The organism is Ensifer adhaerens (assembly GCF_001270265.1).
Lineage (GTDB): Bacteria > Pseudomonadota > Alphaproteobacteria > Rhizobiales > Rhizobiaceae > Ensifer > Ensifer adhaerens_B.
On sequence record NZ_LGAP01000005.1, the window covers coordinates 173,015 to 230,685 of the forward strand.

General features: G+C 61.4%; 49 protein-coding genes (2 of these 49 running past the window's edge). 14 read left to right on the top strand and 35 right to left on the bottom strand.

Annotated features, from left to right (window positions below):
* On the top strand, window positions 1-56 hold the 3' end of the coding sequence (locus AC244_RS12140; RefSeq protein ID WP_053249144.1) for a DUF411 domain-containing protein. 409 nt of this gene lie to the left of the window's left edge; only the last 56 of its 465 coding nucleotides appear in the window; the start codon falls outside the window, past its left edge; the stop codon is at window positions 54-56.
* A gap of 27 nt (window positions 57-83) precedes the next feature.
* Here the strand turns inward: AC244_RS12140 and AC244_RS12145 are convergent, their stop codons facing one another.
* On the bottom strand, window positions 84-764 hold the full coding sequence (locus AC244_RS12145; RefSeq protein ID WP_053249076.1) for a phosphoribosyltransferase: 681 nt from the start codon (window positions 762-764) through the stop codon (window positions 84-86).
* 192 nt (window positions 765-956) lie between these two features.
* Between AC244_RS12145 and AC244_RS12150 the strand changes: the two genes are divergently transcribed.
* Both AC244_RS12150 and AC244_RS12155 read left to right on the top strand, forming a co-directional pair.
* Window positions 957-2,138, top strand: coding sequence for a M20 aminoacylase family protein (locus AC244_RS12150; protein ID WP_053249077.1), 1,182 nt, complete (start codon window positions 957-959; stop codon window positions 2,136-2,138).
* 113 nt (window positions 2,139-2,251) lie between these two features.
* On the top strand, window positions 2,252-3,304 hold the full coding sequence (locus AC244_RS12155; protein ID WP_053249145.1) for an alpha/beta hydrolase family protein: 1,053 nt from the start codon (window positions 2,252-2,254) through the stop codon (window positions 3,302-3,304).
* Between the two features lie 56 nt (window positions 3,305-3,360).
* On the opposite strand, the gene AC244_RS12160 is transcribed toward AC244_RS12155, so the two are convergent.
* The 7 genes from AC244_RS12160 to AC244_RS12190 all read right to left on the bottom strand — a co-directional run bounded on the left by AC244_RS12160 (window position 3,361) and on the right by AC244_RS12190 (window position 10,906).
* On the bottom strand, window positions 3,361-5,121 hold the full coding sequence (locus tag AC244_RS12160) for an adenine deaminase (protein WP_053249146.1): 1,761 nt from the start codon (window positions 5,119-5,121) through the stop codon (window positions 3,361-3,363).
* Window positions 5,122-5,138: 17 nt separating this feature from the next.
* Window positions 5,139-6,062, bottom strand: a complete 924-nt coding sequence (locus tag AC244_RS12165; protein WP_053249078.1) for a nucleoside hydrolase — start codon at window positions 6,060-6,062, stop codon at window positions 5,139-5,141.
* A 6-nt stretch (window positions 6,063-6,068) separates the two neighbouring features.
* The gene (locus AC244_RS12170; RefSeq protein WP_053249079.1) at window positions 6,069-7,097 is read right to left on the bottom strand and encodes an ABC transporter ATP-binding protein; all 1,029 of its coding nucleotides are present in this window, start codon (window positions 7,095-7,097) and stop codon (window positions 6,069-6,071) included.
* Window positions 7,090-7,869 carry an ABC transporter permease gene (locus tag AC244_RS12175; RefSeq protein WP_053249080.1) on the bottom strand — a complete coding sequence of 260 codons (780 nt, stop codon included), beginning with the start codon at window positions 7,867-7,869 and terminating at the stop codon, window positions 7,090-7,092. The genes AC244_RS12170 and AC244_RS12175 overlap by 8 nt, the downstream gene beginning before the upstream one ends.
* On the bottom strand, window positions 7,866-8,693 hold the full coding sequence (locus AC244_RS12180) for an ABC transporter permease (protein WP_053249081.1): 828 nt from the start codon (window positions 8,691-8,693) through the stop codon (window positions 7,866-7,868). Before AC244_RS12180 ends, AC244_RS12175 begins: the two co-directional genes overlap by 4 nt.
* Window positions 8,694-8,801: 108 nt before the next feature.
* Entirely contained in the window at window positions 8,802-9,824 is a 1,023-nt protein-coding gene (locus AC244_RS12185; protein ID WP_053249082.1) for an ABC transporter substrate-binding protein, read from the bottom strand.
* Window positions 9,821-10,906 carry a LacI family DNA-binding transcriptional regulator gene (locus AC244_RS12190; protein WP_053249083.1) on the bottom strand — a complete coding sequence of 362 codons (1,086 nt, stop codon included), beginning with the start codon at window positions 10,904-10,906 and terminating at the stop codon, window positions 9,821-9,823. The genes AC244_RS12185 and AC244_RS12190 overlap by 4 nt, the downstream gene beginning before the upstream one ends.
* 247 nt (window positions 10,907-11,153) lie before the next feature.
* Here AC244_RS12190 and AC244_RS12195 point away from each other — a divergent pair, with 247 nt between their 5' ends.
* The 7 genes from AC244_RS12195 (at window position 11,154) to AC244_RS12225 (ending at window position 18,173) form a co-directional block, all read left to right on the top strand.
* Entirely contained in the window at window positions 11,154-11,834 is a 681-nt protein-coding gene (locus AC244_RS12195; RefSeq protein WP_053249084.1) for a YoaK family protein, read from the top strand.
* Window positions 11,835-12,041: 207 nt separating this feature from the next.
* Complete coding sequence (locus AC244_RS12200; protein WP_053249085.1) at window positions 12,042-13,586, top strand: ABC transporter substrate-binding protein; 1,545 nt, start codon at window positions 12,042-12,044, stop codon at window positions 13,584-13,586.
* A 342-nt stretch (window positions 13,587-13,928) separates the two neighbouring features.
* Window positions 13,929-14,882, top strand: coding sequence for an ABC transporter permease (locus tag AC244_RS12205; RefSeq protein ID WP_053249147.1), 954 nt, complete (start codon window positions 13,929-13,931; stop codon window positions 14,880-14,882).
* Entirely contained in the window at window positions 14,879-15,730 is an 852-nt protein-coding gene (locus tag AC244_RS12210) for an ABC transporter permease (RefSeq protein ID WP_053249086.1), read from the top strand. Before AC244_RS12205 ends, AC244_RS12210 begins: the two co-directional genes overlap by 4 nt.
* Window positions 15,727-16,536, top strand: a complete 810-nt coding sequence (locus tag AC244_RS12215) for an ATP-binding cassette domain-containing protein (protein WP_053249087.1) — start codon at window positions 15,727-15,729, stop codon at window positions 16,534-16,536. Before AC244_RS12210 ends, AC244_RS12215 begins: the two co-directional genes overlap by 4 nt.
* A 2-nt stretch (window positions 16,537-16,538) precedes the next feature.
* Window positions 16,539-17,279 carry an ABC transporter ATP-binding protein gene (locus AC244_RS12220; RefSeq protein ID WP_414735919.1) on the top strand — a complete coding sequence of 247 codons (741 nt, stop codon included), beginning with the start codon at window positions 16,539-16,541 and terminating at the stop codon, window positions 17,277-17,279.
* Window positions 17,280-17,468: 189 nt separating this feature from the next.
* Window positions 17,469-18,173, top strand: a complete 705-nt coding sequence (locus AC244_RS12225) for an OmpW/AlkL family protein (protein WP_053249089.1) — start codon at window positions 17,469-17,471, stop codon at window positions 18,171-18,173.
* A gap of 85 nt (window positions 18,174-18,258) precedes the next feature.
* On the opposite strand, the gene AC244_RS12230 is transcribed toward AC244_RS12225, so the two are convergent.
* The 11 genes from AC244_RS12230 to AC244_RS12280 all read right to left on the bottom strand — a co-directional run bounded on the left by AC244_RS12230 (window position 18,259) and on the right by AC244_RS12280 (window position 31,481).
* The gene (locus AC244_RS12230; RefSeq protein ID WP_053249090.1) at window positions 18,259-18,678 is read right to left on the bottom strand and encodes a CBS domain-containing protein; all 420 of its coding nucleotides are present in this window, start codon (window positions 18,676-18,678) and stop codon (window positions 18,259-18,261) included.
* 89 nt (window positions 18,679-18,767) lie between these two features.
* A complete protein-coding gene (locus tag AC244_RS12235) occupies window positions 18,768-20,933 on the bottom strand; it encodes a glycoside hydrolase (protein WP_053249091.1) in 2,166 nt (721 codons plus the stop codon).
* Window positions 20,933-21,931, bottom strand: coding sequence for a glycosyltransferase (locus tag AC244_RS12240; protein ID WP_053249092.1), 999 nt, complete (start codon window positions 21,929-21,931; stop codon window positions 20,933-20,935). The genes AC244_RS12235 and AC244_RS12240 overlap by 1 nt, the downstream gene beginning before the upstream one ends.
* Before the next feature lie 54 nt (window positions 21,932-21,985).
* Window positions 21,986-22,420 carry a VanZ family protein gene (locus AC244_RS12245; protein WP_234716920.1) on the bottom strand — a complete coding sequence of 145 codons (435 nt, stop codon included), beginning with the start codon at window positions 22,418-22,420 and terminating at the stop codon, window positions 21,986-21,988.
* A gap of 37 nt (window positions 22,421-22,457) precedes the next feature.
* Entirely contained in the window at window positions 22,458-23,558 is a 1,101-nt protein-coding gene (locus AC244_RS12250; protein ID WP_234716921.1) for a glycosyltransferase family 4 protein, read from the bottom strand.
* 373 nt (window positions 23,559-23,931) lie between these two features.
* Entirely contained in the window at window positions 23,932-25,176 is a 1,245-nt protein-coding gene (locus tag AC244_RS12255) for a glycosyltransferase family 4 protein (protein ID WP_053249094.1), read from the bottom strand.
* A gap of 10 nt (window positions 25,177-25,186) precedes the next feature.
* Window positions 25,187-25,948: a polysaccharide deacetylase family protein gene (locus tag AC244_RS12260; RefSeq protein ID WP_053249095.1), complete on the bottom strand. Its 762-nt coding sequence runs from the start codon at window positions 25,946-25,948 to the stop codon at window positions 25,187-25,189.
* The gene (locus AC244_RS12265) at window positions 25,941-27,272 is read right to left on the bottom strand and encodes an O-antigen ligase family protein (protein ID WP_053249096.1); all 1,332 of its coding nucleotides are present in this window, start codon (window positions 27,270-27,272) and stop codon (window positions 25,941-25,943) included. Before AC244_RS12265 ends, AC244_RS12260 begins: the two co-directional genes overlap by 8 nt.
* Window positions 27,273-27,283: 11 nt before the next feature.
* Window positions 27,284-28,897, bottom strand: coding sequence for a GumC family protein (locus AC244_RS12270; RefSeq protein ID WP_053249097.1), 1,614 nt, complete (start codon window positions 28,895-28,897; stop codon window positions 27,284-27,286).
* Between the two features lie 126 nt (window positions 28,898-29,023).
* Window positions 29,024-30,169, bottom strand: a complete 1,146-nt coding sequence (locus tag AC244_RS12275; RefSeq protein WP_053249098.1) for a hypothetical protein — start codon at window positions 30,167-30,169, stop codon at window positions 29,024-29,026.
* Window positions 30,159-31,481, bottom strand: coding sequence for a lipopolysaccharide biosynthesis protein (locus tag AC244_RS12280; RefSeq protein ID WP_053249099.1), 1,323 nt, complete (start codon window positions 31,479-31,481; stop codon window positions 30,159-30,161). The genes AC244_RS12275 and AC244_RS12280 overlap by 11 nt, the downstream gene beginning before the upstream one ends.
* Window positions 31,482-31,759: 278 nt before the next feature.
* On the opposite strand from AC244_RS12280, the gene AC244_RS12285 reads away from it, so the two are divergent.
* Both AC244_RS12285 and AC244_RS38015 read left to right on the top strand, forming a co-directional pair.
* Window positions 31,760-32,431 carry a N5-glutamine methyltransferase family protein gene (locus AC244_RS12285; RefSeq protein ID WP_152975930.1) on the top strand — a complete coding sequence of 224 codons (672 nt, stop codon included), beginning with the start codon at window positions 31,760-31,762 and terminating at the stop codon, window positions 32,429-32,431.
* Window positions 32,428-33,543, top strand: coding sequence for a hypothetical protein (locus AC244_RS38015; protein WP_053249101.1), 1,116 nt, complete (start codon window positions 32,428-32,430; stop codon window positions 33,541-33,543). The genes AC244_RS12285 and AC244_RS38015 overlap by 4 nt, the downstream gene beginning before the upstream one ends.
* A 37-nt stretch (window positions 33,544-33,580) precedes the next feature.
* Here AC244_RS38015 and nadE read toward each other — a convergent pair whose 3' ends face one another.
* From nadE to AC244_RS12330, 7 genes are all read right to left on the bottom strand, one after another.
* Entirely contained in the window at window positions 33,581-34,588 is a 1,008-nt protein-coding gene (gene nadE, locus AC244_RS12295; RefSeq protein WP_053249102.1) for an NAD(+) synthase, read from the bottom strand.
* Window positions 34,585-36,132 (bottom strand): class I adenylate-forming enzyme family protein, encoded by a 1,548-nt coding sequence (locus tag AC244_RS12300; protein ID WP_053249103.1) that lies wholly within the window; start codon window positions 36,130-36,132, stop codon window positions 34,585-34,587. The genes nadE and AC244_RS12300 overlap by 4 nt, the downstream gene beginning before the upstream one ends.
* Before the next feature lie 25 nt (window positions 36,133-36,157).
* Window positions 36,158-36,424 carry an acyl carrier protein gene (locus AC244_RS12305; RefSeq protein WP_053249104.1) on the bottom strand — a complete coding sequence of 89 codons (267 nt, stop codon included), beginning with the start codon at window positions 36,422-36,424 and terminating at the stop codon, window positions 36,158-36,160.
* A gap of 22 nt (window positions 36,425-36,446) precedes the next feature.
* On the bottom strand, window positions 36,447-38,384 hold the full coding sequence (gene asnB / locus AC244_RS12310) for an asparagine synthase (glutamine-hydrolyzing) (RefSeq protein ID WP_053249105.1): 1,938 nt from the start codon (window positions 38,382-38,384) through the stop codon (window positions 36,447-36,449).
* Window positions 38,385-38,946: 562 nt separating this feature from the next.
* A complete protein-coding gene (locus tag AC244_RS12320) occupies window positions 38,947-39,708 on the bottom strand; it encodes an FkbM family methyltransferase (protein ID WP_053249107.1) in 762 nt (253 codons plus the stop codon).
* 99 nt (window positions 39,709-39,807) lie between these two features.
* Entirely contained in the window at window positions 39,808-40,272 is a 465-nt protein-coding gene (locus AC244_RS12325; protein ID WP_053249108.1) for a cyclic nucleotide-binding domain-containing protein, read from the bottom strand.
* A 92-nt stretch (window positions 40,273-40,364) separates the two neighbouring features.
* A complete protein-coding gene (locus tag AC244_RS12330; RefSeq protein WP_053249109.1) occupies window positions 40,365-43,067 on the bottom strand; it encodes an ABC transporter transmembrane domain-containing protein in 2,703 nt (900 codons plus the stop codon).
* A 314-nt stretch (window positions 43,068-43,381) separates the two neighbouring features.
* Between AC244_RS12330 and AC244_RS12335 the strand changes: the two genes are divergently transcribed.
* Window positions 43,382-44,056: a hypothetical protein gene (locus tag AC244_RS12335; RefSeq protein WP_053249149.1), complete on the top strand. Its 675-nt coding sequence runs from the start codon at window positions 43,382-43,384 to the stop codon at window positions 44,054-44,056.
* Here the strand turns inward: AC244_RS12335 and AC244_RS12340 are convergent.
* From AC244_RS12340 to AC244_RS12380, 9 genes are all read right to left on the bottom strand, one after another.
* Window positions 44,034-45,212 (bottom strand): glycosyltransferase family protein, encoded by a 1,179-nt coding sequence (locus tag AC244_RS12340; RefSeq protein WP_053249110.1) that lies wholly within the window; start codon window positions 45,210-45,212, stop codon window positions 44,034-44,036. The genes AC244_RS12335 and AC244_RS12340 overlap by 23 nt on opposite strands.
* Window positions 45,197-46,441, bottom strand: a complete 1,245-nt coding sequence (locus AC244_RS12345) for a glycosyltransferase family 4 protein (protein WP_053249111.1) — start codon at window positions 46,439-46,441, stop codon at window positions 45,197-45,199. Before AC244_RS12345 ends, AC244_RS12340 begins: the two co-directional genes overlap by 16 nt.
* Before the next feature lie 4 nt (window positions 46,442-46,445).
* On the bottom strand, window positions 46,446-47,663 hold the full coding sequence (locus AC244_RS12350; protein WP_053249112.1) for a glycosyltransferase family protein: 1,218 nt from the start codon (window positions 47,661-47,663) through the stop codon (window positions 46,446-46,448).
* A 75-nt stretch (window positions 47,664-47,738) separates the two neighbouring features.
* A complete protein-coding gene (locus AC244_RS12355; RefSeq protein ID WP_053249113.1) occupies window positions 47,739-48,914 on the bottom strand; it encodes an ABC transporter permease in 1,176 nt (391 codons plus the stop codon).
* On the bottom strand, window positions 48,911-49,909 hold the full coding sequence (locus AC244_RS12360; protein WP_053249114.1) for an ABC transporter permease: 999 nt from the start codon (window positions 49,907-49,909) through the stop codon (window positions 48,911-48,913). The genes AC244_RS12355 and AC244_RS12360 overlap by 4 nt, the downstream gene beginning before the upstream one ends.
* A 1-nt stretch (window position 49,910) precedes the next feature.
* On the bottom strand, window positions 49,911-51,812 hold the full coding sequence (locus tag AC244_RS12365) for an ABC transporter substrate-binding protein (protein ID WP_053249115.1): 1,902 nt from the start codon (window positions 51,810-51,812) through the stop codon (window positions 49,911-49,913).
* On the bottom strand, window positions 51,809-53,701 hold the full coding sequence (locus AC244_RS12370; protein WP_053249116.1) for an ABC transporter ATP-binding protein: 1,893 nt from the start codon (window positions 53,699-53,701) through the stop codon (window positions 51,809-51,811). The genes AC244_RS12365 and AC244_RS12370 overlap by 4 nt, the downstream gene beginning before the upstream one ends.
* Window positions 53,702-53,825: 124 nt before the next feature.
* Window positions 53,826-54,776 (bottom strand): polysaccharide lyase, encoded by a 951-nt coding sequence (locus AC244_RS12375; protein ID WP_082366833.1) that lies wholly within the window; start codon window positions 54,774-54,776, stop codon window positions 53,826-53,828.
* A gap of 8 nt (window positions 54,777-54,784) precedes the next feature.
* The gene (locus AC244_RS12380; RefSeq protein ID WP_053249117.1) at window positions 54,785-56,134 is read right to left on the bottom strand and encodes an adenylate/guanylate cyclase domain-containing protein; all 1,350 of its coding nucleotides are present in this window, start codon (window positions 56,132-56,134) and stop codon (window positions 54,785-54,787) included.
* A gap of 388 nt (window positions 56,135-56,522) precedes the next feature.
* Between AC244_RS12380 and AC244_RS12385 the strand changes: the two genes are divergently transcribed.
* A protein-coding gene (locus AC244_RS12385; RefSeq protein WP_053249118.1) for a nucleotide sugar dehydrogenase crosses the window boundary here: on the top strand, window positions 56,523-57,671 show its 5' portion. 189 nt of this gene lie beyond the right edge of the window; 1,149 of the gene's 1,338 nt are visible here — the first part of the coding sequence; the start codon lies at window positions 56,523-56,525; its stop codon lies beyond the right edge, outside the window.

Here is a 57,671-nt window from a genome sequence, read left to right on the forward strand (position 1 = left end):
CCAACACCTCCAGCGCAGCGGGGACCGTCTACTACAAGGTGCGGCCGGCGCAATAGCGCCCTGACACCACGGCCGGCATTTCCTCAGGCGGCGCGCCAGGCGCCGTCTTCTGCTCGAGCCAGCAAGGGCGTGCGGAACACACCGATCACGCGTTCCGGCCAGGGCGTTGCGAGATCGGCCAGAGGCTGTCGCCAACGCTCGGTCTGCAGCATGGCCGCACCAATCGCGATCGGCTCCACGCCGCAGGTCTCCATCAGCGTCAGGCCGGCAACGATCGACGTGCCGCTGGAGATAACATCATCGATGAGCACCACTCGCTTGCCCTCAAGCAGCAGCCGCATGCGCGGATCGACGTAGAGCCGCTTCTTCTGGTCGGGCGTGGTGATCGACGACAGCGGCACGGAGAGATCATCGACATACCAGAACTTTCGCGACGTCCCGAGCGGCACGTAACGCGCATGTCCGAGCTTGCGGGCAACGGCGGCGGCCAAAGTCAGCCCCAGCGTCGGCAGGCCGGCGATAACATCCGGTTCGAACGGCGCAAGCCTGGCAGCCAGTTCCGTTGCCAATGCTTCTTCGACCGCAAAACTCGCCTGATTGATGATAAGCGACGCCAGCGCGTGTTTGCCATCGGAGAGTTGACGGATCGGCAGCAGGATCTGGCGACCGTCTGCAAGAGTTGCTGGGAAGAAATCGCGATAACCGCTTCCAGTATCGAAACTTTTCGGCGGAAATACATCCTGCCAGAATTCATGCGGCTGCATCGGTACTGTCCTCTTCTGCGCCACTCAGGCTTCGAACGAAGGCGATGAAAATACCGGACCACTGTTCTGGTTCCGGCGGTTTTCGTCTATACCGTTTACCACTTCGATCAAACCGAAAGGGCGCCCCGACAGACGCAAATCTGGGGAATTCGTTGGCCCTTCTCCAACAGACATGCAAGGAACTGCCAGACAATGCGCGTGCCAGATGGGATCACCAACGACCTGCCCTTCCTCACCGAATTCCGTCGCGATCTGCACGCCCACCCGGAGCTTGGCTTCGAGGAGGTTCGCACAAGCGATCTGGTCGCGAAACTGCTTGAAGAAGCCGGCCTTAAAGTCCACCGTGGCCTTGGAAAAACCGGTGTAGTCGGCACCTTGCAGATCGGCAACGGCACCCGCTCGATCGGCCTGCGCGCCGATATGGATGCGCTCGCCATGCCCGAACTTGGCGAGCGGCCGTACAAGTCGAAGGAAGCCGGCAAGATGCATGCCTGCGGCCATGACGGCCACACCGCCATGCTTCTTGGCGCCGCCCGCCAACTCGCCAGGACGCGCAATTTTTCCGGCACGGTGCATTTCATTTTTCAGCCGGCCGAAGAAGGTCGCGGTGGTGCGAAACGCATGGTCGAGGATGGCCTCTTCCGGCTTTTCCCCTGCGACGCGGTCTACGGCCTGCACAACATGCCCGGCCTCGATCCCGACGAGATGGCCGTGGTGGCGGGACCGCAGCTCGCCTCTTCCGACAGCTGGCGGCTGACCTTCCGCGGCGTCGGCACCCATGGCGCCAAGCCGCATCTCGGCCGCGACCCGGTGACGGCAGCCGGCACCTTCCTCGCCTCGCTGCAGTCGATCGTCGGCCGTGTCGTCGACCCGCTGCAGCCAGCCGTCGTCAGCGCCTGTTCGGTGCGCGCCGGCGACCCGAAGGCGCTCAACGTCATCCCGGATACGGTCGAGATTGGCGGTACGGCCCGCGCCTACACGCCTTTGGTCCGCGACCAGCTTGAGGAAGAGATCGGCCGTCTGGCGCGAGGCACGGCCGAGATGTACGGCATCCAGGTCGACTACGCGTTTGAGCGTCGTATTCCGCCCGTGGTCAATGACGCCGATGCGAGCGAACGCGCGCTCTCGGCAGCCCGCGCCGTCTTCGGAGAAAAGACGCGAACACAGTTTCCGCCATCGACCGCCGGCGACGACTTCGCCTTCTTCGGGCTCGAAGCTCCGGGGTGCTACGTCTGGCTCGGCAACGGACCCGCCGTCGATGGCGCCCTTCACCACAACACGGCCTATGACTTCAACGACGCGGCGATCGGTCCCGGCGTCAGCTTCTGGACGACATTGGTGGAACAGGAGCTGAGTGCTTCGGCAGACCGTTGATCAGGGAACGTGTTGTCGAAAAATGTCGGCGACCTTGATTGCGTTTTAGGTCTCCAACGCAAAATAGGCCGGGCACAGTCCGGTGGCGAATACCCGCGCCAATGGAGACTTTCATGCACAAATACGCCCTATGCCTCGCCGTATTGACATGCTTCGCCGCGAGCACCGCGCTCGCCGGTCCGGTCGGCTTCAAGCAGACGACGCTGGCGGATGCCAGCAGCGACCGGCCTCTGGACGTCGCCATTCTGTACCCCGCTGCGAACGACGGAAAAACCGAGATCGTCGGAGAGACGCCGGCCTGGACCGGCTTGGCGTTGGCGCGTGACGCAACGCCCTTGCCGTGGCAACACCCGCTTGTCGTCGTATCGCATGGCTATGGCGGGACCTGGCGCAACCAGCTCTGGCTCGCCGATCAACTCGCGCGCCGCGGTTATGTCGTCGCGGCTCCGAACCATCCGGGGACAACCGCCTTCGACCGTTCGCCCCGTCAGGCCGCCCGGCTTTCGGAGCGCCCGCGCGATCTTAGCCGCGCCATCGATGCGGTGATGGCCGACCCGGCAATTGCCGGCAGCATCGATGCGTCCCGGATAGCGGCAGTCGGCCACTCGCTCGGCGGATGGACCGTCATGGCCATCGCCGGCGCACGGTTCGACGAAGGACAACTCCTGGAAGACTGCAAATCGAAGGCAAGCCCGATCGCCTGCAAGGTCTACGATGAACTCGGCATCGAGCAGACCACCGGAGCGGCAGCGCAACTCGGGATGGATCTCGCCGACAGGCGGGTAAAAGCCGTCGTTTCTCTCGATCTTGGTCTTGCGCGCGGGTTTACGTCGGCAAGCCTGGCGACGGTGCAGATCCCGGTACTCGTCGTCGGTGCCGGTGTCGAGGTTGGCGCCAGATCCGCGAAACTGGAATCGGGCTATCTCGCCGACCGGCTGCCGCAGAGCACGTCTCGCTATCTCGAGATAGCGGACGCCGCGCATTTCAGCTTCCTGCAAATTTGCAAGCCCGGCGCCAGGGCGTTGATCGAGGCGGAAACGCCGGGTGATGGCGTCGTATGCGACGACGGTGACGGTCGGGATAGAGCGACCATTCATCGGGATACGGCGAAGGCGATCGCAGGCTTTCTCGACACGACCTTGAATATTCAGCAGCCACTGCGCTAGCCGTTCCGGCGAGCGCAAAGACAAGCGAGGCGGCAAGCGTCGCCCCGCTTGATGCATCAAAGCACTTCGAGCACCGGGTTTTCGAGAAGCTTTCCTGTTACCACATCGGCGATGCCGCGATCGGTCTGGTGCGGTCCTGCATTGCAGGCAAGCGTTGCTCCGAAGCAGGCCTTGAAGACGAGGTAGGGCGGCTGCCAATCCACGATCCGCCCGACAGCGTCGCGCAGCGTGGCAAAGCCGGCTGACACATCGGCCAAAGGCGCATCGGAGACGAGGCCACACAGCGGCAATGGTAGCACCGCGTCGATCTTGCCTGCGGATGCGACAGCCATACCGCCACCGGCGGCGATGACGGCATTGGCCGCCACCATCATGTCGCAGGCATTGCCGCCGAAGACCGTCAGGTTGTGGCTGTCGTGCGAAACGGTGGTCGCGAAAGCGCCGCGCCACTCTCCCCAACCGGTGAGCAGCCCGACGCGCGGCCGGCTATCGCCGCGGCCATGGCGATGGGCAACGACGATCAGCGTCGCGCCTTGCGGCGGAACGACAAAACCGTCCTCGACCTCGGCCAGAACCTCGCCCCATTGGGTAAAGCGGGGGCGATCGATCGTGGCCACACGCACCTTCAAACCCGTCGCCGGAATGGCGAAATCGGTCTCGCGCAACGGTTCGATCTTCATCGTGCCGACAAGCGCCTCGACGTCGGCTTGCGGCAAGGCATCGATCATTCGTCCGGCCAATGCGACCTGTTTACCGCCCGCGATGACCGTGCGTGCGCGAAAGTCCGAGAGATCCTCGAAGATCACGATATCCGCCCGCCTCCCCGGAGCCACGAGGCCGAGGTCGACGCGGCCGAGGCGAGCGGCGGCGTTCAACGTCGCGGCGCGCAGCGCCCATTCGGGTTTCAGCCCGTAGCGCACGAGCCGTCGCACCACGTCGTCAAGCCCACCGGCGCGATCGAGATCGTCGGGAAAGACATCGTCCGTGCAAAGCGTCACGGTCTGCGGAAGGTGGCCGAGAGCATTCAGCGCCTCGACGAACTCGGGCAACAGGTGATCGTGCGAGCCGCGCAGTTCGATCGAAAGCCCTGCGCGTAGCTTGGCCAGCAGATCTTCCGAGGAAACCAGTTCGTGATCCGAGCTGACGCCGGCGGTCACGAAGGCCTGCAGGTCCGCACCGGCAAGGCCGCGCGCATGGCCGTTGACCGGCTTGCCCGCGGCAAGCCCTGCCTGGACGATCGCATGCATGCGCGGATCACCATCGATAACGCCGCGCATATTCATCATCTCGGCGATGCCGCCGATCTCAGGCCAGGAGAGCATGGTAGCAACGGCATCGGCATCGAAGTCGGCGCCCGCCAGTTCGAGGCCCGGAGCGGACGGGACGCTGGAAGGCGCCAGCAGAACGCAGCGCAGCGGCAGGTCGGCGATGGCATCCGCAGCCCAGCGCACGCCGGCCATGCCGCTGACATTACCAAACTCGTGCGGGTCCCAGACTACAGTCGTGACGCCACGCGGCAGCACCGCATCGGCATAGGTCCCGGGCGTGACCATCGAGCTTTCGACATGCATGTGCGTGTCGATAAGGCCCGGCGACAGGAAAGCGCCTGAGGCATCGACGATCGAGGCGGCATCGCTGCGGGTGCCAGGAGCATGAACACTGGCTATCAGCGGACCGACAAGGCCCACGTCGGCAGCGCGCTGTTCACCGGTGACCATGTCGACCACGACGCCGCCGGTGATGAGCATGTCGAACGCCGCGCCCCCTCGCGCCGCTGCGACGGCGCGTGCGCGTAGCGCCGGATCCATCAGATCCATCGGTTCCTGCGGCCGCGTCACTTGGCGGCTTCCTTCATCAACGCGCCGAGGATCTGGGCTCGCGCCGCCTCAGTATGCACGTCGGTGGCGTATTCGGCGTTAAAGGCTGCATGGCTTTCACGAATCTCGACCACCGTGCGTCCGCGGGTCAGCGTGCCTGCAAGCTCCGCGTCGATGCGCGCGTTGCGGAAGGAGACCGCGCCGGGATTGACGAATGCGACCGCGGCGGTCGGATCATAGATCGCCATGCCCGGACGCCCGCGGCTTGTGCCGATGGAGACGTAACCGGACAGCAGATCGGCAATCAGCGCGGCATTGACACCGCCTGCAGCACGAATGGGTGCAATATCATCGGGATAGGCGAAGACCTTGCGGCAGAGGTCGAGGTCGACCATGCGCAACGGCAGTTCGTGCGCCAGCACGATCGCCAGAGCTTCCGGGTCTGCGAAAGCGTTGAATTCAGCGGAAGCGGTATGGTTGCCACTGGTGACGCCACCGCCCATCCAGGTCAGATCGGTGATCTTCGCCGCCAGGTCCGGACGGGCAAGGCAGAGTGCCGCTAGGTTGGTCAGCGGGCCGAGCGCCAGGATACGCCTCGGCTCTTCGGTCTCCTCCAGCCAGCGGCAGAGTGCGGCAAAGGCATCGCTGACCGGCAGCGCTGGCGCCGCCGGCAGCGTCAGGCCGGCGGTCGGCATGCCGGTTTCCCCGAGGATCCGCTCAGCCGTCTCCAGCTTGCCGAGCACGGGCAATGCACGTCCCTCATGGATGGGGAACGTCCAGCCGAATGCCATTGCCGCGCTGGCGGCATTGCGCTTGACCTGTTCGAGCGGCGTGTTGCCGAAGACGAGCGAGACGCCGTCAATCGTCTCATTGGCATGGAGAACGACGAGCACCGCAGCGATGTCGTCGAAGCCCATATCGGTATCTATCCAGATTCCCATTGCTGGTTACCCGAACCGCTCGAGCCGTGCCGCCTTGGCGACCGGCAGATCGAAGGTAAGCTCCGTGCCCGGCTGATGCGCGGCAAGGCCCGCATCCTCCTCGGCCTTAATCGCACCGAGCGGCGTATCAAGCAGGTATTCGCGTGTGCTGCCAGAGAAAGAGGCTCCGCGCACAGTGCCTTGGAAAGGACCTGAACCAAGGGTCACCATGCGCGGACGCCACGCAAACCCTGCCGTGTCAGGCGGCAGGGATTCCGAAAGAGCAATCGGACCGTTTGCGGCTTTGAGCTTGCCGCCTTCGACCGCGAAAATGTTCTCGAAGCCGACGAAGTCGGCAACGAAGCGGGAAACAGGACGATTGTAGATGTCCTCGGGCGTGCCGATCTGCTCGATGGCGCCGTTCAGCATCACCACGATCCGATCGGCGAGCGACAGTGCTTCGCCCTGGTCATGGGTGACGAAGATCATCGTCACGCCGGTTTCCTTCTGGACGCGCTGCAACTCGGTGCGCATCTCAAGGCGAAGCCGGGCATCGAGGTTCGACAGCGGCTCATCGAGCAGCAAAACCTTCGGCTCCATCACCATCGAGCGGGCAAGCGCCACGCGCTGCTGCTGACCGCCGGAAAGCTCGGCCGGCTTACGCGCCGCGAACTTCGACAGGCCAACGGATTTCAGGCCGGCGGTCACGCGCGTCTCGATCTCGCTTGCCGGCAGCTTCTTCAGGCGCAGACCGAAAGCGACGTTCTCGAAAACCGACAGATGCGGAAAAAGCGCATAGGACTGGAATACGAGCCCGACCGACCGCTTGTTGGCGGAGACCCGCGTGATGTCGGCACCGTCGAGGCTGATACGGCCCGATGCCGGCGTCAGCAGTCCGGCGATCGAGCGCATCGTCGTCGTCTTGCCGCAACCGGACGGACCAAGGAACGCCACCAGTTCGCCCTTGCGGATCGACAGGTCGAGATCCTTCACCGCAACGGTATCGCCATAGGCGAGCGTGAGTTTTTCGAGGCTGAGGAAGGGAGCGTCAGACATAGCGGGAAAATCCTAGGAAGCGTTCGGCAAGGAAGACAATGCCGATGGACATGAAGGCGAGCAGCGCCGAAAGGGCCGCAACCGACGGGTCATAGGTGATCTCCATGTAGGAGAGCATGTCGATCGGCAGCGTGCGGACGCCAGGGCCGGAGAGAAACAGCGAGACCGGCACCTGGTTGAAGCTCGTCACGAAGCCGAGGATGAAGGCGGCGAGGATGCCGCTGCGAATGTTCGGCATCACCACACGGAAGAAGGCGCCGGCGCGCGAAGAGCCGAGTAGGACCGCCGCCTCCTCGATATCGGAGCGCAGATTGTTGAGGCTCGCCGACACGACGCGCACGGCATAGGGCAGCACCAGCGCCGTGTGCGCAAGGAACAGCGCAAGCGTGATGTTGAAGCCGAACGGCACGACGATATAGCGCAGCAGCGCAAGGCCGACGATGATGCCCGGCACGATGATCGGCAGGGACACGATCGTGCGGACGGTCTCGCCGAAGGGCAGCTTGTAGCGCGAAAGGGCGTAGGACGCGGGAATGCCGAGCACCAGCGCCATCGCCGTACCGCCGATGGCAAGGAACATCGACACGGCGAAGCTTTCACGGAAGCTTTCGACGGTGAAGACTTTGGCGACCCATTTCAGCGAGAACCCCTGTGGCGGGAAGGCCAGGGTCTCGCCGCCCGACAGCGACGCCGCAACGATGATGAAGAACGGCCCGATCAGGAAAGCGATCACCAGAAACAGGACGAGGGGAGAAAAGACGCGGGGGGTCATCGCTTGTTCCTCGCGGTGGCGAGCCGTTTCAGGAGTAGATTGGCGGCAAAGCTCATGACGATCAGGATGAAGGCAATGACGCTCGCCGCGACGAAATCATTGGCGACGGTAACGCGCTGATAAAGCAGCGTCTCGAGCATCAGCACCTTGGAGCCGCCGAGGATCGCAGGCGTGATATAGGCGGTCAGCGAACCGGTGAAGACCAGCGTTCCGCCAATGACGAGACCTTCCTTGGTCAGCGGAAGGATGACCTTCCAGAACACCTGGAACCAGTTGGCGCCCAGCACCCGCGCCGCTGGAATGGCGTCCTTCGGCATGTTTTCGAGCGCGCTGATCAGCGACAGGATCATCAGCGGCAGAAACAGCTGCAGCAGGCCGATGAACACGGCTGTCTCGGTGAAGAGAAAGCGGATTGGTTCGTCCGAAAGGCCGATGAGCTGCAGCGCCTGGTTGACGATGCCGGTGCGCCCGAGGATGACGATCCAGGCATAGGTTCGCGCGACAGACGAAATCATCAGCGGCAGCACGACGAGGCCGATCATCTGCCCCTTGTTGCGTGGCGAAAGATTGACGATCGCGAAGGCTGCGGCATAGCCGATCACGGCAGAGACGGCCGTAACCATCAGCCCGAGCCTGAACGTGCGCAGGAAGACGGTGCGGTTCAGCGGGTCGGTGAAGAAATCGACATAGGCGGTGAGCGACCAGCTGTCGGCATTGCGAAAGCCTTCGGCAAGCAGAATGACGACGGGCGCCAGAAAGACGATCGCTGCAAAGACAGCCGCCGGCAAAGCGAGCGCCAATGCCTCGGCGCGGTTGTGAAACATCCCTGGTCTTCCTTTCGTCGCGTTCATTCATTGCGGGGTCGGCCAGGTGCGCCGGACAGCCCGCAAAACTGCCCCCACCCTTAGGGATGGGGGCTTTTGTCGGTGGTGCTACTGACCGACCTGAGCGTTCCACTCGGAGAGCCAGGCTTCACGGTTGTCGAGAGCGACTGCCGACGGGATGAGCTTGAGGCTCTTCACGGTTTCCTCGCCATAGGTGAGGTTTTCAGCGATCTCCGGCGCGACCTTCACGTCCTTGTTGGCTGGGCTGTCGACCAGCTTTTCGGCAAGGGCCGTCTGGATTTCGGTCGAGAGCCAGAAGTCCATGAATTCCAGCGCCAGGTCCTGGTTCTTCGCGCCCTTGGTCAGAACCATGACGTTCATGCCCCCGGTCTGGCCTTCCTTCGGCGTCGCCCACTTGATCGGCAGGCCGAGCTTGGTGAAGCCCTCCCAGGAGAAGCGGCCGATCGGAGCGGCCCAGATTTCTTCCTGCTGCATCAGTTGCACAAGCTGCGAAGACTTGACGTAGAAGGTGACGATGTCGTCCTTCTTCGCGCCGACGGCGGCAATGGCTTCCTTCAGATCTGGCGTATTCTTGCCGATCGCCTCACCGACCATGTAGAGCGCCGGCGGGCCCTGGTTGGTGGTGACGTTCGGGAAGGCAACGTGGCTGGCGTTCTTCTCGTCAAGCAGGTCGGCCCAGGAGTTCACTTCCATCTTGTCGGAGCGATAGACGATCGACGTTGCGTAGAAGGTGTAGCCGACGCTCATGCCGTCGCCGTTCGGATCCTTGGCGATATCGTAGAGCTTGTTGAAGTTCGACAGCTTCGTGTTGTCGATCTTCTCGATCAGGCCGGCGCGCGAGGCCGAGAGAGCGTCAGCCATGGAGACGACCGCCATGTCGACAACCGGGCTCGCCTTGTTGGCTTCCATCTTCGCCAGGCGCTCGACGCTGTTGCCGGTCTCCACCACCAGCTTGCAGCCGCACTTGGCTTCGAAGGGCGTGTAGACCAGCTCCTTGAAAGCGTCCTGGGCAAAACCGTAGACGGAAATGGTCAGCGTCTTTTCCTGGGCGGAAGCGGCATTGGCGCCGACGAGCAAAAGCGCGCTGGAAGCGAGCAGGATCTTCTTCATGGCTGGTGTTCTCCTTCTGGGGCTGAGGTTCTGGCGTTGGCAGTCGTCTGGGCAGGTTGGAATTGTATCCTGGGCGGTGCGGCGCTCGATTGCCGCACGACCAGCTGCATCGGCACTTCGGCGTCGTCGGCGGTCACTGGCGCGCCGATGGCAGCGTCAGCCGGATCGCGCTCGCCGATCGCCTTCACCAGCGCTTCGACGGCGATCGCGGCGATCCGGGTCATGTCCATGCGCGCCGTGGTCAGTGCCGGCGTCACCACCGGCGACCAGATGAGATCGTCGAAGCCAGTGACGCTCGCCTTTTCCGGCACATTGATGCCGGCGCGCTGCAACTCGGTCAGCGCGCGAAGCGCGTGAAGATCGGAGACGCAGGCAAAGGCGGTAAAGCCTTCCGCGACCTTCTCGGCGAGGCCGAGCGGACAGCCTTTTCCCTGCTCGCGCTCAAGCGGTTCGATCCAAAGGGTCTCGACGAATGCACCGTCGGCAAGCACCGAGCGAATGCCGCCGATGCGATCGTTCTGCACGTTGGAGGCCGGATTGTTGCCGATGATCAGAACGCGCCGGTGGCCAAGCGCCTTCAGGTGTTCGGCGATCTGCCGGCCACCGCCCCAATGGTCGGCGGCAACCGTGTTGCCCGGTGTCGACGGCGTATCGATAACGGCGACGGGACAGCCGACATCGGCGATGCGCGTTCCCCGCCGAGGCACGATCACCATGCCGTCGACATCACGATCGATCAATCGCTCGATGGCTTTGGTCTGGGTGGTGACGTCACCGCGGGAGTCGGCAATCAGAACGCCGTAACCGGCCGAAGACGCCGCAAGCTCGATGGCCTGTGCGATCTGCGGGAAGAGCGGATTGGCAATATCGGGAAGAACGAGCCCTATGACTGCAGTGCGACCGGTGCGCAGCGCCCTGCCCGCAAGGCTCGGGACATAGCCGAGTTCAGCTGCCGTCGCGCGGATCTTCTCGGCCAGCTCGGCAGAGACACGCCCCTTACCGGAGAGCGCGTTGGAAACCGTCGCCGCGGAGACGCCCAGTGTTCTGGCAATCCTCGTCAGTTTTGGTCCCGAACGCGCCAAGGCCGTGTTGTCCGCTATCGATGATTAAACGATTAATCAGGCGATATATCAGAATTCGTTCACTGTCGAATCCTTTTGCCGGCTGTCGAAAATTTTATGCTTTTTTGAGGCGCTCCATCTGTGGACAGACAGCGACGCATGACGCGACGATCATCCCTGCCCCGCCTCGTCAAAGCGCACCTATACCGGGTGACTTCCCTTCTCGCGGTCGGCGGATTAAGCCTGAGGAAAACGGCGGGGCAGCATCATGACTTTTCAGCGACGGCGTCGGATCATCAAGCGCCAGCGAACCGGGACCGCGCTTCTCGTGGTCGCGCTCATCTCGTTCCTCGCCGGGATGACCGACGCGATCGGCCTGCTGACGGTGGGCGACTTCGTCTCCTTCATGAGCGGCAACACGACGCGCGCCGCAACCGCCATTGCAGACGGCAACATCCTGCGATCGCTGATCCTTCTCGGCTCGCTCGCAGTCTTCGTCATCGGCAATGCCATGGGAACGATCGTCGCGAGTAGATTTCGCGCCGGCGGCGTCCTGTGCTGCGTCACCCTGATCCTCACCCTCGCCGCTGCCGGTGGCGACCACCTGCCGAACGAATTGCGCTTCTATTTCATCGTCCTTGCAATGGGGGTGGTGAACGCCTCCGTCGAGCATATCGAGGGACTGCCGATCGGTCTTACCTATGTAACGGGCGCCCTGTCCCGCTTCGGCCGTGGCTTGGGCCGCTGGATCATCGGTACAGGCAACATGCAATGGACGATCCAGATCGTCCCCTGGATCGGGATGCTCGGCGGCGCCGTCATCGGCGCCATTCTCGAACATCGTTTCGGGCAGTTCTCCCTCTGGGCACCGGCGATTCTGGCTGGCCTGTTGTGCCTCCTGGTTCTGATGATTCCGGGGCGCTGGTCGCGGCGATATGCGCAGCGCTGATCCCGCCGATGCATCCTCTAATTCAGGAACGCCCTTTTCTTGCCGGCGCCTGCCGCGGGTGCAAATTTCAACTTAGCACGACAAAACGAACCAAAATTCCCACTAAATTGGTAGGGAATTTGTATGATGCATCGCAACCACCCGATGTGTACATTCGGACGGCAAGCGCGACATCGCGCGATGAGCATATATGCAGGAGTTAGGGAAATGACTGGCAACACGATCGACTCGGGCGAACTTTCGAGGCTGAGCCGGAAAGGTAGGCGTTCGATCCTCGCCTCCGCAGCTTTGGCCTTGCTTCTGTCGACGAGCACGGCAGCGCTCGCGCAGGATGCAAACTTCGATCCGGATGCCTCCGTCGTCATCGGCTCGCTCTATGAACCGCAGAACCTGGACAACACCGCCGGCGCCGGCCAGGGCATCAACGAAGCCTTCAACGGCAACGTCTATGAGGCGCTGTTCACGCTGACTGACGCGGGCGACGTCGCTCCCGGTCTTGTCGCCGAACAGACGGTCAGCGAAGACGGCCTCACCTATACCTTCAAGCTTCGGCCGAACGTGACCTTCCACTCCGGCGATCCGCTGACGGCACAGGACGTGAAGCACAGCATCGAGCGCGTGGTCGCGCCCGATTCCAAGAGTTCGCGCAAGAAGAGCCTGGCGACGATCAGCGAGATCCAGACCCCCGACGACCAGACGGTGGTGGTCAAGCTGTCCGCCCGCTCCATCTCGTTGCCCTATAACCTCAGCTACGTCTGGATCGTCAACGACGCAGCGAAGGATCTGAACGCCGGCGAAGACGGCACAGGCCCCTACCGCCTCGATGAATGGCGCCGCGGCTCGTCGTTGGCCCTCACCCGCAACGACAAATACTGGGGCACCGCCCCGACCAATGGCGAAGTCGTCTTCCAATACTTCACCGATGCCACTGCGCTCAACAATGCGCTGCTGACCGGCGCAGTCGACGTCATCACCAGCGTCCAGAGCCCGGATTCGATCGCCCAGTTCAAGGACAATCCGGATTTCACCGTAACTGCCGGCCAGTCGACCACCAAGGAACTGCTGGCATTCAACGACAGGGTCGAGCCCTTCAACAACGTCAAGGTTCGCAAGGCTATCGCCCGCGCGATCGACGACAAGAAGCTGCTGGAGTCCATCTGGGGCGAATACGGCACGCTGATCGGTTCCTTCGTGCCTCCGACGGACCCCTGGTATGTCGACCTCACCGCCGTCGATGCCTATGATGTCGAGAGCGCAAAGGCGCTTCTGAAGGAAGCCGGCTTTGCCGATGGTTTCTCGTTCAAGCTCGATACGCCCAACTACGATCCGCATCCGATCGTTGCCCAGTTCCTGCAGAGCGAACTGGCAAAGGTCGGCATCAAGGTCGAGATCAATGTCATCACCGCCAACGAATGGTACACCAAGGTCTACAAGGCGCATGATTTCCAGGCGACGCTGCAGGAGCACGTCAACCACCGCGACATCGTCTTCTACGGCAATCCCGACTTCTATTGGGGATACAACAACCCTGAGGTTGTCGACCTGATCAAGGCTTCCGAAGCTGCCGCCAACACAGACGAACAGACGGCAAAGCTGACCGAAGCAAACCGCATCATCGCCGAGGACGCGGCAAGCAACTGGCTCTACCTCTATCCGCAGATCGTGGTCTCGAGCTCGGCCGTCACCGGCTATCCCCTCAACGGCCTGAACTCGCAATTCTTCGCCTACAACATCAAGAAGAGCGGGAACTGATCCCCTCCTTCTTCTAGGCGATCCGCTGTTATCGTACGCTCACGAAGGGAGCCCTCGAGCAATTTGGGGGCTCCTTTGCATTGCGGGTGACGCCACTCCATTCCATCCGCAAGCCAACAGCAAGTCAGTCTATTTTTAACCAGATGCAAAACAGTGCCGCAGGCGAGATGTCCACCGCGAAGATGCTTTAGCATTCGGAACGTGCTGCATAATTTCCCCTGAAATCGATGAGGAATTAAGGGATTATGCAGTAGCCTCCCGGTTGATTTTGTGCAAAAGCCAGCGCTCCGGCCCCGGGTGTTACGCCCGTCGGACGAAAGGAATTCTACCATTCTCGCCTATATCCTGCGCCGCTTCGCCATCCTGATCCTGTCGCTGCTGATCGCCGCGGTGGTGCTGTTTGTGCTGCTGCGCCTGCTGCCGGGTGACCCGGCAAACGCCCTGCTTTCCGTCGGTGCGGACCAGCAGCAGATCGAGGCCGCGCGCGAACAGGTCGGCTCCAACCTGCCGCTCTGGGAGCAGTTCCTGCGCTTCGTCGGCAGCCTCGCCCGCTTCGATCTCGGCACCTCCTTCGTCAGCGGCAAGCCTGTTATCGAGGAAATCGCCGCCCGCCTGACCGTGACGGTACCACTGGCGCTGATGGGCTTTGCGCTTGCTGTCGCCATCGCCGTTCCGCTCGGCATCCTGTCGGCGGTCAAGGCCCATCGCTGGTACGGTGCGGCCATTTCGACCGTGTCGCAGCTCGGCATCGCCATCCCGGTCTTCTGGGTGGGAATCCTGCTCGTCACCGTGTTTGCGGTCAATCTTCGGCTCTTTCCCTCGGGCGGTTATCCCCGTCGCGGCTGGCAGAACGAGGGCCAAGTTCTCTATGCGCTCGCACTGCCAGTGCTGACGATCGGTCTGGTCATGGCCGCCTCGCTGATCCGTTACATCCGATCCGCAACACAAGACGTTCTGGGCAGTAACTACCTGCGAACCGCCCGCGCGCTCGGCGCCAGTTTCTCGCAGGCGTTGATCCGGCATGGGATTCGCAACGGCGCCGTGCCGATTGTCTCGATCCTGGGGATCGAGCTTGCAACGACCCTGCTTGGTGCAGTCGTGGTCGAACGGGTTTTCGCCCTGCCCGGCCTTGGCTCGATGCTGCTGCTGGCGATCGAACAGCGCGACTACCCCAATGTCCAGGGCGTGTTGTTCATCTCGACTCTGCTGGTGCTGCTGATCGGTTTCGCCGCCGATCTGTTTCAGCGGCTGATCGATCCCCGCTTGCGTGAACGGGCGACAGGAGCTGCGACATGACCTCGCTGGACCTTTCGACGGATAGACCGGCCCGCAGGCATTCGCTGTCGCTTTCCATCGGGCTCGCCCTCGTCGGCCTGAACGTCGTTGTCGCCATCCTCACCCTGTTCTGGACACCCTACGATCCGCTCAATGCCTCCGGCGGCCGGCTCGAAGCGCCGTCATTGCTGCACTGGGTGGGAACGGATCGGCTCGGCCGCGACTACCTGACGCAAATCGTGATCGGCGCCCGCACCGCGTTGATCGTCGGTACCGGCGCGGTTGCGATCGGCGCTTCGATCGGCGTGACGCTCGGCATTCTCGCCGCTTTCGCGACGCGCCTGCTCGACGATGTCATGGCCGCCACCCTCGATATCCTGATCGCGTTCCCGACGCTGCTGCTGGCGATGCTGGTGGTCGCTGCCAGCGACAGCGCCAGCCTGTGGTCGGCGATCCTGGCGCTCGGCCTGGCGATCTCGGCGATCGTCGCCCGCTTGACGCGCATCCTTGCCAAGCGCGTGCTGCGCCAGGACTATATTATCGCATCCCGGACCTCCGGCACCTCGTGGCTAGGTGTGGTCGTCCGCCATGTGCTGCCCAATATATGGCCGACGCTCTCGGTCAACTTCGCCCTGCAATTCGGCCTGGCGGTGATCGCGGAAGCGTCGCTGTCCTATCTCGGCCTTGGCGCACCGCCGCCGAACGCCTCTTGGGGCAGGCTACTGCAGGAGGCCCAGGGCACGGTCTATACCGCTCCCGTCGGCGCGATCGCGCCGGGCATTGCCCTTGTCGCGCTGGTCATCGGTATGAACCTGCTTGCCGACGGGCTGCGGGATGTCGGCGACCCGACACGCGGGAGAACACGATGAGCGCCTTGCTTTCCGTTCAGGGCCTGACCGTGCGCGCCGGCGGCAAGACGTTGGTTTCGAACCTGTCGTTCTCCATCGGCTCCGGCGAGCGAATGGGGCTGATCGGCGAATCCGGTTCGGGCAAGTCGATGACCGCAATGGCCGTTACCGGCCTGTTGCCGGCAAACATTTCTGTGACCGGCTCGATCGTTCTCGATGGCGAAGAGGTGGTCGGTGCACAAGACAAGCACTTGAACCGCCTGCGCGGGGTCGCGACCGCCGTCGTTTTCCAGGAGCCGCTGACAGCGCTCGATCCGCTGATGAAAATCGGCAAGCAGATTGCCGAGCCGGTCCGCCGCAGGCTTGCGCGCGAAATGGGCCAGGCGCCGCGGGTAGCGGTCGACCGCGAAGTGCTCGATCTGCTCGACAAGGTCGCCCTGCCGCAACCGCAGCGCATTGCCAATGCCTATCCGCACGAAGTGTCGGGCGGCCAGCGCCAGCGCGTCGCGATCGCCATGGCACTTGCCTGCCGCCCGAAGCTTCTGATCGCCGACGAACCGACGACGGCGCTCGACGTCACCACGCAGGCCGAAATCCTCAAGCTGCTCGATGGACTGGTGCGTGAAACCGGGATGGCCTTGCTCTTCATCAGCCATGACCTGCCTGTTGTTGCCGAAGTGGTGCAGCGCGTGATGGTGTTGCGCGACGGCATCGCGCTTGAAGAAGGCGCCGTTGTCGACGTGTTCGCCAACCCGTCGCACGACTATACGCAGACGCTCGTCGACGCCGCACGCATGTTCGACGAGGCCCTTGGACGGACGGGATAATGATGCTGAACCTGCAGAATGTGAACTTCGGCTATTCCCGTCACCGCAAGGTTTTGACCGACGTTTCGTTCAACATACGCGCCGGCGCCAGCGTCGGCCTGGTCGGCGAGTCCGGTTCGGGCAAAACGACGCTGCTGCGGCTGCTGCTCGGCCTCGAACGGCCCAGCAGCGGCACAATCCGCTTCGGCGACGAAGTACTCGATCCGGCCGACGGCGCGTTCATGCGCCGCTATCGGCGTTCGGTACAGCCGGTCTTCCAGGATCCCTACTCGTCGCTCGATCCTCGCCAGAAAGTGCTCGACATCATCGCCGAGCCGCTGCAATCGCTGCGTATTGTAGGGCCGCGGAAGGATGCGGTGGCGCAGGCGCTGGAGGCGGTGGGCCTGCCCCTCGACGCCATGCAACGATACCCGCACGAATTTTCAGGCGGCCAGCGCCAGCGCATCGCGATCGCGCGCGCGATCGTCGCCCGCCCTGAGATCATTCTTGCTGATGAAGCCGTCAGCGCTCTCGACCTGTCGACCCGCATCCGCATCGTCGAACTGTTCAAAACCCTGTCGGCAACACTGACACTGGTATTCGTGTCACACGACCTCGGCGTCGTTGCGTCGCTTTGCGAGGAGATGGTCATCCTCGAAAACGGCCAGGTGGTCGAGAGCGGCCAGACGCGCGATATCCTGGCGGCGCCACAGCATCCCTATACCCAGCGGCTGCTTGCCAGCATTCCACGCATGCCGGCGTGAGCTTATCGCGCCTATCGCCTCCGTCGCTCGCGAATCTGCCGGCGGCGATCACCCCATCAACTGACGGACGACCTTGATCCAGAACAACCCCACGTCGAGCGGAGTTGCCCATAGTGCCGCCGGCTGCAGATTCCCTGCAGCCGCCTGCCCTGAACGGCAATTTTTAAACTCTTCTGGGGGTCCGGAATCATGTCTACTCGCTCCATCCTGCCAACTGCCGCCGCATTTCTTTTACTGGCGGCCTCGGTCACTGCGGCCCGGGCCGCGGACGTGACTGCACCGAGCGAGCCCGCGCCTGAACTGCCGGCAGCGAGCGAGCAGAGCCCGTGGATGATCCGCGCCCGGGCGCTCGCCGTCCTGCCCGAGGACAAGGCATCGCTGCAGCTGAATGGCACGTCACTCGACGGCGAGAAGGTCGGCGTCAGCAACTCGGTCGTGCCCGAGCTCGATATCACCTACTTCTTCACCGACAATATTGCGGCGGAACTGGTGCTGGGCACGACCCCGCATTCCGCAAGGGGCAGTGGCTCGATTGCCGGCCTTGGTCCGATCGGCAAGGCCTGGCTGCTACCGCCGACGCTGACGCTCCAGTACCACGTCAATCTCACCGACACGATCAAGCCCTATGTCGGCGCCGGCGTGAACTACACCATTTTCTACAACGAAAAGGCCCGCGGCGACTTCTCCAGCTTCAACCTCAAGAACACGTTCGGCGTTGCGCTGCAGGCCGGCGTCGACATCAAGCTCGACGATCACTGGGGCATCAACTTCGACGTGAAGAAGCTGTTTCTGGAGCCGGTGGTCAACGCGACCTTGCCGGGCGCCGGCGCGGTGACCGGGAAAGTGAAGCTCGATCCCTGGCTGATCGGCACAGGCATCACCTACCGCTTCTGACGCTTTCGTCAGCGGTGACACCGCGTTAAAAACTCCGCCCTCGCCGTTAGACGGCGGGAGCGGCACCCATACGGGCAATCGCATCTCATGCGTGATGTGCGGTAACGGCCTTAACCAATCCGGTCGTCAGTTCACGGCTGCTCGCATGGGAGATATCGCCCAGCGATAACATTCCGACCATGCGCTTGTCGTCATCGATCACCGGTAGGCGCCGGATCTTCTTTGCCTCCATCAACTGAACGGCGTCCTCGATGGTTTCGCTGGTGCGGCAGTAGACGATATCCTTCGTCATGACGTCGCGTGCGGTCAGCAATGCGGCATCGTGTCCGTTCGCCCACGCCCGCACCGTAATGTCCCTGTCCGTCACCATGCCGATAAGGCGATCATTTTCGCCGACCGGCAAGCAACCGATGTCCTCATCGCGCATGATCCTTGCCACGGTGCGCAAGTCCGTTTCAGGCGCTATCCAGCGCGCGCCCGGGTGCATGGCTTCCCAAGTTCTCATCGCATCCTCCCATGGTTTGAAAAAGACGACTATAGGGGGAGATCATGGCCAATCGTTGATCGGCAAAGCGGCCATTCCCGTGCTGAGGCTTATTCAAGTTCCAGCAGGAAGTAGGTTGTCGGACCGGACGGGGCATCGTTGCTCAGGCGAAATGCGACGGCGCCGACACCATCGGCCACCGATGGGTGAACTGTTCCGTCAAGGCCTACGGGAGAAATGCGCCACCTTGCCGCCGTCCGAGACAGGGAGAGATCGACATACCCCCGCCGGATCACCACCGGCAACCGGCCAAAACTCTCGATGACCTTCTCTTCGCTGTCACGGAATGTCATGTCCGTGTTCTGGGCATCGGTTGCAAAGATCAACAGGAAACGCCGGCTGTCGGACAAGGTTGCGGGCGGATCAAGCCCCGATAGCGCGACAAGACCATTGCCGTCGGCGCGCTCCACCCGCAGCACACCGAGGTCGACCGGCTCGCGCAGGGACGCAAACGCCATCGCTTCCGTCGCCGGTGTCGCAACGCGCAACTGGCCGGCGAACCGATCGAGGAGAATTTCACCGGTGCTGCTTTGATAGATGCCGGCATCGACCGTCGTTCCATTGTCTGGCATCACCGTGCCGCTCGCCCGCAGCAGCGCCAGCACATTGTCGCTGCCATCCCGTCGCGGCTGGGCGACCGCAATCGCATCGCCCAATCGCTCCGCTCGGCCCAGGCCGATACGACCGACCAGCGCAAGATCGGTCAGAGATTCCGGCTCGCGCGCCTGCATATCATCGGTCAGATCCTCCTCGCCGCGCACGGAAAATGGGATCGTCACATCAGAGGTCGCAACATCGCCACGGCGATAGAGCAAGGCGGCCAAGGTTTCGCCCGCGCGGGCGACCGGATCGAGCGCAATCGCGTAAGGCAGCATCGCCCGCTTGTGGGGAAACGGCTCCCCATAGGCGAGCGCGATCGGCCCGTGACCATGGCGACAAAGGGCGTCCCAGCCCTGAAGGGCGGCATAGGCCGGCATGGCAAGGCCAGCCTCGTAACGGTAGCGGTTCCAGAACAGGTGGTCGTATTCGCTGACAACGAATGGTTTTCCGAGCCAGCGCGATGCTGCGATCATCCTGATATAGTTGACGCCATCGGCGATTGAGCTGGTTTGCAGAAGTTCGCTGCCCGGCGCGTAGCCGCCAACCCAATCGTAGTAAGTGTTCATCGTCACCGCGGGCAAGTCGCGCCTGCTGAGCGCCGTCTGGATTGTCGGCCAATTGTTGTAGTTGCTGATCAGGCCCTTGTAGCCGAGGTCGCGCAGAACCTTGCTCATGCGCGCGGTGGAGGCACGCTCGGTTTCGACGAAGAACGCCTGAAGATCGCGCAGACGCGGGCTGTCGTTGTAGCGATCCAGTGGCAACCTGATCTCGCCTGTTTCAAGCTCTTCCCCGGCATCAAGCGCGCCCCACGCCTTCGTCAGGTTCGCCGTTGTGCCATAACGCCTCTTCAGCCAGAGATTGAAAGGCTGAGCCAACCTCTCGTCATAGGGGGCCCGGCCCGGCCGGTCGTGAACCACCGCTTCGAACTCCAGGCCATTCTCATTGGCGAGAATAACCAGCGCCAGAGCTTCATCATGGATAGGAGCTTCACCGGTGTAAGGATTCACGCGCCCGAGGATCGCCTGTTGCAACCGCCTCCAATGCTCGAAGGTCCGATCGTCCAGGTGAAGCATGAGTTTCACATCGCCGCCCGTGTCCCAGCGATCGTCGAAACCGCCATAGGCGCCACGCGGCGACGACAGACCATCGATGATCCAATGGATGCCGTTGCGCTTCAGAGCCGCAAGCAGATACTGGATCCGGTCGAGCGTCTCCGGATCGAAATCGAAATCGCGATTACGCCCGAACATCAGACTTGCGTCGACGAAATGCAGGCGTGCGATATTGTAGCCATGCATCGCCAGCTGGCGCGCGTAGCGATCTGCGCCTTCGTGATCGGGGAAGCCGCCGGACGCGGGGCTCCAGGCGAGTGAGGCGCACAACATCCTGACCGGCGTATCCGGTGCTTTCGCATAGGCAAGGCGCCCCTCCTTACCGGCAACCAGCCTATGATCGTCATCGATCGGGGCGTTCGGCAGGATCGACGAGAAATCGAGCGGGCTGCCTGGGCGCAATTCGAGCGAGATCTCCTTCACCGGAGCCCACTGATCCGAGGCGCCTGCAGGCAGGCACATCACCGCAAGCACCAGCGCCGCCCCGAGGATCCGCTGATGCATCACGCTGGGGCTCCAAGCAACTTGCTCTCGATCGGGGCCTCCGGCTTTCGCCGCCGCCTGAAAAAGCCGACGGGCAATGCAGCGGCATGGAAGAACCAGGCGACGACCGTGTAGAGCCCCATGTTCAAGCTGCCCTTGCGAAAACTCATCAGCACGATGACACCGGCAAGCACAGCGGCGACGATGCCCAAGCCGACAGTCAGGCTGGGCGAGAACAGCAGCACGCAGAACGAAAGCGCCCACCAGAGGTAGACGAGGCACCAAAGCTTCAGCTCGGGCAGCTCGCGCACAAGCTGGAAGAAATAGGGCCGGCCGACGGATGCGCGCAGAAGTTCGCCGATACCGAAGAGATATTTGCTCTTCCAGCGTCGAACCAGAAGACGATAGGAATTGACCGTGTGGCCGAAGTGCTGGACGAAACGTCGGTCAAGGCGATGCAATCCCCACCCGGCGCTTCGCAACCGGATGCCGAGATCGAATTCCTCGTATCCATGGAGATTGCGATCGGAGAGGTAACCGACGGCCGCGATCGCATCACGCCGGTAAAGCCCGCCGCCGTTCATCCGGTCGATCGATCCGATCCGGTTTTCCGGTGAGTTGCGTCTGACGCGCCGCGAAAATTCGAGGTTGGACGTCAACATCTCCTGCACATGGCCGGTAACACCCGCAACCGAGGGGTTGTCGGCGAGAAACGCCACGGCGACGGCGAGAAAATCACCATCGAGCAGCATGTCGCCGTCAAGCAGACAAATATGGTCGCCGTTGGAATACTGAAAGCCGAGTTGCGGGCCGATGCCGCAGCTCGGTCGCGCCGGCGGACTGATCTGGGCGATGACCACGGGGTATTGCGAAGCGATCTCGACCGTCCGGTCGGACGAGCCGCTGTCGGCAATGATGACTTCGCCACCTGTCTCGCCGAGGGCTGCAAGCGCGCTTTCAATCGTGGCCGCTATTCGCTTCTCTTCGTTCAGCGTCTTGATGATGACGGATACTGCCAAGCGAGCCTCCAAAATCACCGGGGCGTCTAGCCAAGCGTCCCGGCGCAGCCCGTTCTACCCCTGATACTTTGAGTTTTGGTTTATTTGCCCCAGCAATTGCATCAGACGTGACCGATAGCGGATCAGTATCGAACCCGAAGCCACGCCGCAGGCGCCGCCGAGCAGTTTGACGACGAGATCCTCGATCCGGGCATGGCGATCCGCCAGCACCATCTGCAGCAGTTCGAAGCCGACCGCAGTTGCGAAGACGAGGCAAAGTACAAGAACGATGCGCCTTGAGTAACCGATCGCGAACAGCAGCCCCATCAACCCGAATGCACCGAAGCGCTCGACATGCACGAACGTGCCCATGCGCGGGCGCAGATCGAGCGGCGAGAGGGTCGAATAGGCGATTACGGCGAATATGAGCCATGCAAGCAGGCCGGCGGTGCGTTTGATATTCATGCTTTGCTTGTCTCTCCGCACCGCACATAACACGGCAATCGTCATCCGTCGGCAACAGGAAGATCGCGCAATTGCGCGCGATTTATTTTGCCACCAACGCGCTATACACCGCCACGGTCTTTTCCGCCACGCTTGTCCAGCTATAGGCGGCTTCGGCGCAGGCGGCGCGGGCGCGCATCTCGCCTTCACTGGGAGGATTGGCCAGCTTGGCCGTCATCGCCGATGCCAGCGCCTCCACGTCGCCAAGCGGGAAATATTCCTCGCCGGCAAGGCCAAGCTCGCGATTGGCAACGATATCGCTGGCGAGAACCGGCAAACCATAGGCCATGGCCTCCAGCAGTGCGATCGGCATCCCCTCATGGCTGGAAGGCAGAACGAACAGTGCCGAATTGGCAAAAAGCTCCGCCAGCCGGTCACCAGACTGGAAGCCCGTCAGAACGACACCGCCAACATCGCTCGCCAGCCTCCTCACCTCTTCCGTGTATGAGGTCTCGAATTCAGCACCGCCGGCGAGCACCAACCGGAACTCCGGATTGGAGCATTTGGCATAGGCGCGGATCAGATCGAGCTGGCGCTTCTCGGGCACGATCCGCGCGGCAAGCAGGATGTAACGCCGTGGCGCAAGGCCGAACTCGGCAAGAATGCCCGTCTCGCCGTTGGCCGGCGAAACCGAAACCCCATTGGGCACAAGGGACATGGACACATTGTGCCGCGCGCCCATGGTATCGGCGATATCCTTCGAAATGGCGATCCGTCCGCTTGCAAAGCGCATGCCCAGGAGTTCGCCGAGTTTCAACGTACTCTTGGCAAGGGCACCCCATTTTTGCCGGTCGTAGTCATAGCCGTGATGGGTGACGACCACCGTCAGTCCGAGCATTCTTGCAAGCGGCACGAAAAGCGCCGGCCCGATCGCATGGATATGCAGCACATCAGGGCGCTGCCAACCCGCGTAGCAAACGCCGATGAACGTGTGAACGATGGCTTCCAGCGCCATCCGGCGAGGCGCCCAGAACGGGAAGACACGAATGCCGTTCCAGCTAAAGGGACCCGATGCGGGAAGATATCGACGCCGCCCGATGACGTCGACGTCCCAGCCATGCTTCGTAAGCTTGCCGGCAAGGATCTCGACATGCTTTTCGATGCCGCCCTGCACATCCGGAATTCCGCGCAGGCCCAGCATCATCACGCGCCGTCGTGCGGTTCGCGCGCTCAGCCGTCGATCTTGACCTCTCAACTCGCGATGACTGTCCACGAGATAAACTCCACGCTGGGCAGTACCGCCCTTTCCGTCGACGCCTTCCAATACTCCAGATTGTACAATCTCAGCGGAAATCGACGGTCGTTGCCGGCGATCAACTTGCGAGACTCCTGACTTCCTGCCCATGGCGAGGCCTCACGGATTGCGCACCCACGGCCTTTTACGTTAATAATACTTAACAAATTCGTAAATAAATCATTAAATATCGAATGAACCGGCCAACAAACGAACGGAATTAATGTCATAGTAAGTATATTTGCAATTCTTGGTTAATATCGCAAGGATGAAATCCGCCGAACTATGCGGCTCCAAGCGTTGCATAAAGATCAAGCGTTCTGTCCCGATAAGCATCAGCGGAGAAATCCCTGGATATCCACGCCCTGCCTGCCGCGCCCATCCCGGCCCGCGCAGTAGGTCCAAGAGCTGCCATGTCGGTCAGCGCTCGTGCCAGATCCTCGGCGTCTCCGGACGCCGCCGTCGCGCCCGTTTCTCCGACCCGGATCATTTCCGGAATGCCCCCGATGGCTGAACCGATCACCGGCCGCCCCAGAGCGTATGCCTCCAGCAGGCTGATGGGTGCGTTTTCGTACCATTCAGACGGCAGGACGAGCGCCCTGGATGACCCGATCAAACGGTGCAGGCTCTCGCCCGAGAGATAACCGGTAAACGTCACGTCGGCATCGAGCGCGCCGGCGAGCTGCCGCAGCGACGCCTCTTCGGGGCCAGCACCGGCAACGACCAGCCGCTGTTTCGAGAGCGCCGCCGCCTTGATCAGAGTGGCAATGCCCTTCTCGGGCGCGAGCCGCCCTGCGAAAACGAAATAGTCGCCCTCGTCCCAGGCGCTGCGGTAATCGTCCACATCAACAAAATTTGGAATGTGCACCATCTGCTCGCGTGCCCAGCCCCACTCGACGAGCTTCTCCACGTAGAACTGACTCGGAACGACGATGCGATCGACCTTGTTTCGATAGAGCCCCAGCGTGCGATGCAGTACCGTTTCTGCCAGGACAACAGCGCTCAATATCGGCGAGCCCTTCACACAACGATGGCGCAGGACGTTGTAGACCCGCCCCCCGCGGCAGTCCTCGCAGATCTTGCCGTCGCGCAGCATCTTGTAGGAAGGACAGGCAAGCTTGAGGTCGTGAGCCGTCATCACGACTGGCACGCCAGCTGCCTTCAGCGTCGAAAAGATCGCTGGCGACAGGTGATGGTAGACGTTGTGCGCGTGGGCAACGGACGGACGCGCACGATCGATCAGCCTGGAGATGTTACGCTGCGCTTCGCGCGAATAGATCACGCTTGCCGCTTGTTCCACTTTTCGCAGAAAACTCGTTTGGCGGCCAAATTCGATTTCGGACACGAAATAGTCTGACCAGGCGGAGCGTTCGTTGTCCTCGTGCTCCATGGCAAAAGGCACGACATCCCAGCCGATGTCGGTAAACATCTTCATATGGTCGAAGAAGACCGCCTCAGCGCCGCCGCGGCGATAGAAGTAGTTGTTGATGACGAGAAGTCGCTTGTCGGCGGCTACCGTGTTGGGCACATCGTTCTCCTCATCCGCCAAGCCGATCGAGCGCCTTGTCGACAGGCAGCACCGTGCATCGCTTCTCGACCGCGTAACGCACGAGATGTTCGAACGTCTCTGGCGTACAGCCATAGGGCGTGGGACGCGGCGCGATGTCGTGCGTGAAAAAGACGAGCCATCCCGGCTGCGCGACGAGGTCATCGATCCAGCGCGTCAGCCCAAAGGCGTGCTGCTCAGGCTGGCGGATCTCAACCGCCTTCAGCATCAGCGGATCGACCGCACCGCGGTTGATCGCCTCCCCTGCCGCCCGGCACGTGCGATAGCGCCGCCCCAATTCCTTGCGTGCCATCGGCCAGGCCGCGTTGTAGGGAAAGGCAAAGTTCCTTGCCGGCTCGCCAACCCCGCCGCGGGCGAGATAGTCCGCATTTCGGTCGAGGTCCTGCGCAAGCGCGCCTCCGGTCAAGCGCTTTATCTTGCTGTGACTGAAGGTATGGCAACCGACTTCGTGCTCACGCCTGGAGAGCGCCTCGCAACCCGCAGCCGTGATCAAGGTCCGATCCGGCTCGACCCGTCCTTCAAGCCCTCCGGCAATGTAGAATGTGCCGCGAACGCCGTGCCGTTCGAGGATTTCGGCACCTTGATGCAGCGCGCTGTCGGGCACGTCGTCGAAGGTAAAGGAAACGAGTGGAACGTCTGTCCTGACGTCGAGCTTCTTCGGAGCAAAGCGCCAGATCAGGCGATTTGCCAGCCGGTCGACAAGTCCATCGATCTTTTGCAGAAGTTCAGGCATAGGCGACACCGCCTTTCTCGACGGATTGCGACGGCAAGGCAAGGACCGCCCGCGCCTGCAGATGCAGGCCGTAGAGCGAAAACAGAAAGGTGAACCAAAGCAGGTTGCCGCCCTCATAAAACAGGCTCTCAAGTCCGGCATTGAAGATTGTGTAGAGCCAAACACGCGTAAAAAGCCGCGTGAGATGCGAGTGCTCTTCGGCCGGTGCCATGCGAGCAATGTTGCGCAGCGGCAGGACGAGAACCCACAGCACCGTCAGCAGCAGCCCGGGAAAGCCGGTCATCAAGGCAATATCGAGATAGGAGTTGTGGCCGTTGGCGGCAGCAACCGCCCAGGTCTCGATCGCGCCGCCGCTATGGACCAGCTCCTCTGTTTGCCAGAAAGCCTTGAAACCGTAGCCGGTAATAGGCTGCTCGGCGAGCGCGGTGAACGCGAAACGCCAGATATCCGCCCGATTGGTAAACGTCGCATCGATGCCAAGCTCGGTGATGAACTCGCTTAGCGGCGTAAACACTGCAGATCCCACCGCAAACAGGTTGAACAGCCCGACACCACCGATGACGATCGGAATGCGCAAGAAGCGGATCTTCTCGAATATCCAGGCGAGTAGCAGGATCGCCGGAAGCATCGCGGTCGACGTCTTGCCGCCGGTGTGGATGAGGAAGTTGAACGACAGAAGCACAATGGCGATCCCGGCCAATCGCGACCAGGTGTTCATGACGAAAAGTCCGAAGAAGGCCGCGATCACCATGGCGGCCGCAGCACTGTTTTTGTGCGGAAAATGGCCACGCCATAGACCCGCATTCATCGGCTCGCGCAGTTCAGACGCCTGGTGGATGGAGAGCGCCGGCTTGAAGGCGATGCCGTAATAGGCCACGCCGAGCATGATGAGCGTGCCGACGCCCAGCATCTTGGCGAAGTGCCGCGCGGATGCCGGCAACAGCAGATAGATGCTCGCATTGACCGTGACCATGACGGCGAGAACCGTGCCTTTGATCCCAAGCATGGGGTAGGCCGAGATCACCGATACGAACAGGAACCACGTGAACAGCACGGCCATCAGCGGGCGTGGCTGCAGGATGATCTTTCGCATCGGATGGCACAGGCCATAACCGAGCATGCTCGCAAACAGCAACAGAGAAACGATCTGGTTCAGACGGTTGGAATTGCCGGCCGAAGGATCGAGCACTGCTTCCCCGGTCAGGTCGACGAAGGGGTTGATCGATATCCAGAAGAACAGAAACATCGCCATGAACAGGACGGTGCCGACGCGCAGCCTCAGCGTGTCGGCGGCATTGGTTTCGACATAGGCAGCGCTCGTCATTGGCGCTCCCGTCAGGCAGTCGCCGGCAGCGGACGGCGAACATATCTCCACAGGCCGCGGGCGATCACTGCCGACACGCCAAGGAAGAGGCCGAGCATGCCGCCGGCAATCAATAGGATCAGCGTGCGTGGCGGCCACGTGCGCGAGTTGGGCGGCAAGGCACGTGAGATCACGCGCACATTGGTCGTATCGATCTGCTGTTGCTCGGTAATCTGCTGGGCGCGCGCAAGATGCGTTTCGTAAATCGCCGCCTTGGCGCGGGCATCGCGCTCGAGATCGCGCAGTTGAACCTGGGCCTCGTTATCGGTGAAGACGTTAGACTTCTCGGTATTTGCCTTGCCGCGCAGGGCCTCGAGCGCCGATTGCTCGCTATCCATGTCCGCTTTTGCGCGCTCCAGAATGCGCCGGGCCTCGTCGGCAAGCGCCCCCTCGAGCGTCGCGCGCTCGGATCTGGCGGCCACCAGGCGAGGGTGCCGCTCGCCAAACGTGCGCTGCATCGAGGCTATCTGTTGCTGGAGCATGTTGTACTGCTCACGCAGGTTTGTCATGTTTTCGGACTCGAACTCCGACGCGCTGGCCGTCCGGCCTTGGGCAATGGCAGCACTCATCTGATTGTAGCGCGTCTCGGCCTGGATGAAGCGTTGCTGCGCGCCCAGGACCTGCGTGTTCAGTTCACCGGAAAGCTGATTGCTCACCAATTGGCCATTGGTCGATTGCAGACCGTTGACGCGCCGGAAATCTTCCACTGCCCGTTCGGCATCGGTCACGTTGCGCCGCAATTCGTCCAGCCGAGCATTCAGGTTCTTGGCAACACGTCCGGCACTTTCCGCAGCCGACTGAAACAGCTCTTGCTCGAAAGCATCGACGATCGCGTTCGAGAGGGTCACCGCCTTTGCCGGTTCCTCGCTCCAAACCTTCATGACGACGACGAAGGAGCGCTCCTCTCGTCGCGCCTCCACGCGCTCCGAAAGCGCCCGCATGGCTGCGAGCTCGTTGTTAACCCGGTGCTCCTGCTTCGAAGAGAACAGATTGCGCAGTGAGGCAAACGATGCCGGCTTGACGAACTCGGGATCGCGCGTGAGCTGCAATTCGTCGATCACCCGCGCCAACACATTGCGTGACGTCAGGATCCTGAGCTTGCTCTCCACTTCCAATAGTTGCGCATCACGCTGCGGATTGGTTGTAAAAACATCGTCGCTGACGACATTGAGATTGGACGGGTCAACGACGATATCCGTGTACACGGTGTATCGAGGCGACGCGGTCATCGCATAGACCAAGGCCACAAATGTGCAGATCGTGACTGCGGCGATAATCCAGAGCATACCGTCGCGCAGCCAGCGAAGAACGTCGTCTACTCCGATCTTGCTGACGAGGTGAAGCCGGGGGAAGAACGCACCACCGACATGCGGCGTCGGCTCCGTCTCTGCTTGCGCCTGGGGAACCGGCTGCGAACGCCGAACATCCGCATCTCTTCGCGACGCTTGCTTTTCCTCAAAAGGAGGGGGCGCGTCCGCGTCATCAGAGGGCAGAAAGTTGAGCAGCGAACCACGGCCGACCGTCGCACGCTGACGGTGCGCAGGCTCAGGCGACCTTTGTGGTCGGGGCTCGTTCGGCCTGTACATCCGCATTCCTCACGCCCGCTTCAAGACGCAAAATCGCCGGCTCGCGCGTCTCGTATCTCCAATGAAGAATTAGGGTTGTACGGTGAAAATTCCGTTAAGCGGCCAGGTGGTCGTTTACCTTAACGCTCAAAAATCCGTCAGCAACCGGCTCCAACTCTCGGAGGCCAGGCCGCCGATGTAGAGGTCGTTGCGCAAAGCCGCGTCCTTGAGATCGCCATGGCGCGTCACCATGCAGAAGTAGCCTCGATGGCGGAACGTCAGCCAACGCTGGCGCGATATCGCGTTCATCAAAAAGGGTTGCGCAGCGCCGACAGCCTGGGCGTAACCTTCGCGGTCGAGGCAGGCAAACATTTCGGCCGTCACCTCAAACTCCCGACCGGGTTGGCAAAGCACATTCAGGACCGTCGCAGTCCTGTTTGCCTTGCCAAGAAAGACGAAAACGCCAATCGCTCTTCCATCCGCCGTCACCTTGCGGAAATGCACGTCACCGAGGCTTTGGTTCTTCGCGGCGATCCCGACAAGCCAATCGAACTCTTCGGTCGACCATACGGGCCTGACCGAAAACCGCTCCATCATTGGTCGGGCACACCCGACAAACCCGCCCGCCCCGATCACCGTCGTGGTGCATCCTGAAGCCGAGGCGGGTTTCACAGATGGTCTTCGCCGGCGCAGAACCCTATCGACTGCGCCGAGGACCCCGAGGAGCATCCTCGAACCCAATGCCGGAAACTGCCTGCTGGCACGAATGGCGCCGCTGGTAACTGGTCGAAACGATCGCTGCCACTCCAGGCTTTGTATCGGAAGCACGACCCCGCCTCCGGCAACCCAATGGTCCGCACTGACCGGCGACGAATTATCCGAGAAGCACATGTCCTGGCGCGCGGCGCGCATCGCCCGAGCGAGACATGCCGCACCAACGGCGCCCGCCTCTCCGTCGGACATGAATGCGCAGAGAAGCTTCCCGACGGTGCGGCGACCGTGGATCGAGAATTCCATCGGCAGTGCCAGGATAGCGCTGGCGATCCCACCGGCACCATCGTCATAGACGACACTGCCATGCTCGGGCGAGTAGAGCGGGCTACCGAAGAACGTAGCCTCAAGATACTGCTGGAGATCGGTGCCCGCCTCGCCGCGACGCTTGCGGAAAATCTTGCTGAAGAGCGAGCTGACTGCAGGGATATCCCGTCGCTCCATGGGCCGCAGACTGCCGGGATGTCTTATGGGACGCTCAATGGTCGTAGCCGTTTCCAGCTCCCTCAGATCAGCCTTCATGTGCCATCCTCGCCGGGACTACGTCCTCAACCGCTCCCTCCCTGTCGCGCCGAACGAACCGCAGGAACACGCCCCAGGAAACGACGACCATCGCGATCTCAATGACATAAAAGGAAACGAACGTGCCCGCAGGCGGCGCATACCAGGTCGCCCACGCCGTCAAGGCTGCGCCGAGCACGCTGCCAAGCCCCATCACCGAGGCGCGTGCCGGGTGATGCCCAGACGCCCCGAGCGCTTCCATGGCGACCGACCACATGGCGATGGGTACGACGACCCAGCAGAGAATTCGCACGAAGGAAACCAGCGAGACATAATCCTTGCCGAAGAGATAGGGCAGGACCGGCGCAAGCGCGAAGACCGCGATCGCCGCCGCGATGCTGATCGATGTGGCAGCAACGAGCACCTTGCGCACCCGCTCGAAGGCGTGGTGCAAGCCTGCGGCCGTCGCCTTGGCCGAACCTGGGTAGATCAACCGGTTCAGCGCCTCGACCGAGAGGTAACTGCTTTCCAGCATGCGCCGCGCGACACTGTAGCTCGACATCACTTCCGCTGTGGCGACAAGGCTCAGGACGAGCAAGTCGGCATTCTGGCGCACCGCGCGCAGAATGAAGGGCACGCTGAAGTAGAGCCCCTGCGGCAGTTCTTCCCGAACGATGCCATAGGTTGGCCGGCCAAGGCCCTTGACGGCATACCAGCAACCAATGGCGACAAGCACATGGCACACGAACTGCCAGACAGCCCAGGAGGCGACGGTCGCCACACCGAAGACGATGCAGGCGAGCGCAGCCGCGATGGTGCGGGCAATGGCGAAACCGACGACAATCTTGTTGGCGGATCCGAAATTGGAGTGAGCGAGAAAGATCTGCTCCGCCAAAACAATTAGCCGCACAAAGACAACGTTGGTGGTCAGCATCAGCGTGATCACGACGATGTTGGTGACCGGATCGGCGGAAAGCGTGAAGAAAAATGGAAGCGTGATCGCGCCAAGCAGAACCAGAACGATGCCGCTGATGGCCGTCAGTATGATGTTGTGGCCGAGCATGCGGGAATACATGCTCCGGTCGCGCGCCACGCGGCGCACGAGGCACTCCATGGCCCCCAATCCGCAGAGATGCACGGCAATGTTGGCAACGGCGGTAATTGCCACGAAGACGCTGAACTCGTGGACGCCGAGCCAGCGCGCGAGGATCGCGAAAGTCAGAAGCTGGGCTGCAGATCCGATGATGAGGCTGCCGCCCGAAGCAGCATAGGACACGATCATCGACAGGAACGGCTTGTGCGCGCCCGGTTCTCTGAGACCTTCCGATGCCATCCCGATCTGCCTTTGACAACAATCCGACGAAATGAGCGTCTTCTGCCGGAAGGGCTCGATCAGCGCCCCCGTTTCCGATCATCGCAAGAGTTAGCACGCAGAAATGATTGCGCGGTTAACACACGCGCCTCAATTGCATTTTAGCTTCCGTTTACCTGATTGCGGTAGCGTAACCCCGCAGCGATCCATCGACCGATGAAGGAGAGGCCGTGCCGCAGAACAATACCCCTCTTCCGGACGACCAGCCCGACAGCGTTGTGCTGCGCCTGCATCGGTTCATGGACGTCGACCTCGAACTGGCGCCTGATGTCCTGGTGCCGAGAGAGGAAACAGAGCTGCTTGGACGCACTGCTTCCAGAATACTGCACGACCGGCCAGCCGGTGCAACTGTCATCGACATGTGCTGTGGCTCCGGAAACCTCGCGGTTGGGATCGCGACCGATGTTGCGTCCGCCCGGGTCTTCGCGGCGGACTTGACCGACAGCACCGTTGCCCTTGCCCGACGCAATGTCGCACGCTTGAAGGTCGCCGACCGCGTAACCATACGGCAAGGCGATCTGTTTGATGCCCTTGCCGACGACCATCTCGAGGGTGCGGTCGATATGATCGTCTGCAACCCGCCCTATATCTCTACATCCCGGCTCGAAGGTGACAGCGCCCACCTGCTCGAAGCCGAACCACGCGAAGCGTTCGATGGCGGCCCCTACGGCATCTCCATCCATCAGCGTCTCATCCGAGATGCCGTGGCGTTCCTGAAGCCCGGCGGCTGGCTGCTCTTCGAGTTCGGCGCCGGCCAGGACCGGCAGGCATCCGCTCTTCTCGCCCGCACCAGGGCCTACGAACCTGTCGCGTTCGCCACCGATGCGGAAGGCAAACCACGCGTCGCCATCGTCAGGAAACTTGTTGCTCAAGCATCCGTTGCGGCGGACGCCGGGAACGAAGAAAGATGAGTAGCATCCGGCCCCTTGAACCCGCAGACATTCCTGCGATCGCTGGAATGTTCCAGAGGGTCTTCTGCAAAGATCAGACGGAGCCGCCAGTTGCGCTCGTAGGCTATATGCGGCAGCTCTATCTGGACGCACCTGGCTGCGATCGCGAGATTCGGCCCCTCGTCCACGTCAACGGCGGCGGCCGCATCTCCGGTTTCGTTGGTGTGAACGCGCTGCCGATGACGTTTAACGGTCGGCCGTTGCGAGCCGCCATATGCGGCTCTCTTATGGCCGAGGATCGTGAAAGCGATCCGATGGCGGGTGCACGGTTGCTGAAGGCCTTCCTCGCGGGTCCACAGGATCTGTCGTTCAGCGAGACCGCAAGCGAAGTATCGACGCAGATGTGGACGAAACTTCGCGGTATCGTACTGCCGCAATACAGTCTCGATTGGGTGCGCGTCATCCGGCCATCGACATTCACGCTCAGCGTCGCCAGGCATCGGATCAAACTCGCTCGGCTGGCCAATCCGCTCGCGCATGCGCTTGATCGTTTCTATCGAAACAGGATGGGTCGCGGGGAGCAGCGCTGGTCGGCCGTGCCCGAAAGCGGAACCAGCCAGGCAAATTTTCGCGTTGGGGAAATCGACAGAAGCGGTTTCGCCGATCTCGTCGGTCCGCTCACTGCCCAGTTCCCATTGCGCCCGGATTGGGCGGAAGGGCAGCTCAACAACATCCTCGCAGACGCTGTGCAAAAACCTGATCAGGGTGACGCAATCTTCGCATCCGTCACCGCGCGCACCGGAACCGTCGTCGGCGCCTTTGCCTATCACGCTCGCCCCGGCGATATCGGCCGCGTGCTGCAGATCCTCGCGCTTCCCGGACAGGCCGGCCCCGTCATCGATTGTTTGATCGACCACGCAGCCGCGCGCGGTGTCGCGGGTCTGCGCGGGCGGACGCAGCCAGCTCTCCTTGAGGCCATGCTCGGTCGCCGCATCGCCTTTGTACATGTGGCCTCAACCGTGGTCCACTCGCGCGACGACGAACTCGTTCAGGCGTTCCGCCATTCGCAAGGGTTCATAAACGGGTTGGCCGGCGAACATTGGAGCCGACTTATGGGCGGCCGCTTCGACTGACCGATGCGGCCGGATTGGCCATCGCGCCCTATGCCAATCAGTCAGCAATCTCCTCAACGGTCTGGACGAGTTGCGGTCCGAGATGAAGGTAGCGCGTCGCCTTGCGTTTGGCGGCAATATCCGCCCAAACGCGTTCGACCTGCGTTGCCGTCAGGCCCGCAGCCTGCGCAACCGCCTCGATCGGCAGTCCGTTGTTGAGGCCATACAGGCAGAGATCCATGCGGGCGTAGGGCAGCGAGAAATAGAACTCTTCCTGCGTCTGCTCCAACGAATAAGTATCCGTCGTCGGCGGACGGCGGCGGATTTCCTCGGGAATGCCGAGATAGGCCGCCAGCGCGTAGACCTGCGATTTGTAGAGATGCGCGATCGGCTTGACGTCGGCCGCACCATCGCCGTTCTTCACGAAGAAGCCCTGGTCGTATTCAAGCCGGTTCGGTGTGCCGAGCACTGCGAAATTCAGCCGGTCGGCGTGATAATATTCGATCTGCTTGCGCGTCCGCTGCTTCATGTTGGTGGCGGCAACGATGCCGAGATAGACGGGAGGCGGCATGCGCAGCTTCGTCTGTTTGCCCTGCGGATCCTGGACCACCAGCGACGAGATGTTGTAGCCCTCGCCTTCGAGCGCGTTGGCGATCACGATCTTCGATGCCCAGCCTTCGCCGTAGGCAGGAACAAGCTGGCGGATGAAGGCGTCGCGACGCTCGTAGCAGCCCATTGCCTGCAATGTCGGCCCGATATCCTCGACCACGGCATCGACGCCAAAGGTTTCGGCCACCAGACGGCCGAGCCTCAGGCTTTCCGGGTCGCTGTCGTTTTCCGGCATGAAGAGACAGAAGACGTTCTTCGCACCCACAGCTCGCACAGCCAGGGCTACAGAGACGCTGGAATCGATGCCGCCGGAAAGACCTAGCACGAGGCCGCGCTTCTTCATTCCGCGCAGCTGCTCACGCAGCCCTGCCACGATGCGGTCGGTTTCAGCCGCGTGGTCGATGTCCAGCGTTTCCGCCGAAAACGCAGCGGTGTCCTGGGTCGGGCGAATGTTCATTCTGCAGGCTCCATCGTCTCGGCCGCAAGTCGGCGGCTAACCTTACCCGTATCCGTCTTCGGCAACTCGATGCGAAATTCGACAACCTTCGGGACCATGAAGTCCTCCAGATGGCGCGAGCAATGACGGATGATGTCCTTATCGCTGAGCGTCTGGTCCGAGCGCACGACAAGTGCAGCGATCGCGTGGCCGAGAACCGGGTCGGGCACACCAACCACGACGGCTTCCGCAATGCCTGGATGGGAATGCAGGACCGTCTCGACTTCCTTCGGCGCAACCTTCTCGCCGCGGGTCTTGATGATGTCGTCCTTGCGCCCGACGAAATAGAGGAAGCCCTCCGCATCGGTCTGAAACAGATCGCCGGTGTAAAGCACTTTTTCCCACGGATGCGGTCCCGGCCGAAGCATGCGTTGTGTGGAAGCATCGTTGCGCCAATAGCCCTGCATGACATGCGGGCCGCGGATGACGAGTTCGCCTGGCACGCCGGGCGGCACGCGCTTGCCTTCATCATCCACTACAAAGGCCTCGGTGTTCGGGATGGCGATGCCGACCGACCCCGGGCGACGGTCGAGCTCCTCAGGCGGCAAGTAGGTGCAGCGCTTGCATTCGGTCAGCCCGTACATGGAATAAAGCCGGGCGCCGGAAAAGAGCTCCCTCAACCGGGCGATATGTGCTGGCGGCAGCGCTGCGGCGGTGTTGGAGAGGTAGCGAAGACTCGGCAGGAAGCCCGGCTCGAGATCACGCATCTGCAGGATCATCGCTGCCATCGTCGGAACGAGCGGAAATCCGGTGACGCCCTCCTCGCGAATGCGCTCGAAGATCGCATGCGGAAACGCGAAGGACTTTTCGAGAACCAGCGTCGCTCCGAGCCTTATGGCCATCAGCAGCTGATAGAGGCCGTAGTCAAAGGCGAGCGGCAGGACATTGAGGATGATGTCGTCGTGCTGGTTACGCAGATAGGTCGTGATCGATTCGGAGGCCGCATCGATGTTGCGATGTGTCATCATCACGCCCTTCGGGCGTCCGGTGGAACCGGAGGTATAGATCAGCATTGCGAGATCGAGATCGATACCACCGTGGACAACCGACTCCGCATCGCCTTCCAGGCATGCGTCGAATGCGGTGACGCCCGCGGGCACCTGGCCGTTCGGCGCCGCTGTCGAAGCAACGAACAGGTCGGCATCGGCGGCAAGCGCGCGGGCTTCGGTCACGACCGGCATCAGTTTTGCCTGCGTGAGGATGGCGGCCGCCTCGCAATCACCGATGATGTAGGCCAGCTTGTCCGCCTTGGTCGACGAATTGATCGGGCTGAAAGTTGCGCCTGCCTTGAGTACGGCAAAGATCGATACCGCGGCCTCCCAGCAATTATCCATGAACACCAGCACGCGATCATTGCGCTTGACGCCGTTCCTGGAAAGCGAGGTGGCCAGGCGGCTCGAAAGCCGATCGAGTTCGTCATACCGCAGCCGCTTGCGGTCGGTGATCAATGCCGTTTTCGCCGCATACGCCGCGGCGTTGCCGATAAGGAATTGCTCGAACCGCATCTGCTTGGACCTCGCCCGTTGTCGTTTACGCCGCTACCGTCGCGCCGGCTTTGACCTCGATGAAAGCCGAGATGCGCGCGAGCGAATCCAGGTTCGCCGGCACGATGTCTGCGTCCGCCATGGCGATGCCGTAGTGATCCTCGATGAAGGCGACCAACTCCAGCACGCCGGTGGAGTCGATGATATCGTTCTCGATCAGCGATGCTGTATCGGCAAGATCGTAGGATGTGTCGCCGAACAGGAAGTTCTCGATGACAAAGGCCCTGACCTTGTCCTTGATCGTTTCCGTCATGTCTTTTCCTTTCGTTAGTCGTTCAGGCCGCCTCGGCCGTATGGATGCTCGTGCCAGTGAAGGTCTTCAACCATAGCTGTGTCGACAGGATCCCGACGAACGCCGCATTGTCGCGGAAGCCGGATACCGGCTGGGACTGGCACTTTTCGTAGAGTTTCGCGACGGCCCTCGGGTTGAAGAGGCCGCCCGCGGAAATGCGGTCTTCGCTCATCGCCTCGCGGACGTAATCGAGTTCGCCGACACCGGTGAATGAAAGGCTGTCGGGTGCGCGATAGGGTTGCTTGGTGCGCTTGCCGATCGCCTCCGGCATCAGGTCCTTGGTCGCTTCGCGCAGGATGTGCTTTTCCACCAGCCCCTTGAGCTTCATCTCCGGCGGCAATCCGGCGGCAAACTCGACCAGCCGGTGATCGAGGAACGGGAAACGCCCTTCGATGCCATGCGCCATCGCCATGCGGTCGCCCTGGCTCGAAAGAATATAGCCTGGCAGAAGGAATCGACCCTCGAGATACTGAGCCTGGTGCAAAGCGTGCCAGCGGCCGAAATCCTGAGGCAGACGGCTTGCCAGTTCCTCTGCCGCATCGTAGCCGGCAAGGCTGGCGCGCAGATCGGGCGAGAAGAATATCTTCGTCGCCGCCGTGCTCTTGAAGCGCGGACGATGAGAGAATAGCGGATCGTCGAGCGGCACGTCGCCGGCCCCGAAAAAGGCGGCAAGGTATTCCGCCGACTGCTGCTGCAGGCCCGGCAGATAGGGATAGAGCTTGCGGAACAGATGCGGGCGAATGCGCGAGCCGGGCTGCCGCCCGCAGAACCGACGTACACGCGCCTCCTTGAAGATATCGTAGCCGGCAAAGACCTCGTCAGCCCCCTCGCCGGTCAGCACCACCTTGAGGCCCTGTTCGCGCACCAGGCCCGAGAGCTGATAGAGCGGCGCCGGCGCGGTCCTGATAATCGGCCTTTCAGCAAAGCGCACGACCTCCGGGAAGACCCTGGCGATATCGCCGGCACGGCAGGCGACTGCGCTGTGCTGCGTGCCGAGGGCCGCAGCCATCTGCATCTGGTAGGCGCTTTCGTCGTGCTCGGCGCTGTCGAAGGTGACCGAGAACGTGCGCAACCCTTGCGGCGCCATGCCCGCTGCCAACGCCGCGACAATGGAGGAATCAAGACCTCCTGACAGGTAGGAGCCGACCGGCACGTCGGCCCGCATGCGGATCCGCGTCGCATCGCTCAAAAGCGCGCGCAATTCTTCAGCGGCATCACATTCGTTGACGAAGCGTGAAGTCGCATCGCGATCCGGATAATCGAGACGCCAATAGGGCCTGATCGTCTGACGGCCCCGTTCAGCGATCATAAAGCTCGCCGGCTCCAACTCGTAGATATCGCGAAAGCCGGTCCGCGGCGCGATCGGGGCCCAGAGCGTGAAGATCTGGTCGAGCGCGATCGGATCGATCTCAGCTGCGATGCCGGGAACCTGGAGCAGTGCCTTGATTTCGGATGCGAAATAGAGTGTCTCGCCTCTGGTCGCATAGAACAACGGACGCACGCCCATGCGGTCACGGGCGAGCATCATCCGGTTGCGGCGGGCGTCCCGGATAGCAAAGGAGAAATCGCCGTTGAGGACGGACAGGCAATCCTCGCCCATCTCGTCATAGAGGTGAAGGATGACTTCGGTGTCGCTCGAGGTTCGGAAATGCCGCCCCTTGGCGCGCAGTTCGTCGCGCAGTTCGACATAGTTGAAGATCTCGCCGTTGAAGACGATGGTCAGGTCGTCCGTCGCATCGGACATTGGCTGCTGGCCGTCGCCGAGCCCGACGATCGACAGCCGGACGTGACCGAGGCCAGCTTCCGGCGCCACGAATGTCCCGCGCTCGTCCGGGCCGCGGTGGGCGATCGCGGTCACCATCCTCTTGAGAAGGGCTTCTGCTTCCCGGACCGAACCGAAATAGCCGCCAAAACCGCACATATTCAGACTTTCACAGGGGGCCAATCACAACCGGAACATAATCCGCATGAAGAACTCATGGGTTAACCGCCGGCATTTTCTGGTTGTATGGTAAATTCTCTGGGAGGGGTAAAAATATGTCACCCGGTGCAACGAGAAATACCTTCATCCTTGCGGAACGTTTCTTTTCGTTACAATTTTAAACATTAGATAGAAAATAAGAACCGGCCAGAAAATACAGATCACAATGCCGGCGACACGATAGGCATTCCAAGACGCGTGCGCCTGCAGGCCCTCCAAATAGGTCATAGCCAATAGGAAAAGCGCAGCCATACAATAGGTTACGCCGATAAAATACATCCAGGACATCTGACCGCTCTCATGGCACAGCAGAAAAATCAGGGAATGAAAATAGAAACTAGATGCTTATACCACTAGAAGTAACATTCTTAAACCAAGAATTAACCAAGCTCCAGACATGGTTAATGGGCTGATCGCAGCGACTTTCCTGCTCCGGTAAGGCATATATCGCCGACGCTTGTACTTGAAAAAGCCGGAGACTGTTGCTCTTTGGCGGGTGACGTTACCGCTCGCGGGCCTTCGCAACAAAGAGCAGATCGAAACCGCGGAATTCGCGCCGAACGATTGATTTTTTTAGCGCAGTCCATATCGCCGACGGATTATCGAGGCTAAAGCCACGGAAGCTGCGCACGAGCCCGAAGGTCGCAACGAGGGTACGAAACGCCCTGACGATTGCCGGCCCACTCAGCGACGCAAATAGGATCTGTGGATGCACGGCGAGCAAAACCCCCGTCGTCCGCGTGCGGTCGATATCCCGGAACTGGGTCAGGGCACGGTATTCATAGCCCTCGATATCAATCTTGAAGCACAGCTTGTCGGTTCGCGCCATCGACTGCAGTTCGGCAATCGTGATCGTTTTCGCCTTGATCGCCTGCCCCGTGTCGTCGGCGATCAGCGCCGAGGTTTCTGAACTGCCAAATCCGCCGCCGACTGAATTCAGCACCAGGACCTCATCCTCGGAAAGTGCCGCATTGATCAGTGCGACGTCCCCCTCATTCTGAGGCTCCATTTCCTTGAGGATGCCGAAACAAACAGGATCGGGCTCGACGGTAATTACATTGTCGGCAATCTGCGCCGTCCAATAGGGTGTCACGCCTATCCAGCCACCGATATCGACAAAGGTCGTGTTGCCGTCGACCAGCCGCTCGATGTTTTGAAATGTGCACGGCTCCCACTCGCCGCTTTGAAGCCGCGCAAAGAAGCGCTTCTTCTCAGGCTTGTCGGGGAAATGGACGGTCTTGCAGAAATAGGTGATCGCACGCATGGCGCTTCTCTAGCCCATATCCCGGCGAAGCGGAATCGTTTTTGCGAAGGTCTTTCATGCGGCCAGGACATGCCATCGACAGACGCCACCGGCTCGATATCACGCTTCGATGCGTTCGTTTCGGCTGCGTGCTTCCGTGAGTTCGGCGGTCGTCTGGCTGAGACGGTCGGCGAGCACGCGCATGATTTCCACGGCCATTTCGGGGAAGTCGGCCAGGAGCTTCAGGAAATCGTCCTTGCGGATGCGCAGGGCTTCAAGCGGTGTCGTCGTGCGCACGGTTGCCGTGCGCGGGGTGTTACAGAGAATGGCGATTTCGCCGACGATCGAATTCTGCTCGACCTCTGCCAGCTTCAGCGGCCCACTCGCAGTGGTCACCAGCACGTCGGCCTTGCCGGAGAGGATGACATAGGCCGCGTCACCGATATCGCCCTGATAGAAAAGGGCCTCCCCGGCGCTGTACATGACCCGGTCGGAGGTGAAGGCAAGGAGTTTCAATTTTGCAGGCGGCAATCCTGAAAACAGGGTTATCCGGCGCAGCATTTCGACTTCATCCTTGAGCAACATCACAATCCGTTTCTCCGAGTATCCGGTCGGGGACAAGCTATCTCCCGCATTGCGGCAGGACCTTATGCTCGTGCCCTGACATTAACATTACATCAAGATGCCATTTCCTTATAGTCGGGTCCTTCGTCAGCCCCCACTTCCGTTTCGTTATCGCGAACCAGGCGTCCGTTCTCGAAACTCGCGACGCGATCGAACAGTTCCATCACGGCCGGATTTGCGACCACCCAGACGATTGCCGGATTGCGGCCATCCTGGCGCAGAAGCGCAAAGACGTTGCGGATCACCTGCTCCTGGACACGTTGATCGAGCGCCAGCAGCGGCTGGTTGAAGATGTAGAAGTCGCAGACGCGGATAAGCGCTCGCGCCAGATCCAGCTTCTGTCTCTGGCCTGCGGTCAAGCGCTTGCCGCCAGCGCCGACATTGAAGTCGAAGCCGAAGGCGAGCACCTCGTTATAGAGGCCAACGGCTTCGAAAAGATCCCGCACGATCGCCCGGATCTTATCCGATCCGTCGGCGTGCTTGTGACCGATGCGCCCGAAGAGCACGTTGTCGATGATGCTGCCGGAGGCGATGTAACGGTTCGGGCGGTAGTGCTCGATCATACCGGCGAGGTCCGCCGGCAGACCTTCGTCGAACTCGCGCCGTGCCGCGACGATCTTTGCCATCAGCTCGTCGGTCAAGAGACCAAAGCGGTGGCGAGGCTCGATGTAGCCGAAGCACAGCCGGATGATCTTGACCTGGTCATCCTCGGCGACGTCGGCGCGTGGGCGGCCGCGGACCTTTTGCAGCAACGCTTCATAGACCGGGATTTCTTCGGCCGTCATGAATGTCAGCTGCTGGAAGAACGGGTGATCTGGCGGCAGGTCGCGGAACAGTTCGACGACGTTCTCGGCGATTTCCAGCCCCATCTCGTAGAAAACGTCGCGCAAGCCGACGCGCTGCAGCACGGTCTTGAAGAACGGATGTCCCTCAAGCGCGCCGTCCCACATCACCTGATCGGTGATCGTGCCGAAGAGCAGATTTTCGCCGATCGTTGCTTCGACGTTGTATGAGCCGGGTTCGAAGAACACCACGAGGTCGCTGAGCTTTTCCTTTTCGAGGCGCTCCCGCAGCGCGCTGCGCATCTCGACGATGCCCGCGGCAAAAGCCACATTGCGGTTCGGGTCGATAGTGGAGCGCACGGCGAGCGCCAGCACGTCGTTGGTCAAAAGGACGGCATCGAGCACCGGCCTGATCTTGAGCAGAAGATCTTCCGGCCCGGTTGCGCCGGCTGCCTGATAATCGATCCAATCGCTGTTGACGTCGAAGGATGGATTTCCGGCAAGCTTGGCTTCGACCAGCTCCCACTTGCGATGGGCCGCCCGCTCGCCTTCATACCGGACCTCGGTCAATGGCGCGTGCTTCAAGCCGTAGAGCAGGTTATCGCCAAGGCTGCCCTGAAACACATAGACATCCGAGGAGGCATAGGAAATCCGCCGACCGGTGACCGATTCCGGCATCTCCAGAATATCCTGACCGCCAATGACAACCCGACCGCCCGCCGGCCAGATCAGACGGGCGAAGGCCTCTGCCAACACTTCTCCGCCGGCTTTGAGCGCGACCGCCTCGCCTGGCTGCACCTGCAGCGAAACGTGGTCGAGAAGCGTGGCGCCACCATCGTCGGTCACCGTGAGGTTGACGGCCGCGAGCGCGCCGCTCAGCGGCTCGGGACTTGTCGCCGCGACGGCGTGAACCTTGGGATCGAGCAGCGGATCGACGCTGAACTGCTCGACCACCTGGCCATACTTGACCTGCACGTCCTGGCGCGCCTGGTCCCAATCGATGAGCTCCTTCAGCGGCCCCGGCAGGTCCTTGTAGGCGCCGATGACGGCGACGAGTTGACCGATATCGAGGCGGCCCTGAAGCGCAAAGTAACCGCCGATCGAATAGAACAGGAAAGGTGTAACCTGGGCGAGGAAGTTGTTGATGAACTTGACCAGAAACTTCCACTGATAGAGGTCATAGCGGATCTTGAAGATCCGTGCGAGCCGCGATGCGATATCGGCGCGCTCGAAATTGGAGGTGTCATAACCACGGATCGTGCCGATGCCGTCGACGATTTCGCTCACCCGGCCGGACAATTCGCGCGCCGTCAGCTGACGTTCACGCCCAAGCACCAGTAGCCGCTTGCGCATGCGCGGGATGATCACGGCCTGCACGGCGACGATGACGGAGGCGATCAGCCCCAGCCAGAAGCTCTGCAACAGGATGAAGATCAAGGCTGTCAGCGCCTGACCGCCCAGCAGCGCCGGCGACACGAAGGCGTCGCCCGTGAAGCCGCCGAGCGGCTCCACCTCGTCCTTGATCATCGTCGAGATCTCTGCCGGTTTCACCCGCTTGAAATGCGTCGGTGGGAACCGCAGGACCCGGTCGACAAGCTCGAAACGGATCCGCCGCAAGAGACGCTCGCCGAGCCGTCCTTTGAAGGTGTTGATGTAGAATTTGAAGAGGCCGTTCACGACCACAAGCAGCAGGAAGACGAGGCTCAGAGCCAGCAGCATCCCCTCGCGGCCGAGCTGGAAGCCGTTGAAGAGATTGATCGTCCCGAGATAGGGCAAGTCAAAGGAGATCGCCAGGAACGCCTGCGTCGCTTCCGGGCTGTCAAAGCCGTCGCCCTGAATCGGTCCGTTGACGATCTGCTTGGGCAGGTCGAAGGACAGGAAATAGGGGACCATCGAAAACGCAACGACCACCAGGATCCAGAGCTGATCCTTGCGCGTATGGGTCCATATATAGCGGGAGAGGCGTGCTTCCATGTTTCTGGCAACGGGACCTTATTGAACACTGCTATGTGTGCGGCGAGGGCTGTCACCATACCCAGCCACGATATGCTTGCTTGTGATACTTTCCGACTGAACCGCCAGGGGCGTCCGGCCGCGAGGCGTTTCGGCATAATCTAATGATCCGGCTTCGAATCCGGTTCATTAGATTATGCAGGAGCGCGAGAAAACCGCAATGGACGCCAGCCTTTGAGATTGGCGATCGTGTCTCCTCGCAACGGATGGCGACGGTGGGGAAGGAGACGAGCGTCCTTATTGCACTCGATTGTATGCCAGCTTACAACGACCGAATGAAACACACCAGCCACCCCCCTACTCCTGCGAGCGACTGGTACGAAAACGCTTTCGACCTGACGCGCGGAATTGCCGCCTACACCAGAAGCCCGCTGATCGACGGCATCGCCAAGGTGATCGCCAGGCATCCGGACGCCGATATTGCCAACGCGTTCAACCACAAGCAGGTCGCGTGCAAGCTTTGGGCTCGCGACACGCTGCTGGAAGCCGCGGGCAAATCCTATGAGCGGATCGTCATTCTCGGCGGCTGGTACGGAATTCTTTCCGCCATGCTGCTCGAGGACCGCCGCTTCGATATCGCAATGGCTGAGAGCTATGACATCGACCCTTCGGTCGAGGCTGTCGCGCGCACGCTTAACGCAAACTTTGCCGACCGATTCCAAGCCGTCACGGCGGATATGTACGCGATCGACTATGGTCGTCTTGGCGCCGACCTGATCGTCAACACGAGCTGCGAGCATATTGCCGATCTGCGCTCGTGGCTCGATCTGATCCCGCGAGGTACACGCGTCCTGCTGCAATCCAACGATTACTTCAGCGAACCGACCCACATCAACTGTGTGGCGTCCGTCGACGCATTCGCCAACCAGGCAAAGCTCGCGACACTCGATTTCGCCGGCGCGTTGCCGACGAAAAAATATACAAGATTCATGCTGATCGGGACGGTTTGACAGGCACTTTCGACAGCCGCTCGCGCAGGATTGCAGCCGTGTGCGTGGCGCCCTCGAGGTCGAGCGGCGGCATCGCCGGCTTCGCACGTGCCAGCAGCGTTTCAACATCGCGCGCCAATCGGGCCGGCGTTACCTCGTTCTCCGGCAAGACGCCGGCAAGCCCAAGCTTTGCCAGTCGCACTGCCCGCGTCGATTGTTCCGTTTCCCCGCCAGCCGTGAACGGGATCAGCAGGGATGCACACCCGGCGCGAATGATGTCGCAGACCGTATTGTAACCGGCCTGCGAGACGGAAAGCCGCGCACCGGAAAGCAGGCTGGCGAAATCCTGCCGAAACCGGAACAGCTTCACATTCCCCGGCGCTGCGGCTTCGAACGCATCATAGTCGACCTGCGGCAGGTTCGGCCCGGTAATCAGGCACCATTGCAGCTCCGGCGGAAGAAGTTTCGCAGCCTCCAGCCCGGCGCCGATCAGCTCTTTTCCGACCGCACCGCCACCTGCCGAGACCAGCACATCGAAACGCTCCAACGGCGCCATCGCCGGACTGCCGGCGACGAGGCCGGTATAGGCGACCTTATCGGCGATCTCCTGCGCGTAAGGAAAGGTCTCTTCAAGCCGTGCAAAGGCGGGATCCCCATGCACGAGCACGAGGTCGAAATGCGTCTGCACCAGATCCAGCATTTCCTCGGCGCGACCCGGCTTCGTTCGCTCCTGCAGGATGTCGCGAAGGGATGTCGCCACCAGTGGACGTGGGCTCGACGTCTCGATGAGGGCGAGCAGCGGCATCAGCTCGAAGCGCATCTGGCGCCGCCCGAACGGAAACGCTTCGAAGATGACCACATCCGGGTCGCATGTGCGAAACGCATCAAGCAGCATATCTCGCCGGCGGTTCTTGAAGTCGTCGTCCACCGGATTTCCAGTTTCGTCAGCCAGGCCTGAAAACCCCTTGTCGCCGGCAACGACCGGCGGAAGGGCCACGTGCTTCAGATCGGAAGCTGGAAAGCCGGGAACGGGCGTGCCGCCGGTGACCACCGTGACGTCGAAACCATCGGCGGCCAGCGCGCTGGCAATGCGGCTTGCCCGTGCCAGGTGGCCGATCCCCAGCAGATGTTGGACATAGAAGAAGACCCGCTGCTGCCGCGTCATGCCGTCTTCCATTCGTTTGCAAACAGGGCCGTCAGCTGATCAATGCTGGAATGATGGTCAAAATGCGCCCTCACCCGTTGTTCGGCGGCAGCGCCCAAACGGCGACGGCACTCCGGATCGCGGATCAGCTCCTCCAAGGCAAGCGACAGCGCCTTCGCGTCCTCAGACGGGACGACACGGCCGTTTTCTCCATCGACCAGCAGCTCAGGAACGCCCGAGATTGCCGTCGAGACGCAGGCGAGCCGTTGGCTCGAGGCCTCGACCAACACGTTCGGCAGACCATCACGGTCGCCGTCTGCCGTCACCCGGCAGGCGAGTGCAAAGATATCGCTGGTTCGATAGTTGACGAGCACATCGGTCTGATCGAGCGCACCCTTCCAGGCAATTCTGTCCGAGATACCGAGCTCCTCGCCGAGAACCTTGAGCTTTCCCGTCAACTCTCCGGCGCCGATATGCTCGAAACGCCAGTGAAGATCTCGAGGCAAGAGGGCAAGCGCCTTCAGCAGGACGTCGTACCCCTTCTTGCCCACCGCCCGGCCGACACTGACGATGCGAACCGGGTCTGCCTTATCGGAGCCATCGCGGCTCGAATGCTCGCCATCGAAATGCGGGAAACGTACAAGGTCGAGACCGTGATAGCTCAGATGCACCCTTGCCTTTTGCGACGTCAGGCTCTGCAGATGCTCATATCCGCTTCGCGTGCAGGTCACCGTCCAGCGCGCGCGACCGAGCTTTTCGGAAAGCTCCCAGTCCGGCGACGTCCAGATATCCTTGGCATGCGCCGAACATGTCCAAGGCGTGCCGGCGATGACGCTGGCGTAAGCCGTGACCGAAGCGGGCGTATGGATGAAGTGGGCGTGCAGCCAACCCGGATCACCGGGCCATTCCGACGCCAGCACCAGCGCCTGCCCGAAGCGGCGGAAGCGATTGCGGGTCAGGTCGCGGCCAAGATCCTTCGAAAATTGCCCAAGCGCCTTCCAGAAACCGGGCTTCGGCAGCGAGCGCACAAGGCCCTTGAGGACACGCAACGGCTCCTCGTGCAGGTACTCCGGCAGGTAGTGCACGTCGGCACGAATCTCGTCATGCACCGGATGGCGCTTGGCGTCGGTTGGGCGCCTCAGCGCGATCAGCACCAGCTCATGCCCGGCCTTTTCAAGTCCTAGCAGTTCCTGCGCAATGAAGGTTTCCGAAAGGCGCGGATATCCCTTCAGAACGACGGCAATCTTGCGGTCTGTTGGCAATGCTTCAGCTCGATTTCTTGACGATGCTCAGATATTCACTCGCTTGCTCGCCGAGCCACCCGCCGACGATTTCCGAGATATGCACGAGCCCCTCGAGCCGCAGGCCGTTGGCAGAGCTTTTCGAGGGCGGCGCACGTTGCGGCAAAGCCTTCAACGCGGCGGCGAAACGCAAGGGATCCTCGGCCTCGTCGGGCAGCAACATGTCGATGAGGCCAAGTTCAGCGGCGCGGCGTGCGCGGATCAGTTGCTCCTCGCGCGGCTGGATGCGCGGCACGATCAGCGCCGGCTTGTCGAAAGACAGGATCTCGCAATAGGTGTTGTACCCCCCCATCGCCACAACGCCTGTGGCTCCGGCGATCAGCTCCTCCATGCGATTATCGAACTCGATGATCTTGATATAAGGGATTTTGCTCCCTTTCCTGATCAGCTTTTCACGCTTCTTGACCGGCATATAGGGGCCAAGGACCACAAGCGCCTTATGCGTCAGGTCCGGATCCTGCTGATAAGCATGGATGAAATCGTGGATCAGGTCCGCGCCATCGCCGCCACCGCCGGTGGTGACGAGAATATAGTCGCCTTCCGGCTTGTGACCGGGCAATTCCTCGCGCGGCACGCTTCTCTGCAGGAAGCCGACGAAGTTCATGCGCTCGCGGACGGCAGGCGGCACTTCGAGTTCCGTCAGCGGGTCGTAGAAGTCCGGCGGACCATAAACCCAGATCGTATCGTAATACTGCTCGATCTTGCGCATGGTGTCGCGGCGTTTCCATTCCGCCTCAAGCAGATGCGGTGCGTCCATAACCTCGCGCAGACCCAGAACGAGCGTCGTTCCATGGGCCTTGAGGTAAGTGAGCGTCTCCTCGACCTCGCCCCGCAACCCCATCGGCTCCTTGTCGACGATGAAAATGTCCGGCTTGAAGGTTTCCGCCGTGTGCCGGATGATCGACTGGCGCATCTTCAGCGTCTCATCCAACTCGATATGGCGATCGAGAGACGTGTAGTTGCCGTTATGCAGCTTGATGACGCTCGGAATCTTCACGAAATCGACGCGTGCGCGATAATCGAACGCGCCGGCAATCGTCGCGCCCGAAATGATCAGGATGTTCAAACCCCGATAATCTTCCACCAGCGAATGCGCAATCGTGCGGCATCGGCGCAGATGGCCGAGCCCGAAAGTGTCGTGGCTGTACATGAGTATTCGGGCATCTTCTAAGCGCCGCGTCATGCCAGAAACCTTTCGCTCAGGAAAAAACCAACCAAAACTCGCAACGCCGGCTTGCGGCCGGCGTCGAAACGAACCTCATTTGTAGGGATCGGCGGCATCGCGCAAGCCATCTCCCAAGAAGTTGAACGCCAAAATCACAAAAATGACCGGGATCGTTGGGAATAGCAGCCAGGGGTAGAAGGCAATCACGCTCACGCTTTTCGCCTCCGTCAGCAGGATACCCCAGCTGGTGATCGGGGGACGCAGCCCCAATCCGAGGAAGCTCAGCGCCGTTTCGCCGAGGATCATGCCGGGGATCGAGATCGTCGCGGTGGCGATCAGATGAGACATAAAGCCCGGCACCAGGTGCCTTCCGATGATGCGGCCGCTCTTTGCACCCATCAATTGCGCAGCAAGGACATAGTCCTCCTCGCGCAACGCCAGCAGTTTCGAACGCACCGCTCGTGCAAGTCCGGTCCAGTCGAGAAGGCCGAGGATGATCGTGATGCCCAGATAAATCAGGATCGGGCTCCAGGTCGCAGGCATGATTGCAGCCAGCGACAGCCAGAGCGGGATGCTCGGGATGGATTGCAGCACTTCGATGACGCGCTGGACGATGAGATCGAAAACACCGCCGTGGTAGCCGGCCAGACCGCCGATAACGATGCCGAGCACGAAGCTGACCGTGATGCCGAGAAGGCCGATCGTCAGCGAAATGCGCGCGCCATAGATGATGCGCGACAGGACATCGCGGCCGAGCCGGTCGGTGCCGAGCAGGAAGAGCTGCCCGTCCTTTGCCGGACATGCGAGGTGCACGTTGCTTTCAAACAGGCCCCAGAAGCGGTAGCTGTCGCCACGGCAGAAGAAGCGGATCGGCTCGACGGCCTGCAGGTTGTCGGTGTAGTTGCGCTTCAGCGTCTCCATGTCGAGTTCCATCGTCCGTCCGTAAACGAACGGCCCGACGAAGTTGCCCTCGTGGAATAGATGCACAGACTGCGGCGGCGCATAGATATAGTCCACATTGCGCGTGTGCAGATTGTAGGGCGCCAGGAACTCACAGATGAGGATCATCAAGTAGAGCGCGACCAGGAAAATGCCGGAGATCAGCGCCAGCTTGTGCCGACGGAACTTCCACCACATGAGCCGTAGTTGCGAAGCCTGGTTTACCCGCACCTGCTCGTCCGTCATCGCTTCGACGGAATAGGGATCGAATGGTGCAGCCGATACGTAGTGCGGCAGCGGTTCGCCGGGCGCCGGAAGGAATGACGTCACTTGGTGCTCCTGCCTTGCAGCCGTATCCGAGGATCAAGAATGGCGAGCGCGAGATCGGAGATCAGCACGCCGATGACGGTCAGAAAAGCGAGGAACATCAGGAAGGAGCCTGCCAGATACATGTCCTGGCTCTGCAACGCCTTGATCAGCATCGGGCCGGTCGTTTCGAGCGACAGCACGATTGCCGTGATTTCCGCGCCGGAAATGATCGCCGGCAGGATGGAACCGATATCCGAGATGAAGAAGTTCAGCGCCATCCTGAGCGGATACTTGAGCAGGGTGCGCATCGGCGAAAGCCCCTTTGCGCGGGCGGTCACGACATATTGCTTCTGCAGTTCGTCAAGCAGGTTGGCGCGCAGACGCCGGATCATGCCGGCGGTCCCCGCAGCACCGACGATGACGACTGGTATCCAGATATGTTCCAGGATCGATTTCGCCTTCGCCCAACTCATGGGTTCCGCCAGATACTTTTGGTCCATGAGGTGGCCGATCGAGATACCGAACCAGATATTGGCGAAGTACATCATGATCAGCGCCAGCATGAAGTTCGGGATGGCGATGCCGATCAGACCCATCAGCGACAGGCCATAATCGCCCCAGCTATACTGATGCGTGGCGGAGTAGATGCCGATCGGGAAGGCGATCAGCCAGGTGAAGATGATCGTGACGAAGGAAACCAGGATCGTCAGCCACAGCCTGTCGCCGACGACGGCGCTGACCGGCAGTTCGTATTCGAAGGAGTAGCCGAAATCACCCTGCAGCATGCCGCCGAGCCAGTGGACATACCTCAGCAGAGGCGGCTGATCGAAACCATATTCCTTCCGCAGCGCCTCGATCTGCTCCATGTTGACGCCTTCGCCCTGCGCCCTGATCTCGGCAACGTAGCTCTCGAAGTAGTCGCCGGGCGGCAGCTCGATGATGGTGAAGACGAGCGCTGAAATGATGAGCAAGGTCGGAACCATCGCTGCGATGCGCCAGAGAATGTATCGCAGCATGTCAGCCTTCCTGCTCGATCCAGAACGTATCGGGTTTGTAGACGCCGAAATAGGCCGTGGGGTCGAAACCGTAGAGCGCCGTTTCCGGGACGTTCCTGATCTTGTTGGCAACGAGGATCGGCTGCAGGGAGGCGTTCACGATACCGATTGAGAAGACCTGGTCCGTGTAGATCGACAGCATCCGCCCCCAGATTTCCGTGCGCTCGGCATCCTCGGCCGAGTGCCGCCAGCGCTGCAGCAGTTCCGTCAGCTCGACGGCAGCCGGAAGATCAGGCGCCTGCCCCATCTCCCCATGCGACAGATAATTGAGCCCCCAAACCGGCCATTGCAGCTGATCGTCTGCGGTCGGCGCCAGTTGTCCCGGGTTCATGTCCGCGGTCGGCACACCATTGTCGAGCCCGAACCACATGGACATGATGATCTCACCGCCGACAGCGCGACTGCGGAACGTGTCGCGCTGGGATGTACGGATGAACAGGGAGATGCCGACCTTCTGCCAGTAGTCGGTGATCAACTGCAGGACATCGGTCTCGAGCGTGCTTTCGCCCGCGGTCTCGACGACGATCTGCGCGGCGCGCCCGTCCGAGAGAATGCGAATGCCGTCGCTGCCGCGTTTCGTCAGTCCAGCCTCATCCAACAGTGCGTTTGCCTGCACGGGATCGTGGGCGATCCAGGCGGAGGCGAACTCCGGCCGGAACAACGGGCTGTCGGGCAGCACCGTATCGGCACTCTCCTTGGTCAGTCCGTAGAAGACGGCCTTGTTGATTTCGGACCGGTCGATCGCCAGCGACAACGCCCGCCGGACGCGCACATCCTGCAGCAACGGACGCCAGACCGGGTCGGAGCAATTGAGATTGGGAAGCAGGGCGACCCGCGAGCCTTGCGTCTTCTTCCAGAGCAGAACCTTCACCGGATAGCGCTTCTCAGCATCCTTGAGGAACGTATAATCAATGAAGTCGATGTTCGTCGCCTGAAGATCGCTCTCGCCTGTGCCGGCCTTCGCCGGTATCAGCGCCGGAGAGCTGACGTTGAGCACGAATTTATCGATATAAGGCAGCTGCAAGCCGTTCTCATCAACCCGATGGTAGAAGGCGTTGCGCTCGAACACGAATTGCTCGGCAGGCAAGGCCGTCGTATTGCGCCACGGGTCGAGAGTAGGCAGATCGGGATTTTCCGGGCGATAGGAACGGGCCATGCGCATGTGCAACTGGCTCCATTTCTTGACCCTCTGCTCCTTCAGAAGGGCCTTGAGCTTGTCCTCATCCTGATATTTCTCATGGAACTGTTTGAGGTAGGTGGCCGGCATCGCCAGCACCAAGGGTTGCGGTGCGGCGAGTTTTTGCAGGAAATCAGGGTTGGGCGTGGACCAGGAATAGCGCACCGTCCGCTCGTCGACGACCTCGAACTTTCCGGCCTCGCCGTCCATCATCAGCGCCGTCGACAAGCCTGCCGGGCTCAGTTTCTCATTGAGAAGCACATCTTCCCAACAGTAACGGAAGTCTTCCGTCGTCAACGGGCTGCCGTCCGACCACTTGTGCCCTTCGCGCAGATGGAACGTGAAGATCCGATCCTCGACCGTCTCGAAGCTTTCCAGCACATCCGCCTGTAGCTCGAGTTTTTCGTCGTAGCCGACGAGGCGCGAATAGCCGTAGACGGTCATTAACCGTATGTCCTTCGCGCTGCCGATCAGGCTCTGCACCGTGCCGCCGTGCTTGCCCGGCTGGCGCCCCATGCCGGCAACGTTGATGACACGCGGCGTCTTCGGCAGCCGCTCATTGACGGGCGGTAATTTTCCCTCGGCGACAAGCGCCTCCAAGAATTTCGGCTCGCTTGACGCGGCAAGCAGATATTTGGGAAAAGCCACTGTAGCGAGCAGGGCGAGTGCAGTTCGGCGAGTGATCATGGCCGTAACTCCCTTGCATCCACTGACTTGCGAGCCAGCACGTAGTGGTCGCCGCCGAGGTTGGCAGGAAAAAGCGCATCCTCCTGGCCGTCGTCGCTGAACTGCGGCCCCCAGCGTCGCATGTCCGATCCCTCAATGGCCTTGAGCAGATCGAAATCCAGCGGACGATCAAGATCCGGATACGGAACGGCGGCGAGCAGCGATTTCGTATAGGGGTGCACCGGCTTGCGCATCAGAACTTCGCGCGGCGCGAGCTCAACGATGCGCCCTGCACACATCACCGCGATCCGGTCGGCCATGTAGTCGACCACCGCCAGATTGTGCGAGATGAACAGGCATGTCAGCCCAAGCTCCTTCTGCAGATCCTTGAGCAGATTGAGGATCTGGGCCTGGACGGAAACGTCGAGCGCCGAGACCGGCTCGTCGCAGATCAACAGTTGCGGCACCAGAGCGAGCGCCCGCGCTATACCGATGCGCTGACGCTGGCCACCGGAAAAACTGTGCGGATAACGGTTGACGAACCGCTGGTCGAGGCCAACGGCCTGCAACAGCGAACGTACCGTCTCTTCACGCGACTTTGCCGTTCCGCGCCCATGGATCTCGAGCGGCTCGCTCAGGATATTCTTGACGGTCATGCGTGGCGAGAGCGATGATACCGGATCCTGAAAAACCATCTGGATCTTCGAGCGCAGCGTCTTAAGCTCATCGCCTTCGGCCTTGAGCACGTCGATCGGACCTTCGCCGTCATCGAAGCTGACACTGCCGCCGTCCGGCGTGATGGCCCGCATCAAGATCTTGCTGACCGTCGTCTTGCCGCAGCCGCTCTCCCCGACAAGCCCCAGACATTCGCCGCGACGGATATCGAAGCTGACATTGTCCACCGCACGATGGCGAGACGGGTCCTTCTTGCCGAACCACGAGGTTTTGCGCGTCCCGTAGGTCTTGGAAAGGTTGCGCACGGACAGGAGAACATCGGGGCCCGCAGCCTTGGCGGAATCCTTGGCCCCCAGCAATGTCCCTGCTTTGACCGGCACTTCCCGTAACGCCTTCAGCCGCTCGCCCGGCTTCATGTCGAAATGCGGAACTGCAGCCATCAGGCCCTTGAGATAGGGGTGCTGCGGATTGCGGAAGATCGCGTCGACCGGGCCAGCCTCGACAATCTGGCCGTGATAGATCACGACGACTTCGTCAGCCATATTGGCGACCACGCCGAGATCATGGGTGATCAACAACATCGCCATGTTGAGTTTGACCTGCAGTTCGCGCAGCAACTGCAAGATCTGCGCCTGCACCGTCACGTCAAGCGCTGTTGTCGGCTCGTCGGCGATCAACAATGCCGGTCGGCAGATCAGCGCCATGGCGATCATGGCGCGCTGGCGCATGCCGCCGGAAAGCTCGAAAGGATACATGTCGTAGGCGCGCTTCGGGTTCGAAAACCCGACGTAACCAAGAAGCTCTTCCGTTCGTGCGCGCCTTTCGGCCTTTTCCGCATCCGTATGAATTTTCAGGACCTCGGAGATCTGGTTGCCGATCGTATGGAGCGGCGACAGAGACGTCATCGGCTCCTGGAAGATCTTGCTGATACGCGTGCCGCGCAACGCCCGTATTTCTTCACCTTCGCGCTCCAGCGAAAGCAGGTCGACCGGCTTGCCCTTGGTCGCCGGATCATTGAACAGGATCTGTCCGCCAACCCGCGCAACATTCGGCAGGATACCCATGACGGCCTGACTGATAGCCGACTTTCCGGAACCGGACTCGCCGACGAGCGCAGTCACCTTTCCTGGCAAAATTCTGAAATTCGTTTCCTTGACGGCTTCAACTTTGCCGCCGAGCACCGAGAATGTGATCCGCAGACCTTCAACTCGAAGCAGGTCCGCCCCTGATGTCATCGCAGCACACTTCCCTCATTGCCCTTGCATCCGCCGCCTCTAAAAAAAGACTATCGCAGCTTCAGGGGGCTGTCCAGCTTAGCCCCTTGCAACCACAGCATAGTTCACGGTCGCGTCGCAATCGTCAGGGAGAAGGGCATGCGTCGTTCGACAACACGTCGGCGCAGTGCGGCGACCGACGGAAATCATCATAATAGAGCGTCCAGTCGGTCACATCGGCCGCGCGATAAGGGCCAAACTTGAAGTACTGGTTGCGGCCGAGCCCCCTGTCCGCATGCCCGACATGACCTTTGACGGTGATGATCGGCTTACCATTGGCAAAGAGCTCGATGTGGCCGGTGCCGTCGGCGCCCGGCTTCGTGTATATGGCGAAATCGATCCAGCCCGAGCTCGGATCCGGCAATGGATTGCCATGGTTGGTCACGGCGATCGCGTCGGTGCAGGCGTTGAACAGCTTGCCGTCTTCCGCCTTCCAGGCCGGATCCGCTGCCACGAGCATGCGCATCTGATTGACGCCCGGGCGTCCCCAGGCCGGCACTTCACCCGGTTTGCAGCTGGCGGCGACCCCGTCCGGTCCCGAGGAAACCGGCGTGATATAGTTGGTCTCCACAGTCGCGAACAACTTGCCGAAATTCATGCGCAACGCCAGGAACGGGCTGAAATCGCCTTCAGCACCCGGGTCGATCTCGCGCTTCCATTGCGCAACGAGGTAACGATGGTCGCCGGACGGGATGGGGTCGGCAAACTTCAGCGAGAAGCCGTACCATATGCCCTGGTCGTAGGGCACCCGCAGCGCCGTCTGCTCCCAGATCTCCGCTCTCTCGCTGCAGCCATCGAGCGAATCCGGACAGGTCGGCACGACGCTCAGTTTGAGCCCGCCATTACCGCTGCGCTTGACGAGGCTCTGAAACTCGACCGTCCCCGCGCTCTGCTCGAAATTCTCGCGATAATAAAGCCCACCATCCGGCGAGAAATTCTGCCCCTCGAACCCGTCGAAAAGCTTGGTTTCCCAAGGTTGCGCTGCCGCGACGCCAGCAATGAAGAAGCTTGTGACGATGAGGGCTGTTCGGAGCATACAGATCCTTACTGGAGCATCTTGTCGATGAGACCGCGCGGCGGCTGCAACGGACGGGTGTTGCGATGGAGCAGCATGACATGTTCGGCCTCGGAAAGTCCATCCTGCAGCACATCGTCAAGTCGCTCATCCGACCTGGGCAGAAGCGCTGCCTCGTTCGGATAGAGAATGGTGAATTTCTGACGCACGCCGCGCAGCTTCTCCTGGCCGAGCGCCGTCCAGTCGCCACCACAGTAGTTGACGAAGGCCTCGCTGGCGACGACGCTATGGGCGTATTTCTTCGTCAGATTCTGCAGCCGCTGGACTTCGTTGACTGCCGAGCCGAAGGCGGAGAACGTCAACCGGTCACGAAGGCCGACATTGCCGAACATCACATTGCCGACATGCAGCCCGACACCATAGCCGATGGGGTCGCGCCCCTGCTTGCGCCGTTCTGAATTGAGCAGTTCCATGCGGGCGGTTGCGGCGCGCACGGCGCCGAACGCCTCGCGGGCGGCAAACTCGGAAGGCTCCTTGTGCCGACCGCAGGGATAGACCGCCAGGAAACCATCGCCGACGAAGCTCAGGATATGGCCGCCGTTGCGGTTGAACGGTGCGGCGATCGCATCGAAGTAGCCGTTCAGCGTCTCGATATAGGACTGGCGGCCTTCCTTTTCCGCGAGCATTGTCGAGCGGCGCATATCCGCCATCACGAGGATAGCGCGCACGGTCTCGCCATCGCCGCGACGGACCTGACCGCTCATGACGCGCCGGCCGGCGCTCGAGCCGAGATAGGTAGTCAGCATGTTGTCGGCCAGCTTGCCGAGAACGGCCATCTTGGCCGCGACCGCGAGATGGTTCTGCAGCCGCAGCAGCGCACCGATGACGTCGTCAGTGAAGCCGCCATGGCGGTCCGTCGTCCAGGAGCCGACCATGCCGTGGCCGGAATCGGCGCCGAGCGACTGCATGAAGGCGATGTAGTCGGTCGCCCCCTGCTCTTTCAGTTCGTCGAAGATCGGGAACTCCGACGGAGTGTCCTTGTAAAGGCGCCGACGCACATGCTCGAGATTGTTGTTCAGCAGGTAATAATAGGGGCTGCGCAGGAACCGCTCCGGATTAAGCGCCAGTTCCTCGTGCCGAAGGCCGCTGACCTCGACGCCCTTGCCACGCACCCAGGTGAAGCCAAGCGCGTCATAGAGCGGATGCAGCATCGAAAAGGAGAGGTGTACGCGCATTAGCGGCAGGCCGGCAGCCGCGAGCCGCTCGCAGAAGCCCTTAACGATCGTCTCCAGCGGCTCGTCGCTGAGCGACGTCCGCATGAGCCAGTCTGCGACCTTATCGATCAGGATTTCAGATACGTTGTCGTTTACCGGGCCCATTTCGCGTCCTCACCGTGACAGGCAGTTCAACACCACGCCCTTTTGCGATGGGCGAACGGCCCGACGAGGTGTCGGCGTTCGCTCGCGGCGGGTGATGATGATACGTGCCCGTTAAGAAAATGCTCCAACCGATTCCAGCGTCGATGACGTGCAGGCACCCGGAATGCGGCACTTATACGTAGCAGATATTGATGGCCCTCTGCAATTTCCAGAGGCGAGCGAATTTTTTGTTCGCTCCGCGCCCACACGAATATTTGATGGCCAGCTAACGCACTGCAGCCAGGGGACGGCGTCGCCGCTACGCTTGACTTGCAGCTTGTTTCTATCCAACAAACCACGACATGTCGCCAGGCTGGCACGTCCCATTCACAAGAGCTGGAACCGAACCTTGACCTCACCCCATCACGAAAGGCTGCTGGCGTCGATCTCGGCGCGCGCCGCCCATGTCGGCGTCATCGGACTTGGTTATGTCGGCCTGCCGCTCGCGATCGCGGCGGCGCGCGCCGGCTTTTCGGTAACCGGTTTCGACATCGACCCGGGAAAGATCGTCGCGCTGGATGCACATACATCCTATATCGCGGCCGTACCGGACGCCGTCCTTGCCGAGCAGGCAACAGCCAACCGTTTCCGCTCCACGACCGACTTCGGACGGCTCGGCAGTTGCGACGTCATCGTCATCTGCGTGCCGACGCCGCTGACGAAGCATCGCGATCCCGACCTTTCCTTCGTCGAAAAGACGTCGCGCGCTATCGCCGCAACACTGAAGCCCGGCCAGCTCGTCGTGCTCGAATCGACGACCTACCCGGGAACGACCGACGGCGTCGTGCGCACCATCCTCGAGGAGACCGGTCTCAAATCGGGAACCGACTTCTTTGTCGGCTTTTCGCCCGAGCGCGAGGATCCGGGCAACCCGGTCTACGAGACGACCAGCATCCCGAAAGTCGTGGCCGGCGACGGGCCGCTTGCAGCAAGCCTGATGGAACTGTTCTATGCCGCGGTGGTCAAAACGGTCGTGCCGGTATCGTCCAACGCCACGGCGGAAGCGGTCAAGTTGACGGAGAACATCTTCCGCTCGGTCAACATCGCCCTCGTCAACGAATTGAAGATTGTCTACGAGGCCATGGGCATCGACGTGTGGGAAGTGATCGAGGCGGCGAAGACCAAGCCGTTCGGCTACATGCCGTTTTATCCCGGACCTGGGCTCGGCGGGCACTGCATCCCGATCGACCCTTTCTACCTCACCTGGAAATCGCGCGAATACGAACTGCCCACCCGATTCATCGAACTGGCCGGCGAGATCAACTCGGCAATGCCGCGTCACGTGGTCAGCCGGCTCGCCGAAGCGCTCGACCGTCACGCGGGTAAGGCGCTTAGCCGATCGAAGATCCTCGTCATCGGCCTCGCCTATAAGAAGAACGTGCCGGACATTCGCGAAAGCCCTTCGCTGAGATTGATCGAACTGATCGAGGAACGCGGCGGCCGTTGCGAATACCACGACCCCTATGTCGCCGAGATCCCATCGACGCGGGAACATGGT

Coding starts and splice junctions, on each gene's coding strand:
- AC244_RS12145 (WP_053249076.1), bottom strand. CDS start 764: ATGCAGCCGCATGAATTCTGGCAGGATGTATTTCCGCCGAAAAGTTTC.
- AC244_RS12150 (WP_053249077.1), top strand. CDS start 957: ATGCGCGTGCCAGATGGGATCACCAACGACCTGCCCTTCCTCACCGAA.
- AC244_RS12155 (WP_053249145.1), top strand. CDS start 2,252: ATGCACAAATACGCCCTATGCCTCGCCGTATTGACATGCTTCGCCGCG.
- AC244_RS12160 (WP_053249146.1), bottom strand. CDS start 5,121: ATGGATCTGATGGATCCGGCGCTACGCGCACGCGCCGTCGCAGCGGCG.
- AC244_RS12165 (WP_053249078.1), bottom strand. CDS start 6,062: ATGGGAATCTGGATAGATACCGATATGGGCTTCGACGACATCGCTGCG.
- AC244_RS12170 (WP_053249079.1), bottom strand. CDS start 7,097: ATGTCTGACGCTCCCTTCCTCAGCCTCGAAAAACTCACGCTCGCCTAT.
- AC244_RS12175 (WP_053249080.1), bottom strand. CDS start 7,869: ATGACCCCCCGCGTCTTTTCTCCCCTCGTCCTGTTTCTGGTGATCGCT.
- AC244_RS12180 (WP_053249081.1), bottom strand. CDS start 8,693: ATGTTTCACAACCGCGCCGAGGCATTGGCGCTCGCTTTGCCGGCGGCT.
- AC244_RS12185 (WP_053249082.1), bottom strand. CDS start 9,824: ATGAAGAAGATCCTGCTCGCTTCCAGCGCGCTTTTGCTCGTCGGCGCC.
- AC244_RS12195 (WP_053249084.1), top strand. CDS start 11,154: ATGACTTTTCAGCGACGGCGTCGGATCATCAAGCGCCAGCGAACCGGG.
- AC244_RS12200 (WP_053249085.1), top strand. CDS start 12,042: ATGACTGGCAACACGATCGACTCGGGCGAACTTTCGAGGCTGAGCCGG.
- AC244_RS12210 (WP_053249086.1), top strand. CDS start 14,879: ATGACCTCGCTGGACCTTTCGACGGATAGACCGGCCCGCAGGCATTCG.
- AC244_RS12215 (WP_053249087.1), top strand. CDS start 15,727: ATGAGCGCCTTGCTTTCCGTTCAGGGCCTGACCGTGCGCGCCGGCGGC.
- AC244_RS12220 (WP_414735919.1), top strand. CDS start 16,539: ATGCTGAACCTGCAGAATGTGAACTTCGGCTATTCCCGTCACCGCAAG.
- AC244_RS12225 (WP_053249089.1), top strand. CDS start 17,469: ATGTCTACTCGCTCCATCCTGCCAACTGCCGCCGCATTTCTTTTACTG.
- AC244_RS12230 (WP_053249090.1), bottom strand. CDS start 18,678: ATGAGAACTTGGGAAGCCATGCACCCGGGCGCGCGCTGGATAGCGCCT.
- AC244_RS12235 (WP_053249091.1), bottom strand. CDS start 20,933: ATGCATCAGCGGATCCTCGGGGCGGCGCTGGTGCTTGCGGTGATGTGC.
- AC244_RS12245 (WP_234716920.1), bottom strand. CDS start 22,420: ATGACGATTGCCGTGTTATGTGCGGTGCGGAGAGACAAGCAAAGCATG.
- AC244_RS12250 (WP_234716921.1), bottom strand. CDS start 23,558: ATGATGCTGGGCCTGCGCGGAATTCCGGATGTGCAGGGCGGCATCGAA.
- AC244_RS12260 (WP_053249095.1), bottom strand. CDS start 25,948: ATGCCTGAACTTCTGCAAAAGATCGATGGACTTGTCGACCGGCTGGCA.
- AC244_RS12265 (WP_053249096.1), bottom strand. CDS start 27,272: ATGACGAGCGCTGCCTATGTCGAAACCAATGCCGCCGACACGCTGAGG.
- AC244_RS12270 (WP_053249097.1), bottom strand. CDS start 28,897: ATGTACAGGCCGAACGAGCCCCGACCACAAAGGTCGCCTGAGCCTGCG.
- AC244_RS12275 (WP_053249098.1), bottom strand. CDS start 30,169: ATGAAGGCTGATCTGAGGGAGCTGGAAACGGCTACGACCATTGAGCGT.
- AC244_RS12280 (WP_053249099.1), bottom strand. CDS start 31,481: ATGGCATCGGAAGGTCTCAGAGAACCGGGCGCGCACAAGCCGTTCCTG.
- AC244_RS12285 (WP_152975930.1), top strand. CDS start 31,760: ATGGACGTCGACCTCGAACTGGCGCCTGATGTCCTGGTGCCGAGAGAG.
- AC244_RS38015 (WP_053249101.1), top strand. CDS start 32,428: ATGAGTAGCATCCGGCCCCTTGAACCCGCAGACATTCCTGCGATCGCT.
- nadE (WP_053249102.1), bottom strand. CDS start 34,588: ATGAACATTCGCCCGACCCAGGACACCGCTGCGTTTTCGGCGGAAACG.
- AC244_RS12300 (WP_053249103.1), bottom strand. CDS start 36,132: ATGCGGTTCGAGCAATTCCTTATCGGCAACGCCGCGGCGTATGCGGCG.
- AC244_RS12305 (WP_053249104.1), bottom strand. CDS start 36,424: ATGACGGAAACGATCAAGGACAAGGTCAGGGCCTTTGTCATCGAGAAC.
- asnB (WP_053249105.1), bottom strand. CDS start 38,384: ATGTGCGGTTTTGGCGGCTATTTCGGTTCGGTCCGGGAAGCAGAAGCC.
- AC244_RS12320 (WP_053249107.1), bottom strand. CDS start 39,708: ATGCGTGCGATCACCTATTTCTGCAAGACCGTCCATTTCCCCGACAAG.
- AC244_RS12325 (WP_053249108.1), bottom strand. CDS start 40,272: ATGTTGCTCAAGGATGAAGTCGAAATGCTGCGCCGGATAACCCTGTTT.
- AC244_RS12330 (WP_053249109.1), bottom strand. CDS start 43,067: ATGGAAGCACGCCTCTCCCGCTATATATGGACCCATACGCGCAAGGAT.
- AC244_RS12335 (WP_053249149.1), top strand. CDS start 43,382: ATGAAACACACCAGCCACCCCCCTACTCCTGCGAGCGACTGGTACGAA.
- AC244_RS12340 (WP_053249110.1), bottom strand. CDS start 45,212: ATGGAAGACGGCATGACGCGGCAGCAGCGGGTCTTCTTCTATGTCCAA.
- AC244_RS12350 (WP_053249112.1), bottom strand. CDS start 47,663: ATGACGCGGCGCTTAGAAGATGCCCGAATACTCATGTACAGCCACGAC.
- AC244_RS12360 (WP_053249114.1), bottom strand. CDS start 49,909: ATGCTGCGATACATTCTCTGGCGCATCGCAGCGATGGTTCCGACCTTG.
- AC244_RS12365 (WP_053249115.1), bottom strand. CDS start 51,812: ATGATCACTCGCCGAACTGCACTCGCCCTGCTCGCTACAGTGGCTTTT.
- AC244_RS12370 (WP_053249116.1), bottom strand. CDS start 53,701: ATGACATCAGGGGCGGACCTGCTTCGAGTTGAAGGTCTGCGGATCACA.
- AC244_RS12375 (WP_082366833.1), bottom strand. CDS start 54,776: ATGCTCCGAACAGCCCTCATCGTCACAAGCTTCTTCATTGCTGGCGTC.
- AC244_RS12380 (WP_053249117.1), bottom strand. CDS start 56,134: ATGGGCCCGGTAAACGACAACGTATCTGAAATCCTGATCGATAAGGTC.